55 protein-coding genes (2 of these 55 running past the window's edge) are annotated in these 55,967 nt (G+C 71.4%); 39 read left to right on the forward strand and 16 right to left on the reverse strand.

Features of this window, described 5'->3' with window-relative positions; all coding sequences use genetic code 11:
- From JHE00_RS31700 to JHE00_RS31720, 5 genes are all read left to right on the forward strand, one after another.
- Positions 1-300, forward strand: the 3' portion of a protein-coding gene (locus JHE00_RS31700) for a carbohydrate ABC transporter permease (RefSeq protein WP_200325313.1). Its footprint begins 645 nt before the window's first position; 300 of the gene's 945 nt are visible here — the last part of the coding sequence; the start codon falls outside the window, past its left edge; the stop codon is at positions 298-300.
- Entirely contained in the window at positions 300-1,142 is an 843-nt protein-coding gene (locus tag JHE00_RS31705) for a carbohydrate ABC transporter permease (protein WP_200325315.1), read from the forward strand. Before JHE00_RS31700 ends, JHE00_RS31705 begins: the two co-directional genes overlap by 1 nt.
- Before the next feature lie 4 nt (positions 1,143-1,146).
- Positions 1,147-2,328: an ABC transporter ATP-binding protein gene (locus tag JHE00_RS31710; protein WP_200325317.1), complete on the forward strand. Its 1,182-nt coding sequence runs from the start codon at positions 1,147-1,149 to the stop codon at positions 2,326-2,328.
- Between the two features lie 137 nt (positions 2,329-2,465).
- Positions 2,466-3,215 carry a DUF998 domain-containing protein gene (locus JHE00_RS31715; protein ID WP_307832204.1) on the forward strand — a complete coding sequence of 250 codons (750 nt, stop codon included), beginning with the start codon at positions 2,466-2,468 and terminating at the stop codon, positions 3,213-3,215.
- Entirely contained in the window at positions 3,212-4,084 is an 873-nt protein-coding gene (locus JHE00_RS31720; RefSeq protein WP_200325319.1) for a DMT family transporter, read from the forward strand. The genes JHE00_RS31715 and JHE00_RS31720 overlap by 4 nt, the downstream gene beginning before the upstream one ends.
- Before the next feature lie 105 nt (positions 4,085-4,189).
- Here the strand turns inward: JHE00_RS31720 and JHE00_RS31725 are convergent, their stop codons facing one another.
- The 4 genes from JHE00_RS31725 to JHE00_RS31735 are packed head-to-tail and all read right to left on the reverse strand — an operon-like array spanning position 4,190 to position 6,945.
- Complete coding sequence (locus JHE00_RS31725) at positions 4,190-5,038, reverse strand: ParB N-terminal domain-containing protein (RefSeq protein WP_200325321.1); 849 nt, start codon at positions 5,036-5,038, stop codon at positions 4,190-4,192.
- The gene (locus tag JHE00_RS31730) at positions 5,035-5,688 is read right to left on the reverse strand and encodes a metallophosphoesterase family protein (RefSeq protein WP_200325323.1); all 654 of its coding nucleotides are present in this window, start codon (positions 5,686-5,688) and stop codon (positions 5,035-5,037) included. Before JHE00_RS31730 ends, JHE00_RS31725 begins: the two co-directional genes overlap by 4 nt.
- An 18-nt stretch (positions 5,689-5,706) precedes the next feature.
- Positions 5,707-5,841: a hypothetical protein gene (locus tag JHE00_RS35705; protein WP_268958476.1), complete on the reverse strand. Its 135-nt coding sequence runs from the start codon at positions 5,839-5,841 to the stop codon at positions 5,707-5,709.
- A gap of 15 nt (positions 5,842-5,856) precedes the next feature.
- The gene (locus JHE00_RS31735; protein ID WP_200325325.1) at positions 5,857-6,945 is read right to left on the reverse strand and encodes a magnesium and cobalt transport protein CorA; all 1,089 of its coding nucleotides are present in this window, start codon (positions 6,943-6,945) and stop codon (positions 5,857-5,859) included.
- A 310-nt stretch (positions 6,946-7,255) separates the two neighbouring features.
- Between JHE00_RS31735 and JHE00_RS31740 the strand changes: the two genes are divergently transcribed.
- The 3 genes from JHE00_RS31740 to JHE00_RS31750 are packed head-to-tail and all read left to right on the forward strand — an operon-like array spanning position 7,256 to position 10,508.
- Entirely contained in the window at positions 7,256-7,759 is a 504-nt protein-coding gene (locus JHE00_RS31740; protein WP_200325327.1) for a MaoC family dehydratase, read from the forward strand.
- Positions 7,752-8,867, forward strand: a complete 1,116-nt coding sequence (locus JHE00_RS31745; protein WP_200325329.1) for a DUF2332 domain-containing protein — start codon at positions 7,752-7,754, stop codon at positions 8,865-8,867. Before JHE00_RS31740 ends, JHE00_RS31745 begins: the two co-directional genes overlap by 8 nt.
- A 24-nt stretch (positions 8,868-8,891) precedes the next feature.
- On the forward strand, positions 8,892-10,508 hold the full coding sequence (locus JHE00_RS31750; RefSeq protein ID WP_200325331.1) for an acyl--CoA ligase family protein: 1,617 nt from the start codon (positions 8,892-8,894) through the stop codon (positions 10,506-10,508).
- Here JHE00_RS31750 and JHE00_RS31755 read toward each other — a convergent pair.
- Positions 10,505-10,915: an NUDIX hydrolase gene (locus JHE00_RS31755; RefSeq protein WP_200325333.1), complete on the reverse strand. Its 411-nt coding sequence runs from the start codon at positions 10,913-10,915 to the stop codon at positions 10,505-10,507. The genes JHE00_RS31750 and JHE00_RS31755 overlap by 4 nt on opposite strands.
- Positions 10,916-11,073: 158 nt before the next feature.
- On the opposite strand from JHE00_RS31755, the gene JHE00_RS31760 reads away from it, so the two are divergent.
- The 6 genes from JHE00_RS31760 to JHE00_RS31785 all read left to right on the forward strand — a co-directional run bounded on the left by JHE00_RS31760 (position 11,074) and on the right by JHE00_RS31785 (position 14,671).
- Positions 11,074-11,235: a hypothetical protein gene (locus JHE00_RS31760; RefSeq protein WP_200325335.1), complete on the forward strand. Its 162-nt coding sequence runs from the start codon at positions 11,074-11,076 to the stop codon at positions 11,233-11,235.
- A gap of 19 nt (positions 11,236-11,254) precedes the next feature.
- On the forward strand, positions 11,255-11,815 hold the full coding sequence (locus JHE00_RS31765) for a PH domain-containing protein (RefSeq protein WP_200325337.1): 561 nt from the start codon (positions 11,255-11,257) through the stop codon (positions 11,813-11,815).
- 25 nt (positions 11,816-11,840) lie between these two features.
- Positions 11,841-12,710 (forward strand): PHP domain-containing protein, encoded by an 870-nt coding sequence (locus JHE00_RS31770; RefSeq protein ID WP_200325339.1) that lies wholly within the window; start codon positions 11,841-11,843, stop codon positions 12,708-12,710.
- Between the two features lie 2 nt (positions 12,711-12,712).
- Complete coding sequence (locus JHE00_RS31775; RefSeq protein ID WP_200325341.1) at positions 12,713-13,339, forward strand: MarC family protein; 627 nt, start codon at positions 12,713-12,715, stop codon at positions 13,337-13,339.
- Positions 13,340-13,439: 100 nt separating this feature from the next.
- Positions 13,440-14,294, forward strand: coding sequence for a RecB family exonuclease (locus tag JHE00_RS31780; RefSeq protein ID WP_200325343.1), 855 nt, complete (start codon positions 13,440-13,442; stop codon positions 14,292-14,294).
- 26 nt (positions 14,295-14,320) lie between these two features.
- Positions 14,321-14,671 carry a hypothetical protein gene (locus JHE00_RS31785; RefSeq protein WP_200325345.1) on the forward strand — a complete coding sequence of 117 codons (351 nt, stop codon included), beginning with the start codon at positions 14,321-14,323 and terminating at the stop codon, positions 14,669-14,671.
- 1 nt (position 14,672) lies between these two features.
- Here JHE00_RS31785 and JHE00_RS31790 read toward each other — a convergent pair whose 3' ends face one another.
- The 3 genes from JHE00_RS31790 to JHE00_RS31800 are packed head-to-tail and all read right to left on the reverse strand — an operon-like array spanning position 14,673 to position 18,569.
- Positions 14,673-15,551, reverse strand: coding sequence for an alpha/beta fold hydrolase (locus tag JHE00_RS31790; protein ID WP_200325347.1), 879 nt, complete (start codon positions 15,549-15,551; stop codon positions 14,673-14,675).
- A complete protein-coding gene (locus JHE00_RS31795; protein ID WP_200325349.1) occupies positions 15,548-16,942 on the reverse strand; it encodes an Rv3212 family protein in 1,395 nt (464 codons plus the stop codon). Before JHE00_RS31795 ends, JHE00_RS31790 begins: the two co-directional genes overlap by 4 nt.
- 4 nt (positions 16,943-16,946) lie before the next feature.
- A complete protein-coding gene (locus JHE00_RS31800; RefSeq protein WP_230425331.1) occupies positions 16,947-18,569 on the reverse strand; it encodes a DEAD/DEAH box helicase in 1,623 nt (540 codons plus the stop codon).
- A 407-nt stretch (positions 18,570-18,976) separates the two neighbouring features.
- Between JHE00_RS31800 and JHE00_RS31805 the strand changes: the two genes are divergently transcribed.
- A complete protein-coding gene (locus JHE00_RS31805) occupies positions 18,977-19,633 on the forward strand; it encodes a ferritin-like fold-containing protein (protein WP_200325351.1) in 657 nt (218 codons plus the stop codon).
- 45 nt (positions 19,634-19,678) lie between these two features.
- Positions 19,679-19,909: a DUF3107 domain-containing protein gene (locus JHE00_RS31810; protein WP_200325353.1), complete on the forward strand. Its 231-nt coding sequence runs from the start codon at positions 19,679-19,681 to the stop codon at positions 19,907-19,909.
- 84 nt (positions 19,910-19,993) lie between these two features.
- On the opposite strand, the gene JHE00_RS31815 is transcribed toward JHE00_RS31810, so the two are convergent.
- Both JHE00_RS31815 and JHE00_RS31820 read right to left on the reverse strand, forming a co-directional pair.
- Positions 19,994-20,320, reverse strand: a complete 327-nt coding sequence (locus tag JHE00_RS31815; RefSeq protein WP_200325355.1) for a DUF4873 domain-containing protein — start codon at positions 20,318-20,320, stop codon at positions 19,994-19,996.
- The gene (locus tag JHE00_RS31820; protein WP_200325357.1) at positions 20,317-21,078 is read right to left on the reverse strand and encodes a TetR/AcrR family transcriptional regulator; all 762 of its coding nucleotides are present in this window, start codon (positions 21,076-21,078) and stop codon (positions 20,317-20,319) included. Before JHE00_RS31820 ends, JHE00_RS31815 begins: the two co-directional genes overlap by 4 nt.
- 57 nt (positions 21,079-21,135) lie before the next feature.
- Between JHE00_RS31820 and JHE00_RS31825 the strand changes: the two genes are divergently transcribed.
- Together JHE00_RS31825 and JHE00_RS31830 are read left to right on the forward strand one after the other, a co-directional pair.
- Positions 21,136-22,041 carry an AurF N-oxygenase family protein gene (locus JHE00_RS31825; RefSeq protein WP_200325359.1) on the forward strand — a complete coding sequence of 302 codons (906 nt, stop codon included), beginning with the start codon at positions 21,136-21,138 and terminating at the stop codon, positions 22,039-22,041.
- A gap of 5 nt (positions 22,042-22,046) precedes the next feature.
- Positions 22,047-22,943, forward strand: a complete 897-nt coding sequence (locus tag JHE00_RS31830) for an alpha/beta fold hydrolase (RefSeq protein WP_200325533.1) — start codon at positions 22,047-22,049, stop codon at positions 22,941-22,943.
- 69 nt (positions 22,944-23,012) lie between these two features.
- On the opposite strand, the gene JHE00_RS31835 is transcribed toward JHE00_RS31830, so the two are convergent.
- Positions 23,013-23,678 (reverse strand): TetR/AcrR family transcriptional regulator, encoded by a 666-nt coding sequence (locus JHE00_RS31835; protein WP_200325362.1) that lies wholly within the window; start codon positions 23,676-23,678, stop codon positions 23,013-23,015.
- Positions 23,679-23,765: 87 nt separating this feature from the next.
- Between JHE00_RS31835 and JHE00_RS31840 the strand changes: the two genes are divergently transcribed.
- The 11 genes from JHE00_RS31840 (at position 23,766) to JHE00_RS31890 (ending at position 38,297) form a co-directional block, all read left to right on the forward strand.
- Positions 23,766-24,770: an alpha/beta fold hydrolase gene (locus tag JHE00_RS31840; protein WP_200325364.1), complete on the forward strand. Its 1,005-nt coding sequence runs from the start codon at positions 23,766-23,768 to the stop codon at positions 24,768-24,770.
- Positions 24,771-24,871: 101 nt separating this feature from the next.
- On the forward strand, positions 24,872-25,984 hold the full coding sequence (locus tag JHE00_RS31845) for a DUF3152 domain-containing protein (protein ID WP_307832205.1): 1,113 nt from the start codon (positions 24,872-24,874) through the stop codon (positions 25,982-25,984).
- 93 nt (positions 25,985-26,077) lie between these two features.
- Positions 26,078-27,256: an adenylyltransferase/sulfurtransferase MoeZ gene (moeZ, locus tag JHE00_RS31850; RefSeq protein ID WP_200325367.1), complete on the forward strand. Its 1,179-nt coding sequence runs from the start codon at positions 26,078-26,080 to the stop codon at positions 27,254-27,256.
- 196 nt (positions 27,257-27,452) lie between these two features.
- The gene (locus JHE00_RS31855; RefSeq protein ID WP_200325369.1) at positions 27,453-28,253 is read left to right on the forward strand and encodes a TIGR02569 family protein; all 801 of its coding nucleotides are present in this window, start codon (positions 27,453-27,455) and stop codon (positions 28,251-28,253) included.
- A gap of 208 nt (positions 28,254-28,461) precedes the next feature.
- The gene (locus tag JHE00_RS31860; RefSeq protein ID WP_200325535.1) at positions 28,462-30,477 is read left to right on the forward strand and encodes a molybdopterin oxidoreductase family protein; all 2,016 of its coding nucleotides are present in this window, start codon (positions 28,462-28,464) and stop codon (positions 30,475-30,477) included.
- Positions 30,474-31,919: an FAD-dependent oxidoreductase gene (locus JHE00_RS31865; RefSeq protein ID WP_200325372.1), complete on the forward strand. Its 1,446-nt coding sequence runs from the start codon at positions 30,474-30,476 to the stop codon at positions 31,917-31,919. The genes JHE00_RS31860 and JHE00_RS31865 overlap by 4 nt, the downstream gene beginning before the upstream one ends.
- Before the next feature lie 60 nt (positions 31,920-31,979).
- Complete coding sequence (locus JHE00_RS31870; protein ID WP_200325374.1) at positions 31,980-33,356, forward strand: nitrate/nitrite transporter; 1,377 nt, start codon at positions 31,980-31,982, stop codon at positions 33,354-33,356.
- A gap of 111 nt (positions 33,357-33,467) precedes the next feature.
- On the forward strand, positions 33,468-35,987 hold the full coding sequence (gene nirB, locus JHE00_RS31875) for a nitrite reductase large subunit NirB (RefSeq protein WP_200325376.1): 2,520 nt from the start codon (positions 33,468-33,470) through the stop codon (positions 35,985-35,987).
- Entirely contained in the window at positions 35,984-36,337 is a 354-nt protein-coding gene (nirD, locus tag JHE00_RS31880) for a nitrite reductase small subunit NirD (protein ID WP_200325378.1), read from the forward strand. The genes nirB and nirD overlap by 4 nt, the downstream gene beginning before the upstream one ends.
- Positions 36,334-37,452 carry a uroporphyrinogen-III synthase gene (locus JHE00_RS31885; protein ID WP_200325380.1) on the forward strand — a complete coding sequence of 373 codons (1,119 nt, stop codon included), beginning with the start codon at positions 36,334-36,336 and terminating at the stop codon, positions 37,450-37,452. The genes nirD and JHE00_RS31885 overlap by 4 nt, the downstream gene beginning before the upstream one ends.
- Positions 37,449-38,297, forward strand: coding sequence for a sirohydrochlorin chelatase (locus JHE00_RS31890; protein WP_200325382.1), 849 nt, complete (start codon positions 37,449-37,451; stop codon positions 38,295-38,297). The genes JHE00_RS31885 and JHE00_RS31890 overlap by 4 nt, the downstream gene beginning before the upstream one ends.
- A gap of 74 nt (positions 38,298-38,371) precedes the next feature.
- Here the strand turns inward: JHE00_RS31890 and JHE00_RS31895 are convergent, their stop codons facing one another.
- Together JHE00_RS31895 and JHE00_RS31900 are read right to left on the reverse strand one after the other, a co-directional pair.
- Positions 38,372-39,496 (reverse strand): winged helix DNA-binding domain-containing protein, encoded by a 1,125-nt coding sequence (locus JHE00_RS31895; RefSeq protein ID WP_200325384.1) that lies wholly within the window; start codon positions 39,494-39,496, stop codon positions 38,372-38,374.
- 13 nt (positions 39,497-39,509) lie between these two features.
- Positions 39,510-39,911, reverse strand: coding sequence for a DUF3224 domain-containing protein (locus JHE00_RS31900; protein ID WP_200325386.1), 402 nt, complete (start codon positions 39,909-39,911; stop codon positions 39,510-39,512).
- Between the two features lie 63 nt (positions 39,912-39,974).
- Between JHE00_RS31900 and JHE00_RS31905 the strand changes: the two genes are divergently transcribed.
- Positions 39,975-40,940 (forward strand): helix-turn-helix transcriptional regulator, encoded by a 966-nt coding sequence (locus tag JHE00_RS31905; RefSeq protein ID WP_200325388.1) that lies wholly within the window; start codon positions 39,975-39,977, stop codon positions 40,938-40,940.
- Positions 40,933-41,739, forward strand: coding sequence for a uroporphyrinogen-III synthase (locus JHE00_RS31910; RefSeq protein ID WP_200325390.1), 807 nt, complete (start codon positions 40,933-40,935; stop codon positions 41,737-41,739). Before JHE00_RS31905 ends, JHE00_RS31910 begins: the two co-directional genes overlap by 8 nt.
- A gap of 872 nt (positions 41,740-42,611) precedes the next feature.
- On the opposite strand, the gene JHE00_RS31915 is transcribed toward JHE00_RS31910, so the two are convergent.
- Together JHE00_RS31915 and JHE00_RS31920 are read right to left on the reverse strand one after the other, a co-directional pair.
- The gene (locus JHE00_RS31915) at positions 42,612-43,466 is read right to left on the reverse strand and encodes a siderophore-interacting protein (protein WP_200325392.1); all 855 of its coding nucleotides are present in this window, start codon (positions 43,464-43,466) and stop codon (positions 42,612-42,614) included.
- Between the two features lie 9 nt (positions 43,467-43,475).
- Positions 43,476-43,772, reverse strand: coding sequence for an MGMT family protein (locus tag JHE00_RS31920; protein ID WP_200325394.1), 297 nt, complete (start codon positions 43,770-43,772; stop codon positions 43,476-43,478).
- Between the two features lie 88 nt (positions 43,773-43,860).
- Here JHE00_RS31920 and JHE00_RS31925 point away from each other — a divergent pair, with 88 nt between their 5' ends.
- From JHE00_RS31925 to JHE00_RS31940, 4 genes are all read left to right on the forward strand, one after another.
- Positions 43,861-47,052 carry an ATP-dependent helicase gene (locus tag JHE00_RS31925; RefSeq protein WP_372440521.1) on the forward strand — a complete coding sequence of 1,064 codons (3,192 nt, stop codon included), beginning with the start codon at positions 43,861-43,863 and terminating at the stop codon, positions 47,050-47,052.
- A gap of 34 nt (positions 47,053-47,086) precedes the next feature.
- Positions 47,087-50,290, forward strand: a complete 3,204-nt coding sequence (locus tag JHE00_RS31930; protein ID WP_200325396.1) for an ATP-dependent helicase — start codon at positions 47,087-47,089, stop codon at positions 50,288-50,290.
- Positions 50,291-50,302: 12 nt separating this feature from the next.
- Positions 50,303-51,370: a potassium channel family protein gene (locus JHE00_RS31935; RefSeq protein WP_200325539.1), complete on the forward strand. Its 1,068-nt coding sequence runs from the start codon at positions 50,303-50,305 to the stop codon at positions 51,368-51,370.
- 108 nt (positions 51,371-51,478) lie between these two features.
- Positions 51,479-51,919 (forward strand): hypothetical protein, encoded by a 441-nt coding sequence (locus tag JHE00_RS31940; protein ID WP_200325398.1) that lies wholly within the window; start codon positions 51,479-51,481, stop codon positions 51,917-51,919.
- Positions 51,920-51,950: 31 nt separating this feature from the next.
- Here JHE00_RS31940 and JHE00_RS31945 read toward each other — a convergent pair whose 3' ends face one another.
- Positions 51,951-53,063 (reverse strand): neutral zinc metallopeptidase, encoded by a 1,113-nt coding sequence (locus JHE00_RS31945; RefSeq protein WP_200325400.1) that lies wholly within the window; start codon positions 53,061-53,063, stop codon positions 51,951-51,953.
- Between the two features lie 131 nt (positions 53,064-53,194).
- Here JHE00_RS31945 and JHE00_RS31950 point away from each other — a divergent pair, with 131 nt between their 5' ends.
- The 4 genes in view from JHE00_RS31950 to JHE00_RS31965 are tightly spaced (each overlapping or abutting the next) and all read left to right on the forward strand, a layout consistent with a single transcriptional unit that may run on beyond the window.
- Positions 53,195-54,148 (forward strand): YciC family protein, encoded by a 954-nt coding sequence (locus JHE00_RS31950; RefSeq protein ID WP_200325402.1) that lies wholly within the window; start codon positions 53,195-53,197, stop codon positions 54,146-54,148.
- Positions 54,145-54,771 carry a DUF4129 domain-containing protein gene (locus JHE00_RS31955; RefSeq protein ID WP_200325404.1) on the forward strand — a complete coding sequence of 209 codons (627 nt, stop codon included), beginning with the start codon at positions 54,145-54,147 and terminating at the stop codon, positions 54,769-54,771. The genes JHE00_RS31950 and JHE00_RS31955 overlap by 4 nt, the downstream gene beginning before the upstream one ends.
- On the forward strand, positions 54,768-55,850 hold the full coding sequence (locus JHE00_RS31960) for a DUF4350 domain-containing protein (protein WP_200325406.1): 1,083 nt from the start codon (positions 54,768-54,770) through the stop codon (positions 55,848-55,850). Before JHE00_RS31955 ends, JHE00_RS31960 begins: the two co-directional genes overlap by 4 nt.
- On the forward strand, positions 55,847-55,967 hold the beginning of the coding sequence (locus JHE00_RS31965; RefSeq protein ID WP_200325408.1) for an AAA family ATPase. It continues 839 nt past the right edge of the window; the window shows 121 of its 960 coding nt (coding positions 1-121); its start codon is at positions 55,847-55,849; the stop codon falls past the right edge of the window. Before JHE00_RS31960 ends, JHE00_RS31965 begins: the two co-directional genes overlap by 4 nt.

A 55,967-nucleotide genomic window follows, 5' to 3' on the forward strand; every position in this document is an offset into this window, starting at 1 on the left:
TGGCAGCGCTTCTCCAAGGTCATGGTCCCGGTCATGAAGCCCGCGATCCTCGTGGCGCTGCTGTTCCGCACGCTCGACGCGTTCCGCGTCTTCGACAACATCTTCGTGCTGACCAACGGCGCCAACGACACCGGATCGGTGTCGATGCAGACGTACAACAACCTCATCAAGGGGTTGAACCTCGGCATCGGCTCCGCGATGGCCGTGCTGATCTTCGTCACGGTCGCCCTCATCGCGTTCATCTTCATCAAGGTGTTCGGCACGGCGGCGCCGGGCAGTGACCAAGGGAGCAAGCGCTGATGGCCATCGGAGGTGCGGTCACGCCCGGCCGCAAAGCCAAGTGGGCGATCATCGACATCATCGTCGTGGTGTACGCGCTGGTGCCCGTGCTCTGGATCGTGTCGCTGTCGTTCAAGACGAAGGACACCCTCGCCGACGGCAACTTCATCCCGAGGGACTGGACGCTCCAGAACTACGCCGACATCTTCGCCACCGACGAGTTCATCAGGCCGTTGATCAACTCGCTGGGCATCTCGATCATCGCGACGCTCATCGCCGTGGTGCTCGGGATGATGGCGGCCTACGCCATCGCCAGGCTCGACTTCCCCGGCAAGAAGGCGCTCGTCGGTGTCTCGCTGCTGATCGCGATGTTCCCGCAGATCTCGCTCGTGACGCCGCTGTTCAACATCGAGCGCGAGCTGGGGCTGTTCGACACGTGGCCCGGCCTGATCCTGCCCTACATCACCTTCGCGCTGCCGCTGGCGATCTACACGCTGTCGGCGTTCTTCCGCGAGATCCCGTGGGAGCTGGAGAAGGCGGCCAAGATGGACGGCGCCACGCCGGGGCAGGCGTTCTGGAAGGTGATCGCCCCACTGGCCGCGCCCGGCGTGTTCACCACGGCGATCCTGGTGTTCATCTTCTGCTGGAACGACTTCCTGTTCGCCATCTCGCTGACGTCCACCGAGGCGTCGCGCACGGTGCCCGCGGCGCTGTCGTTCTTCACCGGTACCTCGCAGTTCGAGGACCCCACCGGGACGATCTCCGCGGCCGCCGTGGTGATCACCATCCCGATCATTCTGTTCGTGTTGTTCTTCCAGCGCCGCATCGTCGCGGGGCTGACCTCCGGTGCGGTTAAGGGGTAACGCAATGGCTGAGATCGTGCTCGACAAGGTGACCAAGCGGTACCCGGACGGAGCACTGGCAGTGTCCGAAATGGAAATCGAGATCGCCGACGGCGAGTTCGTGATCCTGGTCGGACCCTCCGGCTGCGGCAAGTCCACCGCACTGAACATGATCGCGGGGCTGGAGGACATCTCCTCCGGCGAGCTGCGCATCGACGGCTCCCGCGCCAACGAGAAGGCGCCGAAGGACCGAGACATCGCCATGGTGTTCCAGTCCTACGCCCTCTATCCGCACATGAGCGTGCGCGAGAACATGGCGTTCCCGCTGCGGCTGGCGAAGGTCGCCGACGCCACGGTGCGCTCGAAGGTGGAGGAGGCTGCCGAGATCCTCGACCTGACGCAGCACCTCGACCGCAAGCCGTCGAACCTCTCCGGCGGTCAGCGGCAGCGCGTGGCGATGGGCAGGGCGATCGTGCGCAGCCCCAAGGCGTTCCTGATGGACGAGCCACTGTCCAACCTGGACGCGAAGCTGCGCGGGCAGATGCGCACGTCGGTGTCGAAGCTGCAGCGCCAGCTCGGCACCACCACCGTGTACGTGACGCACGACCAGACCGAGGCCATGACGCTCGGCGACCGCGTTGTCGTGCTGCGTGGCGGGATCGTGCAGCAGATCGGCTCGCCGCAGTTCCTCTACGACCACCCCGCCAACCTCTTCGTTGCCGGGTTCATCGGCTCGCCGTCGATGAACTTCGTGCCGGCCACGCTGGAGGACGGCACGCTGAAGAGCCCGCTGGGCACCATCCCGCTGACCGACCGCGTGCGCAGGCTCGCCGAGGCGGCGGACGCGCCCCGCGAGGTGGTGGCAGGCATCCGGCCGGAGCACTTCGAGGACGCGGCGCTGCTCGACGACGCGCACCGGCACGGCGGTGTCTCGTTCAGTGCCACGGTGGACGTGCTGGAGTCGATGGGAGCGGAGAAGTACGCGTACTTCTCGCTGGAGGAGGACCTCGCCACCACAGCCGAGCTCGAGGAGCTCGCCGCCGACGCGGGCGCCGGTGACGTTCCCGGCGGCGGCTCGGCGGTGGTCGCGCGGCTCGCGGCGAGCTCGGAGGCCCGCGAGGGCAGCCCGCTCGACGTGTGGTTCGACCCGGACCGCATCCAGCTCTTCGACCCGGCGAAGGGAACCAACCTCACGTACTCGGCGTAGTCCGGGCACACGCACCCAGGGCACCCCGGTCCACCCGACCGGGGTGCCCTGGTCGTTTCTCCGCGCGTTCTCAGGGAACAGGTGCGACGATCACGGCGTTGAACAGGACGAGCCTCACGGCAGGGGGAGGTCCGGGAGTGGACGCAGGGGGTCCGAGCGTCAGACGGGCGCGCTGGGTGGGCGCGTTCTCGGTGCTGGCCTGCCTGCTGTCCGTGCTGGCGCTGCTGATACTCGTGCGCTCGGTGCTCGCGATGACCTACCTCAACATCCACTTCGCGGGTGAGGTCGACCCGTTGTCGCGCGCGGTCAGCTACTACGTCTTCGTCGAACGTGGTGCCGAAACGTTCGCGGCCACGTTGTTCGCGGTGGCCACCGCGACCGCGACTATCTTGGTGGGTATGGCGCAGCTGCGCGTCCGCCTGGGAGCGCGCGCCGTCGTGGGCTTCGGCGCGTGGTGTGTCGCGCTGGTCCTGTGCGCTGTGTTCCCCACCGACAACTCGCCGACGATCCAGACGGCCAGCGGCTGGATTCACCAGTTCGCGGGAGCCTCCCTGTTCGCGGCACTGCCGCTGGCCGGTATCGCACTGGCCCGCAGCCTCGGTGCCCAGCCGTCCTGGGCGGGCACGGCGCGCGTCGTGCGCGGGCTCGCCCTCGGCGGCGTCGTGCTCGCGCTGGCCTACCTCGCCGCGCGGCTGCCCGATCTGCTGTGGTGGTGGCAGTTCCCCGGTGTGCTCGACTGGCGCTCGGTGTCCGGGCTGATCCAGCGGGCGCTGTTCGCGCTCGAGCTGGCCATGCTGCTGGTGCTCGCGACCCGGCTGTTGCTGGTGTCGTGGGCTGCGATCCGAGCCGCGAGGAGGCCCGCGGCCGAGCCGGTGGTGACGCCATGATCACCGTCGCGATCTTCTTCGCCATCCTGGGAGCGGCGTGCAGCGCGATCGGCGCGCAGCTGCAGCACGACGGCGTCCGCGCCGAGACCCAGGACAGCAAGCTCAGCCTGCGCAAACTCGGCGACCTGGTGCGCAACCCGTTGTGGATCCGCGGGTTCGCCGTGTTGTTCGCGTGTGCCGTGCTGCAGGTGCTGGCGCTGACGTTCGCTCCCGTCACCGTGGTCGCCCCGATCGTCGTGCTCGCGCTGCCGATGGTCGCCCTGCTCAACGCGCGCGAGCTCGACGTGCCCGGCTGGATCGCCGTCGGCGCCACCACCGCCGCCATCGTGCTGTTCGTGACCCACACGGCCGGTCAGGTGACCGAGCAGGAGATCCCGGCCAGCGCGGTGCTGGTCGCGGGACAGTTCGTGGCGCTCGGCGTGACGGTGCTCGGCATCGCCGCCGCGCTGACCAAGGGGATCGTGCGCTGCGTGTCGCTGGCGATGGCGGCGGGTGCGGCGTACGGGCTCGTGGCCGTGCTCGTCCGAGACGTCACCTACACGCTGCGCACCGAGGGCTTCTCCCACCTGCCGCTGCTCTCGCTGGCAGGGCTGGTGGTGGCCTTCCTCGCGGGTTCGTGGTTCATCCAGCTCGGCTATGCCAGCGGCCCGCCCGACGTGGTCGTGGGCGCGCAGACGATGCTCAACCCGGCCGTCGCCACCACGATCGGCTTCGCGGTGCTCGACGAGGCGGGCGGGCTCAGCCGCGACTTCCTCACCACGCTCGTCGTGTGCGGCTTCATCGCGGTGAGCGGCATCGTGGTGCTCGCCCGGCACCACCCCGACGCCGTCGAGCGCAGGCGCCTGCGCGGCGAAGCCCACAGCTCCTGAGCCTCACCCCGCCCCGGCTCCGCCCAGCTCCGCCCGCCCAGTGCGGTGAAGGGCACCTTTACTGCATTCAACGCAGTAAAGGTGCCCTTCACCGCAGTCGGGCCCTCACCTGCCGCGGTCGCGGAGGAGGGTTTCGAACACCTCGTCGTCCCAGCGGTGGGTGCGGATCAGGCGGTAGCGCTCGCACGCCACCCACAGGTAGGCCTCGGCCTCGGTGCGATCGCCCACCAGGTCGGCCTGCCGCAGCATCTGCACCACCGGCTCGTACTCGCTCTCGTACCAGCGGGTCGCCACCGTCGTGCGGTCGAGGAACGCGCCCTCGTCCTGCATCAGCCGGAAGCCCCACGCCTCGATGTGCTCGCCGAGTTCGCCGTACTGTCCCGGCTCCGTGACCACGATCGCCGCGCGTGCCTCGCCCGCGAGTGGCACGCGCTCGAGGAACAGCCTGCGGTAGTCCTTGACGATCAGGTCGCCGCGATGCCGGATGCCGCTCGGGTTGAGCTTGGTGCGCACCTGCACGACGTAGGCCTCGATGGACTCCAGCCCCAGCGCGTGCGCCACCGAGACGCGGTGGTGGCCGTCGATCACGAAGTGCAGGTCGCCGATCCGGTACACCTCGATGGGCGGGATCGCCTCGCCCCGCCTGCTCGCCAGCGCGAGCCGTTCCCAGCGTTGCCGCACGCGGCTCGATGTCGGCCGGAACCGGCGGTCGAAGTCGCGGCCCCTGTCCACGCTGCCGACGATCGAGTCGAGCCGGATCACGCGCGGCCCGAGCCGTCGCTCGCCCTCCCAGCCCAGCGCCTCCACCACCTCGTGGAACGGCAGCATGATGTTGACGTCGTCGGGTTCCCTGCGCAGCCACGTCGCGAGACGCGAGAGCACCTGCCGCCTGCGCGCCCGCAGGAAGTCGTGCTCGGCGTCGGCCCTCGGAAAGCCGGTCTCGCGCGCGTTCACGGCACCTCGACCTCCTGCCTGCCCAGTTCCAGCACCTGGGCGCCGACGACGTTGCGCACCCGCGTCCCGTCGATGCGGTGCTCGGCGAGCCGTTCGCCGTGCGGATGGATGTGCCCGTGCAGCAACCAGTCCGGACGTAGCCGCCGCACCACGCGGTGCAGGCAGTCGAAGCCCTGGTGGGCACGGTCCTCGCGGTCGCCGACGCCGCGCGGCGGCGCGTGGGTGAGCAGCACGTCCACCGGAGCGGCCCCGGCCCTGCGGACCAGGCGCCGCGCACGGCGGGCCTGCTGCCGTTGGCTCCACTGATTGGGGCCGTCGTTGTAGCGCAGCGAGCCGCCGAGCCCGGCGACGCGCAGCCCCGCGACCTCGACGACCCGCGCGTCGGCGTCGACCCCACCTTCCGGACCCGGCCAGCGCGCCGGGAAACCGGCCCGCAGCACGAGCCCGCGGCGGCGCGTGTAGCCCGTCAGCTCGGGATCGTGGTTGCCCGGCACGAACACGAGCGGTTTCTCCAGTGCGTTCGCGAGGTGCTCGAGATAGCCGAACGGGAGGTCACCCGCGGCCAGGACGAGGTCGACCGACAGACGCCGGGCACGGTCGGTCCAGAGCCTTTCGTCGACCTCGTCGGCCACCACCAGCGCTCGCGGCATGGCAGCCAGCGTAAGCGGCTAACGCGTTCCCAGCGCGTAGTCGGGGTTCTTCGCGATAACGGCGACGACCACGACGATCCAGGTGACCGCGGCGGCCAGCGCCCAGAACTTGATGTTGGTCAGCATGCGTGGCATGACGATCTCCAGTCGCATATCGAAAGTTTCCGATCAGAGCCAGCGGTTCTTGCGGAATATTCGATAAAGCAGCAGACAGATCAGGAGAATGACCGCGACGATCATCGGATAGCCGTACCGGGAATGCAGTTCCGGCATGTAGTCGAAGTTCATGCCGTAGATCCCGGCCAGCGCCGTCGGCACCGCGATGATCGCCGCCCACGCGGTGATCTTGCGCATGTCCGAGCTCTGCTGGAGCGTGATCTTGGCCAGCGTCGCGTCGACCAGCGTGGTGAGCAGCTCGTCGAACGACTCCACCCGCTCGGCAACCGTCGTCACGTGGTCGTGGACGTTGCGGAAGTACGAGCGCACCGCGTCGGGCACGAGCCGCGTGTAGCCCTCGGAGAGCCGCCGCAGCGGCGTCGCGAGCGGTGACACCGCGCGCCGCAGTTCGAGCACCTCGCGCTTCATCAGGTAGATCTGCTCGGAGGTGACGCTGGTCCTCGGCGCGAAGACCTCGGTCTCCATCTCGTCGATGTCGTCCTCGATCTTGTCGGTGACCTCGAGGAAGTGGTCGACGACGTGGTCGGCGATCGCGTGCAGCACCGAGGCCGGGCCGGGCAGCAGCCGCTCCGGGTCGGCGTCGAGCTCCTTGCGCAGGTTGGCCAGCCCGGCGTGGTTGCCGTGCCGCACGGTGATGATGAAGTCCTCGCCGAGGAAGGCCATCAGCTCGCCGGACTCGACGATCTCGTTGGCGGTGGTCGGGGAGTCGTGCTCCACGTAGCGGACCGTGCGGAACACCATGAACAGCGTGTCGTCGTAGCGCTCGAGCTTGGGCCGCTGGTGGGCGTGCACGGCGTCCTCGACGGCCAGCTCGTGCAGACCGAACGTGTCGGCGACACCCTGGATCTGCTCGGCGTCGGGCTGGTGCAGACCGATCCACACGAAGCCCTCGCCGCGGCCGCGGACCTCGCCGATCGCCTCGGCGTGGGTGTAGGGGCCAGGTTGCCGGACGCCGTCGACGTAGACCCCGCAGTCGACCACGTAGGCCGACGGCGGTACCGGCTTCGGCGGGGTGACCGCGCGCGCCGCACGGCCGTTGCCCCGGCCGCGCAGGCCACCGAGGGAGGGAATCGCAGGCATGGCACATCTCCTGGCTGTTGACGTCGCTGAGAAGGACGACGCGCCAGACGAAACGTGGAAGAACGTCCGTCCGGCACTGCCAGCGGACCGGGCCTGTTACCGAGAGAAGTCGTACTCGGCCCAGGGGGGAACGCCGGCTGAACTAGGGAGCGGACTATCGCCACTACTCATTCGGGTTCCTCACCTCCTTGGGCCGTGATGGTGGTGTTACTCGCGTTGACGCACCGCGCGCCAATGGTCAAGGGTACTCCTCAACATCACTGGACGTCGCCGCAGGGCCGGGTGGCGTTACTGGCGAGAGGGGGCCGCGGTGCAGTTCGGGAGGTACTTCGAGGAGTTCGAGGTCGGCGCCGTCTACAAGCACTGGCCCGGCAAGACGGTGACCGAGTATGACGATCACCTGTTCTGCCTGCTCACCATGAACCACCACCCGCTGCACCTCGACGCGCACTACGCGGGCGAGACCACGGACTTCGGTAAGAACGTGGTGGTGGGCAACTACATCTACTCGCTGCTGCTCGGGATGTCGGTGCCCGAAGTCTCCGGCAAGGCCATCGCCAATCTGGAGGTCGAGTCGCTGCGTCACATCAAGCCGACTTTCCACGGCGACACCATCTACGGTGAGACAGAGGTGCTGGAGAAGACGCCGTCGACGTCGAAGGACGACAGGGGCGTCGTGTCCGTGCAGACTCGTGGCTACAAACAGGACGGCACCGTCGTGTGCACATTCCGGAGGAAGGTCATGGTTCCCAAGCGTTCCTACGGCGAGACCCGGGGCGGCGAGCAGCCAGGGCGTCCGGTGCCGCATGAGTGATCTCGACCGGATCAAGAACCGCCTGCGGCGCTTCGCGGAGCACGACGCGGGCGGCACGTCGCCGCTGTACGAGCACCTCGCGGCCGAGGCCGCCGCCGACGACGAGGTCGCCGGTCTGCTGGCGGCGGCCGACAGCGAGGACGCGCAGCCCACGCTGCTGCTGGCCGCCGCGCACCGGCTGGTGCAGGCCGACCCGATCCACCCGCTGTCGCGCTACTACCCGTCGCTGGGCGGTTTCGACGGCGTCGACTCGCAGACGTGGCCGCTGTTCAGGGAGTTCCTGCTCGAGCGCTCCGACCGGGTGCGCGAGCTCGTGAGCACCCGGTTCACGCAGACCAATGAGGTGCGCAGGGCGACGGTCCTCTACCCGGCGATCGCGATGGTCGCCAAGCAGGCAAAGGGGCCGAAGGGCGCCGTCGGTCTGCTCGAGGTCGGCTGTAGCGCGGGACTGCTACTCGGACTCGCCTCGTACGGTTTTCACTACCAGTGCGACGGTGGCGAGCAGCTCGCCGCCGGGCCCACCCGCACGCCGGTGGGCCTGCACTGCGCGCTGGAGCTCTCCGAGGGCGCGACGCTGCCCAAACTGCCGAAGAAACTCACCGTCGGCGCGAAGGTCGGGCTCGACCGTGCCCCGGTCGACGCCGCCGACGAGGACGAGCTGGCGTGGCTGGAGGCCTGTGTGTGGGCCGACCAGCCGGACCGGATCCGGTTGCTGCGCACGGCGGCAGCCGCCCAGCGCAAGGACCCTCCCGAGCTGGTCGCGGGCGACGCGGTGACCGGGCTCGCCGAGGCGGCCGCCCGGGTGCCTGAGGAGCTGCCGCTGGTGGTGTTCACCAGCTGGCTGCTGGCCTACCTGCCCGCCGAGAAACGGACCGAGTTCGTCGACGCGTTGCGCGGCCTCGCCGCCGACCGTCCACTGTGGTGGGTCACGGCGGAGCCGTACGAGTCGGCGCTCGCCCACGTGCTGCCGGGGCGCGACGAACTGGCCTACAGCCGCACCTCGCAGGCCGCGCTCGGCGTGGCCACCTGGGACGGCGGCACTGTGCAGGCGCAGGCGCTCGCGCTGGCGTCGTCACACGGCCAGCGCATGACGTGGCTTGCCGGGTAAGGCGCCGCTGACCAGGATGGGGTGATGGCGCTCACCTCCGGCACCGCCGACACCTGGTACACGCCGCTCACCCCGCTGGCGTTCCTGCACCGCTCCGCCGAGGTCTTCGCCGACAAGCCCGCCATCGTCTACGGCGAGCGCACGCTGACCTACCGCGAGTTCGCCGACGAGGCCACGAGAGTCGCGTCCGGCCTGCGCGCGGCCGGCGTCGAACCGGGCGACCGGGTGGCCTACCTGCTGCCCAACATCCCGGAGATGCTCGTCGCGCACTTCGCCGTGCCGCTGGCGGGCGCGGTGCTCGTCGCCATCAACACGCGCCTCGCGCCCGCCGAGATCCGGCACATCCTGGAGCACTCGGGCGCGAAGGTGCTGGTGGTCGACGCCGCCCTGCACGCCTCGGTACCCCCCGACGCGCAGGTCCGGCTCGTCACCGTCACCGACCCTGCGTCGGGCGCGAGCCCGGACCCGGCGCTCGGCGGAACCTCCTACGCCGACCTGCTGGCGCGAGGCGGTGCTGAGCAGCTGTCCTGGGCCGTCGACGACGAGCGCTCCACGATCTCGATCAACTACACGTCCGGCACCACGGGCAAGCCCAAGGGCGTGATGTACCACCACCGCGGCGCCTACCTGAACTCTCTGGCCGAGCTGGTCCACTCCCGGCACACCACCGAGTCGCGCTACCTGTGGACTCTGCCGATGTTCCACTGCAACGGCTGGTGCACCCCGTGGGCCGTCACCGCGGTCGGCGGAACCCACGTGTGCCTGCGTGCCGTGGACGCCACCGAGATCTGGCGCCTGCTCGACTCCGAGGGCATCACCCACCTCAACGGCGCGCCGACCGTGCTCAACACCATCGCCGAGCACGAGGGCGCACACCCGCTCGCGCGCGAGGTGGTGGTGACCACCGCGGGCGCGCCGCCGAGTCCCACCGTCATCAAGCGCATGACGGCGCTGGGCGCCCGCCTGGTGCACGTCTACGGCCTGACCGAGACCTACGGCCCCTACACGGTGTGCGAGTGGCAGGAGGGCTGGCCGAGGCTCGACGTCGAGGCGCGCAGCGAGCTGCTCGCCAGGCAGGGGGTCGGCATGGTCGTCACCGACGGCGTGCGCGTGGTCGCCGAGGACCTGACCGACGTGCCCCGCGACGGGGTGACCATGGGCGAGGTCGTGATGCGCGGCAACAACGTGATGTCGGGCTACTTCGCCGACCCGGAAGCCACGGAGAAGGCGTTTCGCGGCGGCTGGTTCCACTCCGGAGACCTGGGCGTGTGGCACCCGGACGGCTACATCGAGCTGCGCGACAGGGCCAAGGACATCATCGTGTCGGGCGGCGAGAACATCTCCACCATCGAGGTGGAGGCCGCGCTCGACTCGCACCCCGCCGTGCTGGAGGTGGCGGTGGTGGGTGTGCCGCACGAGAAGTGGGGCGAGCGGCCCAAGGCCTACGTCGTGCTGCGCCACGACGAGCAGGTGAGCGTCGGGGAGCTGCTGGAGCACGCGAGGAGCCGGATCGCGCGCTACAAGGTGCCCGAAACGGTCGAGTTCGTCGCCGAGCTGCCCAAGACCTCCACCGGCAAGATCCAAAAGTTCCAGCTGCGCGAGCGCGACTGGGCCGGCCGGGCGACGAGGGTCCAGGGTTAACCGCTCGCGCGGACGTGGGGGAGGACACCCCAGTGACGCAGGGTGTCCGCGAGGCCGTCGGTCAGTTCGCCGGCCGCGTCGAGTGTGGCGAAGGCCTCAGCGTCCACCCAGCGCGCATCCGCGGCGTCGTCGCCCGCGCGCAGCACCCCACCGTGGACGGTGCAGGCGTAGTCGTGGATGTCGTACGGCCCTCTCGTCAGGCTGCCGACCAGCTGACCTGCGACGACGTCGAGCCCGGTCTCCTCGTACAGCTCCCTGGTCACGGCCTCGGCATCGGTCTCGCCCGCCTCGACGCGACCGCCGGGCAGGGACCACAGACCCGCCGACGGCTCGTGCGCCCTCCTGATGAGCAACAGCCTGCCCGCGTCGTCGTGGACGATGCCTCCGACGCACCTGACACCGCCCATGTGGCCGCCTCCATGTGACGCTGAGTAGTCATTGGGGCCGATTTGCCCAGTCCGCTGACCCAAGCGCAGGACTTTCCTCCCGTAACGCTGCGCAGTGCGGTACAAACTTAGTGGCACATTGCCACCAGGTCTGCACTCGAGAGACGGGATTGATCGCCGTGAACGCGAAAAAGCTCGCGATTATCGCTGGTATCGCGTTGGTTCTGTTCTTCGTGATCGCCCAACCCGGTCAAGCGGCGGGCCTCGTGAACAACATCATCGGCTTCCTGCGCGACGCAGCCGAAGCCGTGATCACCTTCGTGAGCAACATCTTCAGCTGATCGACGCTACCCTTCCTCTATGTTCGCTCCGCGCGACCCAGACGAGTACCTCCTCGACACCGAGCGGAGGGTTATCCGGATCAGGCGGCATTGGTCCTGCCTGGCCTGGGACATGTTCGAGGCCATCGCGCTGATCGCGATCTGCGTGATGGTGTCGTACATCCTTCCGCCGTCGATGTGGGTGGTCCAGAACATCCTCTGGTACCTCGCCCTGCTCGTGGTGTTGCGCTTCGCCTACCAGGCGATCGAGTGGTGGGTCGAGCGACTGGTCGTGACCGACAAACGGTTCATCATGACCAAGGGTGTGTGGACCACGAAGGTCCTGATGATGCCCATCACCAAGGTCACCGACCTCACCTACGAGCGCTCGTTCTGGGGCCGCATGCTGGGCTACGGGACGATGGTCGTGGAGTCGGCCGGTCAGATCCAGGCGCTGAACCGCATCGAGTACCTGCCGAAGCCCGAGGAGTTCTACGACACCATCTCGGCGCTGGTGTTCGGCGACAAGGCCAAGCAGGCTGAGCGGTTCTCGATGATCAAGGCGCAGCGGGCCGCTCGCGGCAAGCGCATGGTCGGCTGAGTCCCGCCGGGGCCGCCGCTGGACAATGGTGCGCGTGCGCATCGACCTGCATACCCACTCGACCGTCTCCGACGGCACCGACAGCCCCGCGGAACTGGTCGCCACGGCCGCCGCGGCGGGGCTCGGTGCCGTCGCGCTGACCGACCACGACACCACGGCAGGCTGGCAGCCCGCGATCGAGGCACTGCCTCCTGGACTGCGGCTGGTGCCGGGAGCCGAACTGTCGTGCGAGTCGGTGGACGGCTACGGGCGCGGCGTGAGCGTGCACCTGCTGGCCTACCTGTTCGACCCCACCTCGCCGGTGATCGTGGCCGAGCAGCAGCGGCTGCGCAAAGAGCGGCGCGACCGCCTGCGGGCCATGGCGGTGCGCATGGCCGCCGACGGACTGCCCGTGGACCCCGACGAGATCCTCGGGCTGCTGCACCCCGACGCGCCCGCAGGCAGGCCACACCTGGCCCAGGCGCTGGTGCGCGCGGGTCTGGTCGACTCGGTCGACGAGGCGTTCTCCAGCTACCTCGCCAACGGCAGGGGCTACTACGTCTCCCGGCGGGACACGCCGGTGGAGACGGCCATCGAGATGATCGCCGAGGCGGGCGGCGTCACCGTGCTCGCGCACCCGTTCGCGGCCTCGCGGGGCCCGATGGTCACGCCCGAGGTGATCGCCGAGCTGGCGCAGCGCGGGCTCACCGGTGTCGAGGTCGACCACCCGAACCACGACGACGAGACCCGCGCCGAGCTGCGGGACCTCGCCAAGGGCCTCGGCCTGGTGCGCACCGGGTCGAGCGACTACCACGGCACCAACAAGACCATCGGGATCGGCCAGGAGACCACGGACCCCGAGGAGTTCGAGGCGCTGGTGGCGCAGGCTTCCGGCGCCGCCGTCCAGGTGGGCTGACGATGACGTTCGCGGACTACTTCGACGCGACACTGTTCTTCGAGGCCGCGATCACGCTGATCGTCATCATGGACCCGCCGGGTACGGTGCCGGTGTTCCTGAGCCTGGTGGGCCGCAAGCCGCCCGCGGCGAGGGCGAAGGCCGCGCGGCAGGCGGTGCTGGTGTCGCTGCTGGTGATCTCGCTGTTCGCGGTGGCCGGCCAGGCGATCCTGACCTACCTCGGCATCGGCATCCCCGCGTTGCAGGGCGCGGGCGGGCTGCTGTTGCTGCTCATCGCGCTCGACCTGCTCACCGGCAGGGGCAGCACCGAACCCGAGCTCGCCGAGGACGTCAACGTGGCGCTCGTGCCGCTCGGCACACCGCTGCTGGCAGGGCCGGGCGCGATCGCGGCGACGATCGTGTTCGTGCGGCAGGCCGACGGCCACGTGGGCGCCTACATCGCGCTGGGACTCGCGATCGTGACCGTGCACCTGGTGCTGTGGGCCTGCATGCGCTACTCGGGCGTGCTCATCCGCGTGATCAGGGAAAGCGGGATCACGCTGCTCGCCAAGATCGCCGGTCTGCTGCTGGCCGCCATCGCGGTGCAGCTGGTCGCCGACTCGGTGCGAGGGTTCATCGACGGGGCGTGACGGCGCGCATTCGGCCCTTCACTACCGTCTCCGTCGTGGCGGCACGGCATCGTCGGTGCCGGATCGTAGGCTCGAGAACAGCTGAAACAAGGTGGTGTTCATGGCGCAGCTGGGCTTCGACTTCGGCGTGCAGCCGAAGCGGTTGACCAAGGTGACGCCCGCGCGGCTCGCGACGTTCGACGACTGCCCGCGCCGGTACCGCCTGAACTATCTCGACCGGCCCACGCCGCAGCGCACGGGTGCGTGGGCGCACAGCACCCTCGGCGCGGTCGTGCACAACGCGCTGCGCGCCCTGTTCGACCTGCCCGTCGACCGCCGTACCCCGGAGCGGGCGGCCGCGCTCGTCACGGACCAGTGGAACGACGCCGGGTTCCTCGACGCCGAGCAGGCAGGCGCCTACCGCGACCGGGCGAAGCGCTGGGTCGCCGAGTACGTCGAGCACAGCGACGTGACTCCCGACCCGGTCGGGCTGGAACGCTGGGTGTCGGCGCCCGTCAGCCCCGGTGAGGGACCGCCGTCGCTGATCGTCGAGGGCCGCGCCGACCGCATCGACGAGCGCGACGGCGAGCTCGTGATCATCGACTACAAGACCGGCAGGCGCACCCCCGACGAGCACGAGGCGCGCGGCTCGCAGGCGCTCGCTCTGTACGCCGTGGCCGCCGCACGCACGCTGCGCAGGCCCTGCCATCGCGTGGAGCTGCACCACGTGCCGACGGGCACCGTCGCCGCGGCAGAGCACACCGACGAGAGTCTGCGCAGGCAGCTCAGCCGTGCGGACGAGACGGCGACCGAGCTGCAGACCGCAACGGATACCCTTGAGGCGGGCGGAAATGCGGATGAACTGTTTCCCGCGCGTACGTCACGGCGATGTTCCTGGTGTGACTTCCGACCGAGCTGTGCCGAGGGACAACAAGCGGCACCGGCCGCCCGCTCGTGGGAACTACTCGCGCCGTGAGCGCGGCCGACACACGTGGAGTGAGAGTGCACGGGGCGAACACGACAACGCGCGAGACGGTCGAGTTGGCCACGCCTGACCGGGCGGCGGGGCCGCCCGTACACAGAACCGGCCGCTGGTGGCGCGGGCTCACCGGCTCGCTCGCCGCCGGTCTGCTCGTGCTCGCGCTGTTCGTGCTCGGCGTCTACATCGCGAGCGCGATGGGCGAGTCCGAGGGCCCTGGCATCGCCTCCGTCATCGGCCACCTCGTGGGCGCCGTCGTCGCCGTGATCGCCCAGGTGGTGGTGGACCGCAGCCGCGGCAGGGTTGCCGGCGTGGCCGCGCTGTGCGTGTTCGCGGCGGCCGGAGCCGTGCTGTGGTTCTACTGGTGGGCCTGACTCAGGCCGTCCACGACCGCCACTCGGCCAGCAGGATCTCCAGCAGCCCGCCCGGGTTCTCGGTGTTCGGGGAGTGCGCCGCGCGCTCGACCACGGCGAACGGCACGTCCAGGCGCCGCGCCATGTCCTTCTGCGTGGCCACGCTCCAGGCGTCGTCGTTCTCGCCGGTCACGACCACTCCGGGCACCTGCCGTGCGCGCAGAGCGTCGGCGAGTTCGTCGACCCGGTCGGGCTCCGACCGCAGGCCGGTGGCCATGCCCAGCAGACAGGCCGCGTTCGAGCGGACGAAGCGGGCGCGCAGGAACGCCTTCAGATCCTGCGGCATGGCTCTCCAGCCGGGCGCCCGAGAGCTGACCTGCTCGCGCACCACGTAGGCGGCCTCGATGCCCTCCTCGCGCAGCAGCGGCTCGCCCACGTCGAGCGCGCTGAGGCGGGCGCCCCGCGGCAGCCTGCCGGGCCCGCTGTCCAGCAGCGTCAACCCCGCGATCGGGGCGCCTGCCAGCACCGCGCCCCTGGCGACCAGCCCGCCGTAGGAGTGTCCGAGCAGCAGCACGGGGCCGCCGTTCGCGGCCAGTGACCCGGCCAGCTCCGCCACCGCCTCGCCGAGCGCGAGGGGCAGGTACAGCGCCTCGTCACCGGGACCGGGCGACTCGTTCTGGCCGGGCAGGTCGATCGCGACCGGGTGGATGCCGCCCTCGGCGAACCCGTCGAGCAGGGGAGCGAAGTCCTCTTTGGAGCCCGTGTAGCCGGGTAGCAGCAGCGCGGTCGCCAGCGGTTTCGCCGGCACCGGACCGGACAGCGCGGCGACCGGGCCGTACCGCCCCGTCAGGGTCGTCGTGGCGGCGCCGTGCGGTGAAAGCTGGGAGAACACGGTGGTCATCGCAGTGCCACCACGGTGCCGCCCCGCTGCTCCAGCAGCACGGGGCCCGCGGCGGCGAGCTCGACCTCGCCGCGATGTCCGTCGCGCTCGACGCCGACCGTGCGCTCGACGGCGCCGGTGCCCTCGTCCACCACGGCGAGCCCGCCCTCGATCGGCACCACGTACTGCCCCGCGAACTGCGTGCCGGGGCCGCGTGTGCCGTCCATGGTCCACTGCGGTGTGAGGTCCTTGCGCGAGAGCGCGACCGTCGTGGAGCCGGTGAACCAGTAGATGTTGTCGACGCCCGTGGCGATGGGCAGCACACCGTGCTCCGCCTTGCGCTGGAGATCGGCCGTCGGCACGTCCAGCGGGTAGGCGGCCTCCTGCTTGCCGTCGGAGCCGTAGAGCGCCAGCTGTCCCCGGTCGGGGAACAGGACGGCCGCGGTGTCGCCCGCCATGGCGACGAGCCGGGCCGAGCGTTCGGGCAGCACCACCGAGTACTCCTCTTCGGGTTCGTCGGCCTCCTCGCCCGCGGACTTCAGCACGGTCAGCCTGGCCGCGCGATCGCCGGGGCAGTCCTCGATCACGCCGACGTCGCCGGAACCGGCCGCGACGGTGCCGTAGGTGCACCCCGTTCGCGGCTGCTTGTCGGGGTTGACCAGCGCGTAGACCTCGCCGTACTCGAGGCTCTTCACCAGGTCGTTGCGCCACGTGTTGAGCACGTGCTCGCCGGTGGCGGTGACGTGCCCGCCGTCGCTGACGAGCCGCGTGCCGAGCTCGGCGTCGCCGTTGCGCTGGGCGGTGCGCCGTCCGGTGCCGGGATCGAGCTGGGTGACCTCGCTGCAGCCGGTGTCCTTGCGATACACGGCGAGCGCCTTGCTCCAGCCGCTCGCGACGGTGCACAGCTCGAGGTCGCGGGTGTAGTTCCAGCGCACCTCACCGGTCAGCGGGTCGCGGCCCGCGACCTCGCCGCCTGAGCCGGTGACGACGGTGGATCCCTCGCTGACCGGGACCGGGGTGGCTTCGCTCTGCGCCCGCCAGCTCTCCCGCAGCGAGTCGGGGACCGACGCGGGAGCCGAGGGCAGCGCGGGCGGCTCGTCGGCCAGTTCGTGACTCGTGGCCCGCTGGTCGCTGAACACCCACACCAGCAGGCTCGCCGTGAGCGCGACGACCGCGATCAGCGCTGCCGCCACGCGGTCGCGGCGGCGATTCCACGGAGAAGGCCTGCCGGGCGGGGCCGCCGAGTGGCGGGACCCGCCCGCAGGCCTGTCCGTGTCGTCGTTGTCGTCGTGCCCCTCGTGCTGCGCCGCCGGGGCGAGCACGTCCTCCGAGCCGGTCGCGTGCACGGGCGTTCCCGTGTCGTCGGGTTCGCCGTCGTCGCGCTTGCGATGCCGCCCGGAGGAGGAGTTCACGTGCTCAGTCTGCCCTCGCCGGTGTCTCGGCCGTGTTGGCGGGCGCCCCGGCGCGGCGCCTGCGGCGACGGCGTGCGGGACGCTCGCCCGCCTCGCCGGAGCCTGCCTCGGTCTTCTCACCCGTCGAGGGAGCCTCGCCCGCGGGCTTGGCACCGCCGCGCGTGCGACGGCGCGAGCGGCTCCGGCCGCCTTCCGACGGCGAGTCCGAGTTCGAGGCGTTCTCGCCCTCGGCGGGAGCCGAGCCGTCGAGGTCCTGGCCGCCCCGGGTGCGGCGGCGCGGCTTGGAGCGCCGCGCCGACGACCCCGACGACCCCGAAGAACCGCCGGAACCACCCGAGGAGCGACCGTTGCGGCGCTTGCCGCCCAGGTTCTCCTCCGGCTCCGCGCCGAGTCCAGCGCGGGTGCGCTTGGCCAGCGGGAGCCTGCCCGACGCGTCCTCGGGGATGTCGAGGTCGGAGAACAGGTGCTTCGAGGTGGAGTAGGTCTCCACCGGCTCCGGCATCTCGAGCTTCAGCTCGTCGGAGATGAGCTTCCAGCGCGGGATCTCGTCCCAGTCGACGAGCGTGATCGCGACACCGGTCTTGCCCGCCCGGCCGGTGCGGCCGATGCGGTGGACGTAGGTCTTCTCGTCCTCCGGCGTCTGGTAGTTGACCACGTGCGTGACGTCGTCGACGTCGATGCCGCGCGCGGCGACGTCGGTGGCCACCAGCACGTCGACCTTGCCGGTGCGGAACGCGCGCAGCGCCTGCTCGCGGGCGCCCTGGCCGAGGTCACCGTGCACCGCGGCGGCGGCGAACCCGCGCTCGGCGAGGTCGTCGGCCACCTTCTGGGCCGTGCGCTTGGTGCGCGCGAAGACCATGGTCAGGCCGCGCTCCTTGGCCTGGAGCACCTTGGCGACCAGTTCGGGCTTGTCCAGCGAGTGCGCCCGGTAGGCGAACTGGGTGGTGCGCTCGTGCACCGCGCCCGCGTCGTTCTCCTCGGCGCGGATGTGGGTGGGCTGGTCGAGGAACGTCCTGGCCAGCGTGATGATCGGTCCGGGCATGGTCGCCGAGAACAGCATCGTCTGCCGCTTCTCGGGCACCATCCGCAGGATCCGCTCGATGTCGGGCAGGAAGCCGAGGTCGAGCATCTCGTCGGCCTCGTCGAGCACGAGGGACTGCACCTTGCCGAGCACGAGGTGGCGCTGCTCGGCGAGGTCGAGCAGCCGGCCGGGGGTGCCGACGACCACGTCGACGCCCTTGCGCAGCGCCGCGATCTGCGGCTCGTAGGGACGGCCGCCGTAGATGGACGCGATGCGGATGCCGAGATCCTTGCTCGCGTCGGTCAGGTCGTGGGTGACCTGCAGGCACAGCTCGCGGGTCGGGACCACGACCAGCGCCTGCGGGGTGCCGTCACCGGGAATCGTGAGCCGCTGCAGCAGCGGCACACCGAAACCGAGGGTCTTGCCCATGCCGGTGCGGGCCTGGCCGATGAGGTCGTCTCCCGCCAGCGCGAGCGGCAGCGTCAGCGCCTGGATCGCGAAGGTCCGCTCGATGCCGGCCTTCTGGAGGGCCGACACGATCTCGGGGCGGACGCCGAACTCGGCGAACGTCGGGGACTCGGCCTCGACGGGCGCGCCCGCCTGCAACGGATGCGACGTGTCGGTCTCCGGCTGGCCGGTCTCGCTGTGCTCGAGCTCGACGGGGTCTGTATTTGGGCTGGGGTTCTGGTCGATTGTCGATCGCCTCTCTCATACCAGCGCGCACGGCCAGGCACTACGCGGCACTCGACCACGCGGATTGCGGTCCGCTTCGCGGTTGGTCACGCGAAACGCGTCCTGCGTGGGAGCACCGCCGAGGCGTGCACGCACACTGTCTGTGTATTCACCGACGTGCGTAGTCACCGACGTCCGGCGGCACACGATGAAGTGACAACTTCACTATCAGTCCGAAGTGTAGCTTGTCTACCTGCGCGGTTGGTGACAGTGGTCGCAGACGGTCACGTGTTGTTGGTCTCCCCGGTTACGGGGACGGCATTCACCACTACGGTGACACTGTGAGTGAGGCGAAGGCACAGATCGTTCCCGGCGTCGCCGATCTGCTGGGCGTGCTCGCGTACAGCGAGCTGTCCGCGTTCGACCGGCTGGCCGAGGACGCCAGAACCGCACCGACGATGGCCGGGCGCGCCGCGCTCGCGTCGATGGCCGCGGCCGAGATCGGCCACTACGAGATGCTCGAGAGACACCTCGGCGACCACGACGTGAACGTCGAGACGGCCATGAAGCCGTTCATGCGCCACATCGACGCGTTCCAGACTTCCACCGCGCCGCGGTCGTGGCTGGAATCGCTCGTCAAGGCCTATGTCGTGGACAATCTCGCGGCCGATCTCTATCGCGAGCTGTCGCAGGTGCTCGACCAGCAGACCCGTGACCTCGTGCTGACGGTGCTGGCCGACACGGGGCACTCCGCGTTCGCCCAGCGCGAAGTCGCGGCGGCGATCGCGGCCGACGGCAAGCAGCGAGACCGGCTCGCGCTGTGGGGCCGCAGGCTGCTGGGCGAGGCATTGACGCAGGCCCAGTACATCGTGGCCGAGCGCGACGGGCTCGCGGAGCTGATCGTCACCGGCACGGGCGATCTCTCCGGCATCGCGGCGCTGTTCCGGAGGCTGCAGCAGGGTCACACCAAACGGATGCAGGTGCTCGGTCTCGGCTAGCCTGGACGGCGAACGAACCGGCATGAACCCAGGCGGAGGTTGCACGTGGAGGTCAAGATCGGCATCAAGGACACCCCGCGGGAGCTCGTGGTGTCCAGCGGTCAGTCGGCCGAGGAGGTCGAGCAGCTGGTCGCCGACGCACTGGGTGCCGCCGACGGCCTGTTCCGCCTGACGGACGAGAAGGGCCGCAAGTACCTGGTCCCGGCGGACCGGATCGCGTACGTCGAGATCGCTCCGTCGGACGCGCGCAAGGTCGGCTTCGCCGTCGGCTCCTGACGCGGCGCGTCACCAGTTCTTCCGAGTCCGCTACCGGGCGAGGGGCCGTGTGGTCCCTGGTCCGGTAGCGGACTTTTTTCGCGTTCAGCCGCCGATGGCCTCGAGCGAGGTCGGCACCGAGAACGGCGGGGTGCTCGTGCCCATGACCCGGTAGCGGTCCCACGGGTCGGGGTCGGAGATCTCGCCCCGCGCGGAGCCCTGCGGCGTGCGGATCTCGACCTTGTGCTTCTTTCCTCCGGCCAGCGAGGAGAGCCGCTCGTCGGCCTTCACCCGCCCGTACCAGTGGTAGTAGCCGTCGATGGGCTGGAAGTGCCCGCGCAGCTGGACCTCGACGGCCAGTTCGGTGTCGCCGACCACCAGCGTGGCCGGGCCGCGGTAACCGTCCTCGTGGTCGTCGTCGTGCTCGCTCACGATTCGTCTCCCGTCTTCTCGGTGCGCACGTGCGCCAGCTTGACGACCTTGTTGGCGTCGAGCGGCTGGTCGGGGTCGATGGTCACGCCGTGCTGGCGTGCGAGGCCGTCGATGGCGGCCCAGATGATCTTCGTCAGGTATTCGACGACGCTGTCGCGGCTCATCGTCCGCTTGTCCAGCCACCATTCCCCGGTGTTCTGGACCATGCCGACGATGCCGTAGGCCCACGGCTCGGCGGCGCCGGAGTCCATATTGAACATTCGCATGTAGTCACCGAGCAGCGCGGTCAGCGCGGTGGCGATGACCTCCTTGTCCTCGGCGACCACGTCGGCGTCGACCGGCTTGTCGGCGAACGAGTTGCGGGCGAGCAGCCGGTAGAGGTTCGGGTGCTCCTCGATGACCGTGAAGAACGCGTCGAGTGCCATCCGGATGCGGGGCACGGGCGCCAGTTCGGCGTTGATCGCGGGCAGCAGCCGTTCGAACAACAACTCCGTGCCGCGCTGGCCCAGCGCGACGTAGAGGTCGGCCTTGTCCTCGAAGTGCCGGTACAGCACCGGCTTGGTCACGCCCGCGGCGGCCGCGACGTCCTCCATGCCCAGCTCGGGGCCGTGTTCGTCGAGCGCGCGCAGGGCGGCCTCCACGAACTCGGCGCGGCGCGCGATGCGGTGCTTGCGCCACCGGTCGCGACGCGCGTCCCCGGAGCCGGTCGAGGTCTGCTGCTTGCTGGTGCGCTTGACACGGTCGGACATGCACCTCATGCTACCAAAAGTAACTGTTACCGAAGGTTACACACAAGGGGAAGGTGGGTGTCGACGATGACGCGGACCCTCGACGACGCAGGCCGCGAGAAGACCGCCGAGCGACTGCTGAAGTCGTCGGCGAACAAGTTCTACGACCCCGAAGTCGACATCGACTGGGACGCGCCCCTCGTCGAGGGCAAGCACTACGTCCCGCAGCACCGCTCCACCCTCTACGGCACCGAACTGTGGGAGCGGCTCACGCCGGAGCAGCGCATCGAGCTCGGCAAGCACGAGCTCGCGAGCGTGGCCACCAACGGCCTGTGGTTCGAGATCCTGCTGATGCAGATGCTGCTCAAGGAGGTCTACAACGCCGACCCCACGAGCAACCACGCCCAGTACGCACTCACCGAGGTCGCCGACGAGTGCAGGCACTCGACGATGTTCGCCCGCATGGCCGAACGCATTGGCTGCCCGCCCTACGGCCCGGTCAAGTGGCGACGGCGGTTCGGCAAGCTCCTGCCCGTCATCGGCTACGGGCCCGCGCTCTACGGCTCGATCCTGGTCGCCGAGGAGGTCCTCGACCGGCTGCAGCGCGAGCAGATGAACGACCCGGAGATCCAGCCGCTGGTGCGCATGGTCAACCGCATCCACGTCCTCGAGGAGGCGCGGCACGTCACGTTCGCCCGTGAGGAGGTGACGCGCGGGATGGCGAAGCTGTCCAAGCGCGAGCTCGCCTACCAGCGGCTGCTGATCGCGCTGGTGTCGCACGAGGTCACCCGCAGCCTCGTCAATCCGGCCGTCTACAAGTCGGTCGGCATCCGGCCGAGGGACGGCTACCAGGCCGCGATGACCAACCCGCACTGGCAGCGGACGGTTCGCTACGCCGGTGAGCGGATCATGCCCTTCCTCGACGAGGCGGGGCTGGTCGGCGGACCAGGGATGCGCTGGTGGCGGCGCTCGTTCCTGGTGGGTGAGCAGTGACCACGCTGACGGAGCGGGTCGCCCCCGGCGCGCGGGACTTCGTGACCGGCGACGGCACGCGCCTGCACGCCGAACTGACCGGGCCCGCCGACTCCGCGGTGACGCTGGTGCTCGTGCACGGGTGGACTCAGGACCTGCGCACGTGGGACCGCGTCGTCGACGAGCTGCCGCGCGAGTTGCGCGTGCTGCGCTACGACCTGCGCGGACACGGCCGGTCGGCGGCCGCCCCGCCCGGCACCACGACCATCGACCGGCTGGCCGACGACCTGGCCGAGCTGATCGCCGACCGCGTTCCGGAGGGCAGGCTCGTGCTCGCCGGTCACTCGATGGGCGGAATGACGATCATGGCGCTGGCCGACCGGCATCCCGGGCTCGTGGCGGGCCGGGTGGACGGTGTCGGCTTCGTGGCGACCTCGAGCGGGAACATGGACCGCATCACGCTGGGCCTGCCGGGGGTGGCGGGCAGCGGGGCCGCCAGGGTCGAGCGGCGGCTGGCGAAGCTCCTGCTGGCCTATCGCAAGGACGTGCTGCCGCTGCGACCCGGTGCCGCGCGGGCGGGGGCCCGCTGGCTGGTGTTCGGCCGCAGGCCGCGACGGCGGGACGTCTCGTGCGTGGTCGACCAGCTGCTCAAGGCGCACCCGGCCAGCATCGGGGGTTTTCAGAACGCCATCTCGCTGCACGACCGCAGGGTGGCGCTGGCGGCGCTGCGGACCGCGCGCGGCGTCGTGCTCGCGGGGGAGGCGGACCGGTTGTGCCCGGTGCCGCACGCGAAGGCGATCGCGGCGGAGCTGCCCGGCTCCCGGCTGGTGGTGTACCCGGGAGCGGGGCACATGCTGCCGCAGGAGCGCTCGCACGAGGTCGCGGAGCGGCTCACGGCGCTGGTGGCCACCCGCACGCACTAGCGGCGACCGCGGTGAAGGGCACCTTTACTGCATTGAACGCAGTAAAGGTGCCCTTCACCGCAGTTGTGCCTACTGGTGTTGGAGGGGAAAGCCCGCGCCGATTCCTCGCCAGGCGAGGGTCGAGGTCAGTGCTACGGCGTCGTCGCGGCTCATCGAGCTGTGGTGGGTGAGCCAGAACCGCGCGCTGACCTGGCTCAGGCCGACCAGTCCGACCGCGAGCAGCCGGGCCTTGTCCTCGTCGAGGCCCGCGTCGGCGGTGATCGTCTCGGTGATGGCGTCGACGCTGGCCGAGGTGGCCCTGTCGACGGCCTCCTGCACGGACGGCTCGCCGCGCAGGTCCGACTCGAAGACCATGCGGAACGCGCCGGCGTCGCCGTTGACGAAGTCGAAGAACGCGCCGACCGCGTTGTTCACGCGCTGCTTGTTGTCGGTGGTGGAGGACAGCGCCTCCTGCACGGCCGAGACCAGGTGGTCGACATGGCTCTCGAGCAGCGCGATGTAGAGATCGAGCTTGCCAGGGAAGTGCTGGTACAGCACGGGCTTGCTGACGCCCGCGCGCTCGGCGATGTCGTCCATCGCCGCGGCGTGGTACCCGTTCGCGGCGAAGACCTGTTGCGCGGCCGCCAGTAGCTGCGCGCGGCGTTCCGTGCGCGGAAGCCGAACACCACGGCCGAACTGCGCCGATCCGGTGCTCTCGCTCGCCCCCTGCGATCGAGAGCGTGCCGTCTCAGTCATCCCGCCTCCAACTCCACATCCCATGGCACATTACTCGTCGGTACACGGTGAACGCCAAAGGCGGCGGACTTGAGGCATCCTGGAACGGTGTCCGAAACACTGTCCCGCGAGACGGCCGCCCGCTCCACGAAGCGAACGCCCCTGACTCACGTACCCCTCTCGAACACCCCGCTGCCGCCGCTCGACGCGACCCTGCCCCCGTGGTCGGGCAGCCTGGAAAGGGTAGGTGAGCTGGAGCTGCACGTCCGCAGGACACCCGGCTCCGACGACGCGACCGTGGTCTATGTCCACGGACTGGGCGGATCGTCCACCAACTGGACGGATTTGTCGGCGCTGCTCGCCCCGCACGCGGACGGGGTCGCGCTGGACCTGCCCGGCTTCGGCTTCTCCGAACCGGGGGACGGCTTCACGTTCAGCCTCTCCGCCCACGCCGAGGTCGTGGCCCGGTTCATCGAGCGCAGCGCGACCGGGCCCGTGCACGTGGTCGGCAACTCGATGGGCGGCGCGATCGCGCTGTTGCTCGCCGCCAACCGGCCAGAGCTGGTGCGGACGCTGACGCTCATCTCGCCCGCGATGCCCGACCGCAGGCCGGACCCCCGGCGGCTCTCGGACCCGCGCATGGTGCTCGCCTACCTGCCGGTTTTCGGCAAACGCGTGCGCAGGCAACTCGCGGCGATGGGCCCGAAGCAGCGCGCCGAGCAGGTGATCCGGCTCTGCTTCGCCGACCCGTCGGCGTTCCCGCCGCACCGCCTCGACGAGCTCGCCGAGGAGCACAGCGCCCGCGCGCGCCTCGCCTGGGCGAACACGGCGATGGCGCGCAGCACGTTCGAAATCTTTCGCACCTGGTTCGCGGGCGGGCAGCGCTCGCTGTGGTCGGTGGCCCCGACCGTGGACATGCCCTCGCTGGTGGTGTGGGGAACCGAGGACAAGGTGATCTCCGTGCGGCGGGCGGCGCGCACGGCGCAGCTGCTGCCGAGGGCGCGCCTGCTGGTGCTGCCGAAGACCGGGCACATCGCGCAGATGGAGCGCCCGGTGACCGTGGCCAGGGCGATCCTCGGCATGTGGGAGAGCGTCGACGCCGACACGTGGTGACCAGCTCTGGGCTGTTCGGGTGATGACGTAACGGCCGGCTCCCGGTCTCCCGGCGGCCGGTCGACGGGTGTGTTGCGCTGCGTATGTGGCACCCTGGGGCAGTGGACCGGGTGACGCACGGGGTGCGAAAGGACGGCGGACGGACCGAGTATCCGCGCCGGTCCTCCTCGTATCACTACCGGCCGAAGTCGCCGTCCGAGGACCGTTACCGCCCGGGTGCCAGAAGGGCGTCCGGCGAGCCGCTGCGTGCCTCGTGGCAGCCGGCGAACGAGCCCGAGGAGCCAGCCGAGGACGAGAAGCCGCGCAAGCCGTCGGCGCTGCGCAGGCTCGTCTCGACCTACGGCTGGCGCGCCTACGCCATCCCGGTGCTGCTGGTGATCACCGCGCTCGTGGTGGTGGACACGACCCGAGGCGCTCCGGAGGGCGAGTCGGGCAGCGCGGCGGGCGGCACGTCCGAGAACGCCGTGGACACCGGCGGCTCGTCGAGCAGTCCGGTCGCCACGGAGAACCCCGCCGGGCAGGTGGACCTCGACATCCCGACCGCGAAGCTGCCCCAGGGCGGCGACTTCACGGCCAAGGGCGCGGGCACCTGGCACGTCGTTCCGGGCGCGAGCGACCCGGTGGGCGAGAGCGACAACGTGCGGACCTACACCGTCGAGGTCGAGGACGGCATCGACCCGGCCAGCTACGCGGGCGACGACAGCTTCGCCGACACCGTCGAGGGCACGCTGTCGGACCCGAGGAGCTGGATCGGCAGCGGCGAGGTGTCGTTGCGGCGGGTCGACGCGAGCTACCCCGACCCCGACTTCCGGGTGAGTCTCACCACGTCCGACACCACGCACCGGCCCGACATCTGTGGCGGCTCGATCCCGTTCGAGTCGTCCTGCTACCGCCGCAACGTCGACGGCGAGAACCGGGTCGTGATCAACCTGGCCCGCTGGGTGCGCGGTGCGCTGGCGTTCAGCTCGGACATGACCGGCTACCGCCAGTACGCCATCAACCACGAGGTGGGCCACGCCCTCGACAATGGTCACGAGGGGTGCGGCACGGACGGCGCGCTGGCACCGGTGATGATGCAGCAGACCTTCGGCGTCGCCAACGACTACGTCGCGCAGCTCAACGACGGCCCCGGCGGCGACCAGGGAACGGTGCCCGCCGACGGCAAGACCTGTAAGCCCAACGCGTGGCCGAACCCGCAGGTTCAGGGCCGCTGACGCCGGCGTCCACGATGTGGACGCGGGGAAGACTCGACGGTGCCGAGCGGTTATAGATTGATGGACCGCGATCAGCGCGAGATGGAGGACCCGATGTCTGGCACGCTGCCGCCGCTCGTCGAGCCGGCCGCCGAGCTCACCAAGGAGGAGGTTGCGCGCTACAGCCGCCACCTCATCATCCCGGATGTCGGGATGGAAGGGCAGAAGCGGCTGAAGAACGCGAAGGTGCTCGTGATCGGCGCCGGAGGTCTTGGCAGCCCCGCGCTGCTGTACCTCGCCGCCGCCGGAGTCGGCACGCTCGGCGTGATCGACTTCGACATCGTCGACGAGTCGAACCTCCAGCGTCAGGTGATCCACGGCCAGTCCGACGTGGGCAAGCCCAAGGCCCAGTCGGCGAAGGAGTCGGTCGCCGAGATCAACCCGTTCGTCAACGTGATCCTGCACCAGGCGCAGCTGACGACCGAGAACGCGCTCGACGTGTTCCGCGACTACGACCTGATCCTGGACGGCACGGACAACTTCGCCACCCGCTACCTGGTCAACGACGCCGCCGTGCTGCTCGGCAAGCCGTACGTGTGGGGCTCGATCTTCCGGTTCGAGGGCCAGGTCAGCGTCTTCTGGGAGGACGCGCCCAACGGCAGGGGCCTCAACTACCGCGATCTCTACCCCGAGCCGCCGCCTCCCGGGATGGTGCCGTCGTGCGCCGAGGGCGGCGTGCTGGGCGTGCTCTGCGCGTCCATCGGCTCGATCATGGTGACCGAGGCGATCAAGCTCCTCACGGGCATCGGCGAGCCGCTGCTGGGCAGGCTCATCAGCTACGACGCGCTCGAGATGAAGTACCGCGAGGTCAAGATCCGCAAGGACCCGGAGACCCCGAAGATCACCGAGCTGATCGACTACGAGGCGTTCTGCGGCGTCGTGTCGGACGAGGCGCAGGAGGCCGCGTCGGGCAGCACGATCACCCCGGCCGAGCTGAAGGCGAAGTTCGACTCCGGCGAGAACTTCGAGCTCATCGACGTTCGCGAGCCGCACGAGTACGAGATCGTCAACATCAAGGGCGCGAAGCTGATCCCGAAGGACCGCATCATCTCGGGTGAGGCGCTGGCCGAGCTGCCGCAGGACAAGCCGATCGTGCTGCACTGCAAGTCGGGCGCCCGCTCCGCGGACGCGCTGGCCGCGCTGCACCGGGCGGGTTTCAAGGACGCGACGCACCTCGGTGGTGGCGTGCTGGCCTGGGCGAAGCAGATCGACCAGAGCCTCCCGACATATTGATCGAAATCCGGGGGTTTGGGACTCGAAAAGACGGGTAACCAGACCTAGGACGTTCTCAGGTACCGATGCGTCGGTGCGTGCGTTTTTCCGGGTGCAGTGAAAGCTCCGTTCGCGTGCTGCGAACGGAGCTTTCGCGTTTTTTCGGTCCGGGGTGGCTACCCCCCGGCCGGGTGTGGTCGCGGTAACGTCGATCGCTGTGGCTCCTACGCGCGAACCCCCGCCTGCGCACGTGTGCACGGCGTTCGGCGTGAGCCATTCCGACGCCGAACCGCTGCCAGGGGAGGGCAATGCCTGGCTGAGCGGCGACATCGTGCTGAGACAGGTCAGCGACAGAGCCCACGCCGTGTGGCTCGCCCGCACCTTCGCCGCCATCGACATCCCCGATCTCCGGCTCGCCAAGCCGCTGCGCACCACCGACGGACGGTGGGTCATCGCAGGCTGGAGCGCCAGCCGGCACGTCACCGGAACGCCGGAGGACCGGCCCGACGCCGTCGTCCTCACCGCCGTCAAGCTGCACAGCGCCACCTCGGGCCTGCCGCGCCCCGACTTCCTCTCCCGCCGCCAGGACGTCTCCGCCATCGCCGAGCGCATCGCCTGGGAAGAGCAGGACATCGAACTCGACGAGACCAAGGGCGGGCGCTGGTTCGAGATCCTGGCCCCCGCGCGCAGGCCCGTGAACCTTCCCGACCAGCTCGTGCACGCGGAGCTGTTCGGCACCATCCTCTTCGACGGCGACGCCCCACCCGGGCTCGTCGACTTCGTCCCGCACTTCCGGCCCGCCGAATGGGGCGCCGCCGTGGCCGCGGTGGACGCCATCGCCTGGGGCGGTGCGGACGGCGAGCTCCTGCGCCGCTGGTCGCACCTGCCGGAATGGCCCCAGTTGTTGTTGCGTGCGGCCCTGTTCCGCCTGGCCTTCAACGCACTGCACCCGCGCTCGACCGCCTCCGCCCTCGACGGACTGCGTGCGGCGGCCAGCGAGGTGAGCGAGTTCGTCTGAGGCTTCACCGGATGTCGTGAGCGCTGCGCGGGCAATGTCGCACGCCTGAAACATCGGGGAGTTTCCGAGTAACACGGGCTACCTACCGTCGGGCCTTCCGGCGAGCAGCAGGAGGTGCCCGGTGACGCTGACGGCCGAGTCCACCACCCCGTCCGACACGCGGACCCAGACCGACACGCACTGCCCCTACTGCGCACTCCAGTGCGGCATGACGGTGAGCGGCACGGCCGAGGTCGCGCCGCGCGCGTTTCCCACCAACGCGGGAGGGCTGTGCCAGAAGGGCTGGACCTCGGCCGCACTGCTGGGGTCTCCGGCGCGCCTGACCACACCGCTCGTCCGGGTCGACGGCGAGCTGCGCCCGGCGAGCTGGGACAACGCACTCGACCTGGTCGCGAGCAGGCTCGCGCGACTGCGGGCCGAGCACGGTGCCGACTCGGTCGCCGTCTTCGGTGGCGGCGGGCTGACCAACGAGAAGAGCTACCTGCTCGGCAAGTTCGCCCGCGTCGCACTGGGCACGTCCCAGATCGACTACAACGGCCGGTTCTGCATGTCGTCGGCCGCGGCGGCGGGCACCAAGGCGTTCGGGCTCGATCGCGGTCTGCCATTTCCGCTCACCGATCTCGCCGACGCCGACGCCGTGGTGCTGGTCGGCGCCAACCCCGCCGAGACGATGCCGCCGTTCGGACAGCACCTGCGCGGTGCCGCGGCCGCGGGCGGGCTCGTGGTGGTGGACCCCCGGCGCACGCCGACGGCGGAGCAGGCGAACCTGCACCTGGCCCCCGCGCCGGGCACGGATCTGGCGCTGGCTCTGGGAATCCTGCACGCTGTCGTGGCCGACGGGTTGCTCGATCAGTCCTATCTGGATCAACGGACGAGCGGGTTCGACGCGGTGTGGCGGATCGTGGCCGGGTACTGGCCCGAGCACGTCGAGCGCATCACCGGGGTCGCGGCGGCCGACCAGCGCCGCGTGGCCGCGCTGCTCGCCGGTGCCCGCAATGCCTACGTGCTCACCGCGCGCGGAGCCGAACAGCACGCCACCGGCGTGGCCACGGTGAGCGCGTGGATCAACCTCGCACTCGCCCTCGGCCTGCCCGGCCGTGCGGGCTCGGGCTACGGCTGCCTCACCGGTCAGGGCAACGGCCAGGGCGGTCGCGAGCACGGCCAGAAGGCCGACCAGCTGCCCGGATACCGCGCGATCACCGACCCGGTGGCCCGTGAGCACGTCGCGAGGGTGTGGGGCGTGCCCGCGGACACGCTGCCGGGGCCGGGGCGCTCCGCCTACGAGCTGCTCGACGCGCTCGGCACCGACGACGGGCCGAAGGCGCTGCTCGTGTTCGGCAGCAACGTGGCCGTCTCCGCGCCAGACTCCCGCCGTGTCGCCGAGCGGCTGTCGTCGCTGGACCTGCTCGTCACCGCCGACCTGGTGCTCTCGGAGACCTCGGCACTGGCCGACGTGGTGCTGCCGGTGACGCAGTGGGCCGAGGAGGACGGCACGATGACCAACCTCGAAGGCCGGATCCTGTTGCGCCGCAAGGCGGTTCGGGCACCCGAAGGGGTCCGTACCGACCTCGACGTGCTGTCCGGGCTCGCGGCCAGGCTCGGCCAGCCCGACGGGCGTTTTCCCGCCGATGCCGAGACCGTGTTCACCGAGCTGCGCGCCGCCTCCGCGGGCGGACCCGCCGACTACTCCGGCGTCAGCTACGCCCGGCTGCGCGACGGCGAGGCGCTGCACTGGCCGGTGCCGGACGAGGCGCATCCCGGCACGCCGCGGCTGTTCCTCGACCGTTTCGCCCACGCCGACGGGCGTGCGCGTTTCCAGCCGGTGGAGCACAAGGGTCCCGCCGAGCCTCCGGACGCCGACTATCCGTTGCTGGCCACCACCGGCCGGGTGCTGCAGCACTACCAGTCCGGCGCGCAGACCCGGGCGATCGCCGAGCTCGCCGACTCCGTGCCGGAGGCCTACGTCGAGGTGCACCCCGACACCGCCGCGCGGTCCGGGCTCGCGGACGGCGACCTCGCACGGGTCACCTCGCGGCGCGGCGCCACCACGGCGCGGGTGCACTGCGTCGCCTCGATGCGCACCGACGTGGTCTTCCTGCCCTTCCACTTCCCCGGGGACCAGCGGGCGAACCTGCTGACCAACCCCGCGCTCGATCCCACCAGCCGGATGCCGGAGTTCAAGGTCTGTGCCGTCCGGATGACCACAGAGGACGGTGCCGCATGAGCCCTCGCGAGGTGGTGGTGCTCGGGTACGGAATGGCGGGCGCCCGGCTGGCCGACGAGATCCGCCGCCGTGATCCCGGTGCCGAGCGCGTGCGGCTCACGGTGATCGGGGACGAGCCGCACCACGCCTACAACCGCGTGCTGCTCTCGGCCGTGGTCGCCGGATCGATGCGACCGGACAGCGTGCGTTTGCACGACGAGCAGTGGGCGCGGCGGCACGGCATCGACCTGCGACTCGGCGTCGCGGCACTCGGAATCGACCGCGCCGCACGAACGGTCGCGCTCGACGACGGCACGAGCGTCGGCTACGACGCGCTCGTCTTCGCCACCGGCAGCACGCCGTGGCTGCCGCCGGTCGAGGGACTGACGGGCGAGCACGGCGAGCTCGCCGAGGGCGCGGTGACGTTTCGTTCGCTGGGCGACTGCGAGCGCATCCTCGACGCGGCCCGCGTCGGTGCGCCCGTCGCCGTGCTCGGCGGTGGGCTGCTCGGGCTCGAGGCCGCGCGCGGTCTCGCCGGACGCGGCAACCTCGTCACGGTCGTGCACCCGGCGGAGCACGTGCTGGAACGTCAGCTCGACGCGGGCGCCGGACGGGTGCTCGCGCGCGCACTCGGCGAGTTCGGCATCGACTTCCGGCTCGGCCGCACCGCCGCGAAGTACCTGCCGGGCGACGGGCTCAAGCTCGACGACGGTAGTCACGTCGACGCGGACCTGGTGGTGGTGTCGGCTGGTGTGCGCGCCGAGACCGCACTCGCCTCGGCCGCGGGCATCGCCGTCGACCGCGGGATCGTGGTGGACGACGCGTTGCGCACCAGCGACGGCCGGGTGCACGCGATCGGCGACTGCGCGCAGCATCCGGGAACGGTGTCCGGGCTCGTGCAGCCCGCGTGGGAGCAAGCAGGCGTGCTCGCCGACCTGCTCACCGGCAGCGATCCCTCGGCACGCTACCGGGGCACGTCCGTGGTCACGCGGCTCAAGGCACGCGGCATCGACCTCGCCGCGCTCGGCGAGACCCACGTGGAGACCGGAGATCCCGACGCCGAGGTGCTGTGCGTCGACGATCCCGCCCGCGGGCGCTACGCCAAGCTCGTGCTGCGCGACGACCGCGTGACCGGCGCGATCGTGCTCGGCCTTCCCGATGCCGCGGCCACGATCACCCAGCTCCACGACCGCGGCTCGCCCGCGCCGGGCGACCGGCTCGGGCTCCTGCTCGGCAGGGCACTGCCCTCGGCCGCCCCCGCCGCGGCGAGCCCCGCCGACCTGCCCGCCGCCACCACGGTCTGCCGCTGCAACTCCGTCACCAAGGGCCAGCTCGTGGACGCCTGGCGTGCCGGAGCGGCCTCCGCGGAGCAGCTCACCACCGCGACCAGAGCGGGCACCGGGTGCGGCGGCTGCGCCGACACCGTCCGCGGCATCGCCGACTGGCTCGCGAGCACGGCCTGAGCACTCGCCGCGCCCTTCGCTTTCAGCAGGCCTCCCGGCCCGATCGACAGGAGTGACACCATGACCTCAGCGACGACCCCGAGGCGCCCCGGCAAGCGGTGGATCGAGCACTGGGATCCCGAGGACACCGCGTTCTGGGACAACGGCGGAAAGAAGATCGCGAGCCGCAACCTCTGGTTCTCGGTCCTGGCCGAGCACATCGGGTTCTCGATCTGGACGCTCTGGTCGGTTCTCGTGCTCTTCATGGGCCCCGAGTACGGGTTCTCGCCGGCGGACAAGTTCCTGCTCGTCTCCACGCCGTCGCTGGTCGGCGGGTTCCTGCGCATTCCGTACACGCTGGCTGTGGCGAAGTTCGGCGGTCGCAACTGGACGATCATCAGTGCGGGACTGTTGCTGGTGCCCACGATCCTGGCCGCGGTGGTCCTGCGGCCGGGCGTGCCGCTGTGGGTGTTCCTGCTCGTCGCGGCCATCGGCGGCGTCGGCGGCGGCAACTTCGCGTCGTCGATGACCAACATCAACTCGTTCTTCCCCGAGCGGCTCAAGGGCGCCGCGCTCGGTCTCAACGCGGGTGGCGGAAACCTCGGCGTGGCCGCGATCCAGATCGTCGGACTGCTGGTGATCAGCATCGCGGGCCCGTCGGCACCGCAGATCATCTTCTACCTCTACCTCCCGCTGATCGTCGTCGCGATGACGTGCGCCGCGCTGTTCATGGACAACATCGCCGACGTGCGCACAGAGGGCAACGCGATGCGCGAGGTGCTGCGCGACAAGCACTCCTACGTGATGTCGTTTCTCTACATCGGCACGTTCGGCTCGTTCATCGGCTACAGCTTCGCGTTCGGTCTCGTGCTGCAGAACCAGTTCGACCGCAGCCCGCTGCAGGCCGCGCAGGTGACGTTCATCGGCGCGCTGCTCGGTTCGCTGATCCGGCCCGTCGGCGGCTGGCTGGCCGACCGGCTCGGCGGAGCGAAGGTGACGCTCTGGACGTTCCTCGGGATGGCCGCGGCCACCGTGCTGTGCATCCTGGCCTCCACCTCGGACTCGCTGCCGCTGTTCATGACCGGCTTCATCGGGCTGTTCGTGTTCTCCGGCGTCGGCAACGGCTCGACGTACAAGATGATCCCCGCGATCTTTCGCACCAAGGCGCTCACCGCGATCGCGGGCGGCGAGGCCCAGGAGACCGCACTGCGGAGGGCACGCAGGCTCTCCGGCGCGCTCATCGGCATCGCGGGCGCGATCGGCGCGCTCGGCGGGCTGTTCATCAACCTCGCGTTCCGCTCGGCGTTCACGAGCACCGGCAGCGGCGTGCCCGCGTTCGTGTCGTTCCTCGTGTTCTACGGGCTGTGCTTCGTCACGACGTGGGCCGTCTACCTGCGCGGGCCGATCGTGCGCGCCGCGAACGAGCAGCGGACGGCGCTCGCGGGCGCTGGGATCTGACGCACTCCTGACCTGCGAGGGGAGCTTTTGGTTACCGCGCCGCAACGTCGCAGAAGCGCACCGGATACGAGCCCTGGCGAGCATGGGGACGGTTTCTACGGAGGTTGGTCCATGAATCGAACGTTGGTCGTCGTGGGGCACGGGATGGTGGCCCACCGTCTGGTGGAGGCCGTCCGCTCCGACGACGTCGACGGGACGTGGCGGATCGTCGTGCTCGGCGAGGAGAGCAGGCCCGCCTACGACCGGGTCGCACTCACGTCCTATGTGGACGACTGGGACGCTGAGCGCCTCGCGTTGCCCGGCTGCACCTATTCCGGTGACGAGCACGTCGAACTGCGGCTCGGCGACCCGGTGGTGTCGGTGGACCGGGCAGCCAAGCGCGTCACGACCGCGAGCGGGTTCACCCAGGACTACGACGCGCTGGTGCTGGCCACCGGGTCGAGGCCGTTCGTGCCGCCGGTGCCGGGCCGCGACCTGCCAGGGTGCTTCGTGTACCGGACAATCACCGACCTCGACGACATCAGGGCCGCCGTTGAGCGTGCGACGGACGGCAGGGGCAGGGCCGCCGCCGCGGTGGTCGGCGGTGGCCTGCTCGGACTCGAGGCCGCGAAGGCGTTGCGGGACATGGGACTCTCGCCGCACGTGGTGGAGCTGGCGCCCCGGCTCATGCCGCTGCAGGTGGACGAGGGCGGCGGCAGCCTGTTGCGCTCGCTCATCACCGAGCTCGACGTCACCGTGCACACCGGCACGTCCACCGACGCGGTGGAAGCCGACCGCGGCAGGCTCGTCGCCAAGCTCGGCAACGGCACCGAACTCGACGTCGACCTGCTCGTGTTCTCCGCCGGGGTGCGGCCGCGCGACGACCTGGCTCGCGACTGCGGCCTCGACGTCGGTGAGCGCGGCGGCGTGCTGGTGGACGCCACGTGCCGCACGAGCGACCCCGACGTCTTCGCGATCGGCGAGTGCGCCGCGCTGGAGGGCCGGGTGTACGGCCTGGTGGCGCCCGGTTACTCGATGGCCGAGGTCGCGGCGGCGACGCTGCTCGGCACCCCGGCGTCGTTCCCCGGGGCCGACACGTCCACCAAGCTCAAGCTGATGGGCGTCGACGTGGCGAGCTTCGGCGACGCCCACGCCACCACCGACGGCGCGCTGGAGGTGGCGTTCAACGACGCCGTGCGCGGTACCTACCAGAAGCTCGTGGTGTCCGACGACGCCACGACGCTGCTCGGTGGCGTGCTCGTCGGCGACGCGAGCGAGTACAACCTGCTGCGCTCGCTCGTCGGCAACCCACTGCCCGCCGAACCCGCCGCGCTGCTCGCACCCGCGGGTGCGGGGGACTCCGCCGTCGGGGTGGACGCACTGCCTGCCGAGGCGCAGATCTGTTCGTGCAACGCCGTCACCAAGGGCGCGATCGTCCACGCCGTCACCGACCAGGGCTGCGACAGCGTCGGCGCGATCAAGGCGTGCACGCGCGCCGGCACCTCGTGCGGCTCGTGCGTGCCGATGCTCGGCAAGCTCCTCGACGCCTGCGGGGTCGAACAGTCCAGGGCGCTGTGCGAGCACTTCGCGCAGTCGCGCGCCGAGCTGTTCGAGATCGTCCGAGCCACCCGCATCACCACGTTCTCGGAGCTGATCGCCAGGCACGGCACCGGCGCGGGCTGTGCGATCTGCAAGCCCGCGGTGGCCTCGATCCTCGCCACGCTCGGCAACGGGCACGTCCTCGGCGGCGAGCAGGTGACACTGCAGGACACCAACGACCGCTTCCTCGCCAACCTGCAGCGCAACGGCACGTACTCGGTGGTGCCGCGCGTCCCCGGCGGCGAGATCACGCCCGACAAGCTCATCGTGATCGGCCAGGTCGCCAAGGACTTCGGGCTCTACACCAAGATCACCGGCGGGCAGCGCATCGACCTGTTCGGCGCCACCGTCGACCAGTTGCCGCTGATCTGGCGCAGGCTCGTGGACGCCGGGTTCGAGTCGGGCCACGCCTACGGCAAGGCGCTGCGGACCGTGAAGTCGTGCGTGGGCACCACGTGGTGCCGCTACGGACAGCAGGACAGCGTCGGTCTCGCGGTGGAGCTGGAGCTGCGCTACCGCGGCCTGCGCTCGCCGCACAAGCTCAAGTCCGCGGTGTCCGGGTGCGCCCGCGAGTGTGCCGAGGCCAGGAGCAAGGACTTCGGCATCATCGCCACCGAGCAGGGCTGGAACCTCTACGTCGGCGGCAACGGCGGCGCGATTCCCCGGCACGCCGACCTGCTGGTGTCCGATGTGGATACCGAGACGCTGATCCGGATCATCGACCGGTTCCTGATGTTCTACGTGCGCACGGCCGACCGGCTGCAGCGCACGGCGCCGTGGGTGGAGGAGCTCGACGGCGGGCTCGACCACCTGCGCGCGGTGATCGTCGACGACAGCCTCGGCATCTGCGCCGAGCTGGAGGAGGCGATGGCCGAGCACGTCGCGAACTACCGCGACGAGTGGCGGGGCGTGCTCGAGGACCCGGAGAAGCTGGCGCGGTTCACGTCGTTCGTCAACGCGCCGGGCACGCCCGACCCGACGATCTCCTTCCGGACCGAGCGGGAGCAGCCCGTTCCCGTGCTGCTGGGTGTTCCCGAGGTGGTGAGCCGATGACCGCGATGGCGGAGCAGACGTGGGTGGCGGTGTGTGCGGCCGAGGCCGTGCCGAGGGCGTCCGGGGTCGCGGCGCTGCTCGACGACGGCACGCAGGTGGCGATCTTCCGCACCGAGGACGACCGCTTCCACGGTCTGTCCAACGTGGACCCGTTCAGCGGGGCGGCCGTGCTCTCGCGCGGGATCGTCGGCGACGCCGGGGGAGTGCCCGTGGTGGCCTCACCGGTGTACAAACAGCGGTTCGACCTGAGCACCGGGCGCTGCCTCGACGCGGACACCGGGGACACCGTGTGCGTGGCGACGTACCCGGTGCGGGTGATCGACGGCGTCGTGCACGTGGGCTCGTCGTGACCGAGCCGATGCCGCTCGCGGGCTTCGCGGTGGGCATCACCGCGGCCAGGCGGGCGGACGAGCTCGGCGCGCTGCTGGTGCGCAAGGGCGCGACCGTGCGCTACGGCCCCGCGATCCGCATCGTGCCGCTCGCCGACGACACCGAACTGCACGCCGCCACGAGACTGCTGCTCGAACACCCCGTCGACGCGGTGGTGGCCACCACCGGCATCGGCTTCCGCGGCTGGGTCGAGGCCGCCGAGGGCTGGGGACTCGGCGAGGCACTGCTGGACCGGCTTGCCGCGACGCAGGTACTCACGCGCGGGCCGAAGGCGAAGGGAGCGGTGCGCGCGGCGGGACTGTCGGAGGCGTACTCGCCAGCCTCGGAGAGCAACGCGGAACTGCTGCAGCACCTGCTCGACTCCGGTGTGGACGGTCAGCGGATCGCGGTGCAGCTGCACGGGGAACCGCTGCCGTACTTCGTCGACTCGCTGCGCTCGGCAGGCGCCGAGGTGGTGGAGATCCCGGTGTACCGCTGGGTCGGGCCCACCGACCCCGGCCCGCTCGACCGGTTGATCGACGCCGTGCTGGACGGCTCGATCGACGCGCTGCCGTTCACCAGTGCGCCCGCGGTCGCCAGCACGCTCGCGATGGCGAAGCGCACCGGCAGGCAGGCCGCGCTGGTCGAAGCGCTCGGGCACCGCGTACTCGTGGCGTGCGTCGGCCCGATCACCGCGGGCCCGCTCGCTGCGCTGGGCGTTCCCACGGTGCAGCCGCAGCGGGCCCGCATCGGCGCACTCACGCGCACCGTGGCCGAGGGACTGATCGCGCGGTCGCCCCGGCTGTGCGCGGCGGGCAGGCAGATCGAGCTGCGCGGTCAGGCCGCCGTCGTGGACGGCGAACTGTGCGAGGTGGCGCCCGCCCCGATGGCGGTGCTGCGCGCGCTCGCGCGGCAGCCTGGCCGGGTGGTGTCGCGGCGTGAACTCACGGCGGCGCTGCCGAGTGGTGGGGAGGAGCACGCGGTGGAGACGGCGATCGGGAGGCTGCGGACGTCGCTCGGTGAAGGCAGGCTCGTGCAGACGGTGGTCAAGCGCGGCTACCGGCTCGCCGTCGTCGCCGAGGAGGAACTCGCGTGATCGTGCTCGCCGCCCACGGGACCCGCGACCCGGCGGGGCCGAGGGTGATCGAACGGCTGGCCGCGGGAGTGCGGGCGCGCGGAGTCGACGTGGAGGTCGCCTACGCAGACGTGCGGGCACCCGACGTGACGACGGTGCTCGACGCCGTCGACCGCCCAGCCGTGGTGGTCCCCGCCTTCCTCGCGTCCGGCTATCACGTGCGCGTCGACATCCCAGCCCAGGTGAGGGCGAGCCGTAACACCGACGTCGTGGTGGCGGAGGCGTTCGGGCCCGCGCCGGAGCTGCTCGACGCGCTGCACGACCGTCTGTGCGAGGCCGGTTTCCGGCCCGGCGACGCGGTGGTGCTCGCGGCGGCGGGCTCCAGCGACTCCAGGGCGCTCGGTGACGTGGCCGCCGCCGCGCACGCCCTCGCCGGGCGGCTGCGCACCCCCGTGCGCGTCGGCTACGCGGCGACGGCGACCCCGTCGGTGGCGGACGTGGTGTCGGACGTGCGGTCGGACGGCGAGTGGGCGATCGGAGTGGAGACGCGGGGCGAGCGAGTGGCTGCGGCGGACAGTGTGCGGGCGGGCAGCTCGCGTTTGGACAACGCGGTGACGCGGAGAGTGTGCGTGGGCAGCGCGCCGCGGGACACCACTGGGGCGAACTCCGCGGAAGCGAACGGTGTGGCGGCGAACCGTTCGCGCGTGGCGGTGGCGTCGTGGCTGCTGGCGCCAGGGCTGTTCCAGCGTCGAGTGGCCGCCGCGGGCGCTGACGTCACCGCGGAGCCGCTCGGCGCGCACCCGGCGATCATCGACCTGGTGCTGCGCCGCTACCGCGACGCGCTCCGCGCCTCCCACGCCGCGTAGCTCGCCCGCTGTCCAAACGCGGTGAAGGGCACCTTTACTGCATTGAACGCAGTAAAGGTGCCCTTCACCGCGGTCTAAGCCCAGGTGATGCGGAGATCGCCGTATTCGCGGGCTTGGGCTACTCGCTCGGCTTCCTGTTCCGTCGCCGCGCGCGCCGACGTCGGGAGCGGCCACAGTTCCGTCATCGTGAACTCCAGCCGTTTGCCCGCCGAGCGGGTGCGCCAGAAGCCCGCGATCTCCCCGTCGGCCAGGATTGCGCCCGGGTTGCCGAGGATCTTCCACAGTTCCTTCTGGTGCGCCTTGTCCGGCACGAGCACCGCGCGGTCGCGGGCCTGCAGCAGCGGATCCCACGGCGGCAGGAGCCGAACGAACGCTGGCTCCGGCGGGTTCTCCAGCTCCGGCAGGTGCTCGGCGGGCAGGAAGGCCGGGCGCCCGTCCACCGTGACCTCGGCGAGGTCGGCAGGCCACAGCCGGTCGGCGACCGTCGTGCGCGTGGTACCCACGAACCCGGCCGCGTCGCTCGCCGTGGCGGGGCCGTGCAGACGCAGGTAGCTCTGCACGATCCGCGTCGCGCCGGCCACGTCCGCCGTTGTCGGGATGCGCGGGCGTTTCGCGAGCGGCGCGAGCGTGGCCGGACTCGTGCCCGGCTCCAGCCTGATTCCCGCGATCGGCGTCGCCAGCCGCATCAGCTGCTCGTGGATGTGCGTGGCCTGACAGCCCCGGCACCACCGCGAGAGCCCCTCGGGGATGCGGGTGGTGACCTCGGTGCTCGCCGCGCCCTTCGTCATCGGCTCGCCGACGACGTCGCGCAGTGCCGTCGCCGCCGTGTGGAGCACCGTCGTGCCCGGCAGGCCCGCGGCCGCGATTTCCTTGCGCTGCCACAACATCCGGACCTCCGCGTCGGCGTCGTCCAGCGGTAGCAGTGCGGGGATGAGCGCGCGGAACTCGGCGCTGCGGTGGTAGTGCGGCGCGCCCCGGTGGGTCCAGCCGAGCGTGAAACCGGCGTCGTCGAGCAGCGTCTGCGCCCGCGCGGCGTCGGGCAGACGCGCCACGAGCGCGAGCACGGCCGTGTCGCGCTTCGTGACGTCCTGCACGCCGAGGTCGAACACGGCGAGCCGGTCCGGGTCGGCGACCTCGCGGTGCAGGCCGTGCGCTGCGATCCGGTAGGCGAGGACCTGCCTGCGATCGACGTCGAGCACGATGCCCCCTCGGTCAGCTGAGCGAGTAGTCGAACGTGTAGTCCACGGTCTCCGAACTGCCGCTCGCCGTGCCGGTGCCCGAGAGCCCGGCCAGCTCGCCGGTGCCCGAGCCCGGCACCACGGACCACGTGTCGGAAATGCCGTTCGCTCCATAACGTACGTCGTGCCGGATCAGAAAGCTGCCGGTGCGGCCGGCGACGCTGCCCTCGACCCGTTCGTAGCCCGGCGCGGACTGCCCGTTGCCGTCGTCGTAACCCGGCGTGGCGTAGTAGAGCAGGTAGTCGCAGCTCGACGTGCCCTCGATGAGGCCCGTGTAGGCGAAGGTGGCGTGGGCGTGTGCGTAGCGGGGTCCGTCCTCGGGGCCGCTCACGACCTGCTCGTCCCAGCTGCGCATCGTGAAGGTGTTGTCATTCATGCGCTCGAGCTTCACACCCAAACCTGTCATCTTCTGTCAGGTTTGTGAGCGACAATCGGAGACATGCGCGCGAGCAGGTTGTTGTCGGTGCTGCTGTTGTTGCAGAACCGGGGCCGGATGACGGCCGACGAACTGGCGAGCGAGCTGGAGGTCTCGGTGCGCACCGTGTACCGCGACATCGACGCCCTCACCGAGGCCGGCGTGCCCGTGTACGCCGACCGCGGCCGGGCGGGTGGTTACCAGCTCGTCGGCGGATACCGGACGCGGCTGACCGGCCTGAGTGAAGAGGAGGCGCGCTCGCTGGCGCTGGCCGGGCTGCCCGTGGCGGCGGCCGAGCTGGGGCTGGGCACCGTGCTGGCAGCGGCGCAGCTGAAGCTCTACGCCGCGCTGCCCGAGGAGTTGCGCGCCAGGGCCGGGCAGGTCGCGGAGCGGTTCTACCTCGACGTTCCCGGCTGGCACCGTGGCATCGAACGACTCGACCGGCTGGCCGAGGTGGCCGACGCGGTGTGGCGCTCACGGCGGCTCAGGGTGCGCTACCGGCGGTGGGACGACAGCCCCGTCGACCGTGTGCTCGAACCGCTCGGGCTCGTGCTGAAGGCGGGCAACTGGTACCTGGCGGCGCGGTGTGAGGGCAGCGAACGGACCTACCGCGTCTCCCGGATCGACGAGCTCACGGACGACGGAGAGTTCGCCCGTCCCGACGGTTTCGACCTGGCCGAGTACTGGCGGCAGTGGTCGGAACGCTTCGAACGCAGGCTGTTCGCCGCGGTCGCGCTGGTGCGGCTTTCGCCGCTGGGCAGGGACCTCGTACCGTTCTACCTCGGAGCCGTCGGAGCGCGGGCGCTGCGCGAGAGCGGCGGCGAACCGGGCGAGGACGGGTGGTCGCGAGCGGAGCTGCCGGTGGAACCGGGGCCGCCCGCGCTCGGTCAGCTCCTGCACTTCGGGCCGCACCTCGAGGTGCTCGAGCCCGCCGAGCTCCGGGACCAGATGGCCGAAGCGGTAGCGAGGATGGGTGCGCTCTATGGGTGATCTCGGCGGAGTCACCATCGGTATCACCGCCGAGCGGCGCGCGGAGGAGTTCATCGGCGCGCTCGAACGGCACGGCGCCACGGTGTGGCACGCCCCGACGATCCGGATCGTGCCGCTCTCCGGCGACGAGCGGCTGCGCTCCGCGACCGAAGTTGTGGTGGCCGACGGCGTCGACCTCGCGGCGGTGACGACGGGCGCAGGGTTCCGGGGCTGGTTCGACGCTGCGGAGGAATGGGGCCTCGCGGAACGGCTGCACGACACGCTGGCGGCGGCGCGGCTCTACGTCCGAGGGCCGAAGGCCAAGGGCGCCGTGCGGGGCAGGGGACTGACCGAGCGGTGGTCGGCGCCGGAGGAGAGCAACCGCGAGCTGTTCGAGCACGTGCTGGACCAGGGCGTGCGCGGGTCGCGGGTCGCGGTGCAGCTGCACGGCCAGCCGCTGCCGGAGTTCACGGACCGGCTGCGCGCGGCCGGGGCGGAGGTCGTCGAACTGCAGCCGTATCGCTGGCAGTGGCCCGCCGATCTCGAGCCCGCGTACCGGCTGCTCGACGGGGTGCTCGCGGGTGAGGTCGACGCGCTGGCGTTCACGAGCGCCCCGGCGACGGCGAACCTGCTCACGCTCGCGCGCGAACGGGGTGTGCACGCCGAGTTCGTGGCGAAGCTGGGTGCGGATGTGGTGTGCGCCTGCGTCGGTCCCGTGACGGCGGCGCCCCTGACGGAGCTGGGCATCCCGACGCGGCAACCCGACCGCCAACGCCTGGGCGCCCTGGTGAAACTCCTGGCGGCAGACCTGAGCGCGTAGCCCCACGGCAAGCCCGAGCCGCGAGTCCCCCGCTGGGGTGCGCGAGTTGCCCGCCCGGGTGCGTGAGTTGCCCGCTGGGGGCGTGAGTTGCGCGTTCGGGTGCCTGAGTTGCCCGCTGGGGGCGTGAGTGGCTCGCTCGGGTGCCTGAGTTGCCCGCTGGGGGCGTGAGTGGCTCGCTCGGGTGCCTGAGTTGCCCGCTGGGGGCGTGAGTGGCTCGCTCGGGTGCCTGAGTTGCCCGCTGGGGGCGTGAGTTGCTCGCTCGGGTGCGTGAGTTGCCCGCTGGGGGCGTGAGTGGCTCGCTCGGGGCGCGCCGGTCGTGTGGTGCGGGCCGCTAGTCCTGCACTCCGGGGCGCGAGCCGTGCGCTCTCGAACGCGAGTTGCGCGCTCAGGGCCGCGAGTTGTGCGGTGCGGTTCCGGAACGGGGCGCCGGTGCAGTGCCCGTTCGATGCCCGGCTCGGAGCGGGCGGCTCGAACCGAAGGTTCGGGATCGGGATTCGCAAGCTGCGCGAGAATTCGCGCCCGGACCAGCCCGGAGCAGCCCGGAGCAGATGGCTCACCGAACGGGGAGTGGCCTCGAGTGCCGAGCGGGGCCGCCGCGGACTTGGGCGGGGAACTCGCGCTCAGGAATGGGACTCGCGTGCGTTGGCGGTGAACACGCGGTCCCGGGTTAGGGACTCGCATGCCGGAGTGGGGGACTCGCGGACCGGGGCGGGCAACTCGCGTGCCCGGGCGGGGTCGTGTGCCGGAACGGGCAACTCGCAGTCCCGGACGGGCAACTCGCGAACCGGGGCGGGGGACTCGCGTGCCTGGGCGGGCATCTCGCGTGCCCCGGCGGGGGACTCGCGGACCCGGGCGCGGGCGGCGCGGGTTGGTTACGCCTCCGCCTCCGGCGGCGGTTCTCCCTTGTCGAGTTGGCGCAGGTTCTCCCTGCCCGTGTCCTCTTCGCTGCGGCCGATGCGCCAGTAGCCCGTGAAGGTGATCGCGCGCTTGTCGACGCCCCGTTCGCGAACCAGGTGCCTGCGCGCGAATTTCACCATTCCCGCCTCGCCCGAGACCCACGCGTACGGTCGTCCGGTGGGCAGGCGCGCGCTGCGCACGGCGTCCAGCACGGGCTGGCCGTGCGGGGAGCCGCCGCGGCTGATCCAGTGGATCTCGACGTCGGCGGCGGTGGCGAAATCTTGCCGGTCGTCCGGGTCGTCGACCTCGATGAACACCCGCGCCGACGACTCGGAGGGCAGCGTCTCCAGGATCGCGCCGATCGCGGGCACGGCCGTCTCGTCACCGACCAGCAGCTGCCACGACGTGCCCTCGGGCACCGCGTACAGCCCGTGCGGCCCGAGCAGCGCCACCTCGCTGCCCACCGTCGCGAGCCCGGCCCACGCCGACGCCGGGCCGCTGTCGCCGTGCAGCACGAAGTCGATGTCGATCTCGAGGTCGTCGGGGCGGTGCGCCCGCACGGTGTAGGTGCGCATCGGCGGACGATCGTCGTCCGGCATCGCGAGGTAGGTGCGGTACCAGGACATGACGTCGGAACTCGCCGCGGGCGGCAGCTGTGGCCGGTCCTGGCCCGGCCGCGGGAAGAACACCTTGACGTACTGGTCCGGCGCCGCGCTGACGAAGTCGTGGAGGTCTCCGGTGAAGGTGATCCGGGCCATGTGGGGCGTGAGCCGCCTGACCGCGGTCACCTGGAGCGCTCGGTAGGTCAGCTGAGGCGAGGCCGTCGTCATTAGGCGAGGCTAACCTACTGGATTGCGCCAGCGATACCGCCTGAGATCGATCCGCTGTCCGTCGGCCAGCACGCCCTCCGCGCGCAGCAGTTCGAGTTGCCGGTGCACCAGATGCGGCGCGGGAGTTCCGTTCGCGCGCAGCACGCGGTGCCACGGCACGTCCTGTCCGTCCTCGGAGAGGATCCGCCCGATCAGCCGGGGCGTGCTCGCGTCCGCGGCCGCGGCCACGTCGCCGTAGGTCGCGACCGAGCCCGGCGGGATCGACGCGACGATGTCGCGCACACGCTCGTGCAGCTCCTCGTCCATGCCGTCCACTCTAGGCAGATGCCCTGGTCAACTGTGATCCACCGTGGCGCTGTGCGGTTTCGTCGGTACGTCGTGGTTCCATCAGATCGTGAGCAGGAGTGGACTGAACGCGAGGCTGGTGCGCTCGCAGGCTCAGCCCCCTCGCGCGCACGTGTGGGCGGGGGACGCGGCCGCGTTGCTCGGCGCACCCGGCGGCTTCCGGCGCGTGCTCGGCGGACCAGGCACGGGCAAGACCACGCTGCTGTCGTCGATCGCCGCCGCGCGCGTGCGCGAGGGAGCCGATCCGGAGAGCCTGCTCGTGCTCACCTCGTCGCGCCGCGCGGCCGACGCCGTCCGCGCCGACATCACGCGCAGGCTCACCGCCGACGGCGAACACAGTGGCCGCACCATTCGCGAGCCGTTGGTGCGCACGGTGCACTCGTACGCGTTCGCGGTGCTGCGCCTGCAGGCCGGGCTCAACGACCTGCCCGCGCCCCGGCTGCTGTCGGGCCCGGAGCAGGACGTCGTGGTGCGCGAACTCCTCGCCGGTGATCTCGAGCAGGGTGCGCCGGACTGGCCGGAGACACTGAGGCCCGCGCTGCTCGTCCCTGGCTTCGCGGAGGAGCTGCGCGATCTGCTGCTGCGCGCGGCCGAACGCGGCCTCGGGCCCGAGGACCTGATCAAGCTCGGCAAGCAGCAGCAGCGCGAGCAGTGGGTCGCCGCGGGCCGGTTCTGGCGGCAGTACGAGGAGGTCACCCTTCTGCTCGGCTCGGGAGGCAACGCGCTGGGGCAACCCGGAGCACCCGCGCTCGACGCCGCCGAGCTCGTGTCCAGCGCGCTCGTGGAGCTGGAAGGCGATCCCGACCTGCTCGCGCGCGAGCAGCGGCGCATCCGGCACCTGCTCGTCGACGACGCCCAGCACCTCGACCCGCTGCAGTTCCGGCTCGTGCACCTGCTCGGCGGTGCCGCCGACGACTTCGTGGTGGCCGGCGATCCCGACCAGTCCGTGTTCTCCTTCCGTGGCGCCGATCCCGGCCAGCTCACGGAACTGGACGACGATGGCGACCGCACGATCACGCTCACCCGCAGCCACCGGATGACCGAGGCCGTGCACGCCGCGGTCACCCGCGTGGCCGCGAACCTGCCCGGCGCCCGCCCGCACCGCGCGCTCGAACCCGCGAGCGACGACGAGGGCGTGGTGCGCGCCAAACTCCTGCCCACGCCCGCCGCGGAGGCCAGCTGGGTCGCCGACCAGCTGCGGCGCGCGCACCTGCTCGACGAGGTGCCGTGGTCGGAGATGGCGGTGATCGTGCGCTCGCCGTCGCGGTCGTTTCCCGTGCTGCAGCGCGCTCTCGGCGCCGCGGGCGTGCCGATCGCGTCGGCGACGGAGGAGCTGCCGCTGGCCCGCCAGTCGGGCGTGCGCCCGCTGCTGGCCGTGCTGCGCCTGTCGACTGAGCCGGAGGCGCTCGACGTCGACCTCGCCGAGATGCTGCTGTCGTCGCCGCTGGGTGGGGCCGACCCACTCGCGCTGCGCAGGCTGCGCCGGGGACTGCGGAGGCTGGAGCTGGCCTCGGGCGGCGAACGCTCCAGCGACGAGCTGCTCGTGGAAGCCTTGCGGGACAACGACATGCTCACCGGGCTCGCCGACGCCGAGGCCGCGCCGGTGCGCCGGGTCGGTGGGCTGCTCGCCACGGCGCGCGACTGCGTCGGCAGGGGCCTCGGCGTCGAGGACGTGCTGTGGCAGGTGTGGCAGACCAGCAAGCTCGAGAACCGGCTGCTGCGGCAGGTCGCGCGGGGTGGCTCGCTCGCCGCGCAGGCCGACCGCGACCTGGACGCTGTGGTGGCGCTGTTCCACGCCGCGGGTCGTTATGTCGACAGGTTGCCCAAGGCGAGTGTCGCCGGGTTCGCCGAGTACCTCACCTCGCAGCACATCGCGGGCGACAGCCTCGCGCCCACCGCCGCGCGCGGCAAGGGCGTCTCGCTGCTGACGGCCCACGGCGCCGCCGGCCGGGAGTGGACGGTCGCGGCCGTGGTCGGCGCGCAGGAGGGCAGCTGGCCGGACCTGCGGCTGCGGGGCACACTGCTGGGCGTCGAACGGCTCGTCGACCTGCTGTCCGGAGTGGACGGTGTGCACCTGTCCGCGACGGCGCCGCTGCTGGCCGAAGAGCGCAGGCTGTTCTACGTCGCTGCCAGCAGAGCCAGCCGGATGCTGCTGGTCAGCGCCGTGCAGGGCGAGGACGAGCAGCCGTCACGCTTCGTCGCCGAGTTGCTCGACGACGGGGGCGACGACGCGGGCCCCGACGTTCGCCGCTACACCCGCGAGCGTTCGCTGGTGCTCTCCGAGCTGGTGGGCGAACTGCGCTCCGTGGCGTGCGACTCCGGCGCCGAGCCGCGCCGGAGGGAGGTGGCCGTGCGGCAGCTCTCGCGGCTCGCCCGCGCGGGAGTGCCCGGCGCGCACCCCGACCAGTGGTACGGACTGCCGGACGCCAGCACCTCGGCGCCGTTGCGCGCGGCCGACGCGCTCATCCGCGTCTCTCCATCCACTGTGGACATTCTGGCGAAGTGCCCCCTGCGCTGGCTGCTCGAACGCCACGGCGGCAGTGATCCCGCCCAGCTCGCGGCGGTCACGGGCACGCTCGTGCACGCGCTCGCGCAGGCGGCCGCGAGCGGGGCCGACGACGAGCAGCTCAAGGCGGAGCTGGACTCGGCGTGGGCGAAGGTCGACGCGGGTGCGCCGTGGTTCTCCCGGCGCGAGCGGCGCAGGGTCGAGCAGATGGTGGACAACTTCCTGGCGTGGCTGCGCAACAGCAGGGGCGAGCTGACCCAGCTGGCCGTGGAGCGGGACATGGAGGTGGAGCTGCCCGCCGCGGCCGACGAACTGCGGGTCAAGCTCGCGGGCCGGGTCGACCGGCTGGAGCTCGACAATCAGGGCAGGCCGGTGATCGTCGACGTCAAGACCAGCAAGACGCCGGTGAGCGCCGCCGACGCCGAGAAGCATCCGCAGCTCGCGGCCTACCAGCTGGCGCTGCTGCTGGGCGCGTTCGCCGAGCACGGCGAGCAGACCGGCGGCGCGAAGCTCGTCTACGTCGCCAAGGCGCACAACAAGACCGGTTCGTCGCAGCGCACCCAGCCCCCGCTCGACGACGACGGCGGCAAGCAGTGGCTCGAGCTGGTCCGCCAGGCCGCTGCCGCCACGGCGGGGCCGGAGTACCCGGCGCAGGAGAACGCCGACTGCGACCGCTGTCCCGGCCGCTCGGCGTGCCCGGTGCGCCCCGAGGGCAGGCAGGTGACGGGACCATGAGCCGCACCGACGCACGTCCTCCCGCGGAGGCGTCATGACCCTGGTCGGTCCCGCCGAGATCGCCACGGCGCTCGGCCTGCACCCGCCCACGCCCGAGCAGGCCGCCGTGATCGCCGCACCCGCCGAACCCGCACTGGTCGTGGCCGGCGCGGGTGCGGGCAAGACGGAGACGATGGCGGCGCGCGTGGTGTGGCTGGTCGCCAACGGGCTGGTGTCACCGGAACGGGTGCTGGGCCTGACGTTCACGCGCAAGGCGGCCCGCCAGCTCGCCGAGCGGGTGCGCGCGAGGCTGCGCCGCCTCGCGGGTTCCGGGCTGCTGGAGCGCATCGACCCCGGCGGCGAGCGGCGGATGGCGGTGCTGACGAGCGAGCCGACGGTGCTGACCTACCACGCCTATGCCGGCCGCCTGCTCGGCGAGCACGGGCTGCGGCTGCCCGTGCAGCCCGGTGTGCGCATGCTGTCCGAGACGGCGTCGTGGCAGCTGGCCCACCGCGTGGTGTCCACCTGGGACAGTGACCTGGACACCGACCGCGTGCCGGCCTCGGTCACCGCGCAGCTGCTCGGGCTGGCCGGTGAGCTGGGTGAGCACCTCGTCGACGAGGCGAAGCTGCGGGAGTTCACGGCGTGGTTCTGCCGCATCGTCGAGAACGCGCCGCGCGCCAAGGGCCAGCGGGACGCACTGCCCGTCGCGCTGAACGACATCCTGGTGGCCCAACGGTTCCGGCTCGATCTGCTGCCGTTGATCGAGTCCTACCAGCAACGCAAACGCGCCGACGGCGCGCTCGACTTCGCCGACCAGATGTCGCTGGCGGCCACGCTCGCCGACTCGCAGCCCGAGGTGGTGGCCGGTGAGCGCGGCCGCTACGGCGCGGTGCTGCTGGACGAGTACCAGGACACCGGCCACGCGCAGCGCGTGCTGCTGCGCTCGCTGTTCGGTGGCATTGACCCGATGCCGGTCACGGCGGTCGGGGATCCGGCGCAGGCGATCTACGGCTGGCGCGGGGCGAGCGCGGCCAACCTGCCGCGCTTCACCACCGACTTCCCCCGCAACGGTGCCGAGGGTCTGCTGCCCGCCCGCGAGTACGGGATGCTCACGAGCTTTCGCAACCCGCCCGAGGTGCTGACGCTGGCCAACGCGATCGCGGAACCGTTGCGCGCGCAGGGACTCGGTGTGCAGCAGCTGCGCGCTCGAGACGGCGCGGGTCCCGCCGACGTGCGGTGCGCGCTGCTGGGCGACGTGCGCGCCGAGCGCGACTGGCTGGCCGACGAGCTGGCCTCGACGTGGTTCGCCGAGCGCGACGAGACCGGCACGCCGCCGACGGCCGCGGTGCTCGTGCGCAGGCGCGCGGACATGGCCCCGATCGCCGCGGCGCTGCGCGAGCGCGGGCTGCCGGTGGAGGTCGTCGGCCTCGGCGGGTTGCTCGACGAGCCCGAGGTGGCCGATCTGGTCGCGACGCTGCGGGTGCTCGCCGAGCCACTGTCGGGAACCGCGGCCGCGCGCCTGCTCACCGGGGCTCGCTGGCGGCTCGCGGCCGCCGATCTCGGCGCGCTGTGGCGGCGCGCGGGCGAGCTCTCCGCCGCCGACGACGTGCTGGTGGCGGAGCGGGCCGAGCAGGCCGGGCTCGTCGACGCGATCGACGACCCCGGTGGGCCGGACCGCTACTCGGAGCAGGGCTTCGCGCGGATTCGCAGGCTCAGCAAGGAACTCTGGGCGCTGCGCCGCAGGCTCGACCAGCCGCTGCCGGAGCTGGTGGCCGACGTGGAGCGCACGATGCTGCTCGACGTCGAGGCGCTGTCGCGGCCGGGCGGAGCGGGCCGCGCGCACCTGGACGCGTTCGCCGACGTGGTCACCGAGTACGCCGAGCACGCACCCACGGGCACCCTGTTGTCCTTTGTGGACTATCTGTCGACGGCGGAACACGCCGAGGACGGGCTGCCCCCGGGAGAGGTCGAGGTGGTGGCCGACCGCGTGCAGGTGCTCACCGGGCACTCGGCGAAGGGGCTCGAATGGCGGGTCGTGGCCGTGCCGCACCTGGTCAAGGACACCTTCCCCGGCAGGCGGCGCTCCTCGTCGTGGCTGCGCACCGTGCCCGAGCTGCCCGCGCCGCTGCGTGGCGACTCGCAGGACCTGCCCGACCTGCGGCTGCACGGCGACGAGAACCGCAAGGAGGTGCTCGATGTCTGCGCCGAGCACGAGGAGCGCTTCGCCGCGCGGCACGCCGAGGAGGAGCGCAGGCTCTGCTACGTCGCGCTGACCCGCGCCGAGCACTGCCTGCTGGCGTCGGGGCACTGGTGGAACGAGAGCAGCGCCAAACCGAAGGGCCCGTCGGAGTTCCTCGTCGAGATCGCGGACGTGCTCACCGAGACCGAGGGGGTGGGCACCGTCGTGCACTGGGCCGAGGCGCCCGGCGAGGAGGAGGAGAACCCGCTGGTCACCGCCACGCGCTCGGTGCTGTGGCCGGTGGACCCGCTGGGCGCGCGGCGCGAGTCGGTGCGCGAGGGCGCCGACCTGGTGCTCGCCGCGCTCGACGAGCTCGACCTGCCCATCACCGACGACGACCCTGACGGCTGGATCGCCGACACCGACGTGCTGCTGGCCGAGCGCGAACGCGCCTCGGGCGGCGGCGACCAGGTGGCGCTGCCGGGACAGCTGTCGGTGAGCCAGCTCGTGGAGCTCGCGGGTGAGCCCGAGGCGCTGGCCCGCAAGCTGCGCAGGCCGTTGCCCTTCCCTCCCAACGCGTTCGCGCGCCGGGGCACCGCGTTCCACGGCTGGCTCGAACGCCGGTTCGCGGGGGAGCGGCTGCTGGAGCTCGACGACCTGCCGGGTGCCGCGGACGTCGGTGAGGCGCCCGATGCCGAGCTGGAGGCGCTGCGGGAGGCGTTCGAGCGCAGCTCGTGGGGCCACCGGACGCCGCACGAGGTGGAGGTGCCGTTCTCCACCGACATCGACGGTGTCACCGTGCGCGGCCGGATGGACGCCGTGTTCGCCGACGACGACGGCGGCTGGACCGTCGTGGACTGGAAGACCGGGGCGGTGCCCGAGGACGGCAAACTGCCCGCGCTGTCCGTGCAGCTCGCCGCGTACCGGCTGGCGTGGGCTGGACTGTCCGGGGCGCCGCTGGAGCAGGTGCGCGCCGCGTTCCACTACGTGCGCCCGGATCGCACAGTGCGCCCGGTGGACCTGCTCGACGCCGAGGGCCTGCGGCGACTTCTGCGGGGGATTCCCGGTGCCGGTTAAAGTTCGCGCGTGATGAAGCGCCTGCGACCGCCGTTGTCGGAACAACCCGGCCATGCGCTCGTCGGCGTCCTGCGGATGCCGGAGACGAAGATCAGCCCGCTGCGCTCGATCGGGCGTCGCGTCATCGGCGCGCTGTTGTTCCTGTTCGCGGCCGTGTTGATCGTCTATCTCGGCAGGGACGGCTACCGCGACGTCAACGGCGACGGACTGTCGTTCCTCGACTGCGTCTACTACGCGACCGTGTCGTTGTCGACCACGGGCTACGGTGACATCACGCCGGTCACGTACACCTCCAGGCTGGTCAACATCGTGGTGATCACGCCGCTGCGCGTGATGTTTCTGATCGTGCTGGTCGGCACCACACTGGAAGTGCTCACGGAGCGCTCCAGGCAGGCGCTGCGGATCCAGAAGTGGAGGCACAGGGTGCGCGACCATGTGGTGGTCGTCGGGTTCGGCACGAAGGGCCGCTCGGCGGTCAACTCGCTGCTCGCCGAAGAGGACTCCGACCCCGGCCAGCTCGTCGTGGTGGACACCGACCAGCAGGCGCTCGACGCCGCCAGCGCACTCGGGCTGATCACCGTGCACGGGTCGGCGACCAAGTCCGACGTCCTGCGCGTCGCGGGTGTCCAGCGCGCGAGGGCGATCGTGATCGCCCCCAACCGCGACGACACCGCCGTGCTGGTGACGCTCACCGCGCGCGAGCTGGCTCCGAAGGCGAGCATCCTCGCGTCGGTGCGGGAGGCGGAGAACGTCCACCTGCTCAAGCAGTCGGGCGCCGACCAGGTGGTGGTGTCCAGCGAGACCGCGGGCAGGCTGCTCGGGATCGCCACGCGCACCCCGCTCGTGGTCGACATGGTGGAGGACCTGCTGACGCCGGAGACCGGCCTGGCCATCGCCGAGCGCCCCGTGGAGCCCTCGGAGGAGGGCGGCTCGCCGCGGCACCTGCCCGACATCGTGCTGGGTGTGGTGCGCGGAGGCAGGCTGTACCGCGTGGACGCGCCGGAGGCCGACGCCATCGAGCCAGGCGACCGGTTGCTCTACGTCCGCAAGGGCGCACCGGCCAAGGACGGCGCGCGCTGAGGTGCCCGGGTCGTGTGATGTTGCGAGCAGGCCGTGTCCTGGGTTTCGCCGTCGTCATCTGGAACGATTGATCCCGTGTGGCAGCGAGCGAACGGAGCGGGGCGGCCGATGCCGCAGCTGAGTTGGAAGGTACTCGGCGTCGCCGCGGTCACCGGCATCCTCGTGGTGCTCGGCTGCTGGTGGGCGGGCCCATCGCTGTTCGGGGCCGTCGAGACCGAACAGAGCCGCACGGTCGAGGCCACCGTCACGCTGCCCGCCGACTGCACCGCTCCGGACGCCGAGGAGACCGTGAGCTTCGAGCTCGACGGTGAGACCCGCAACGGCACGCTCAACGGCTGCGGGCACGACCAGGACGAGCAGATCGAGATCGCCGTGCCGAGCGAGGCGCCCGACGGCCTGATCGACGTGCAGCTCGCCAACGCCGCGATGGGCAGCAGCGATCTCCGGCGTCCCGTCGGGCTCGCGCTGCTGGTGGTGAGCTGCGCGGCGGGCGGGAGCTACGCGTTCCTGGTCGTCAGAGGCCCGCGCAGGCTCCCCGCCGTTCTCTGAGCGAGCCCGCCTGGGCCCTCGTCAGCCGACCTCAGCCCACGTCGCCGCTGCTGGCCGAGAAGGTGTTGCAGTCGACGATGCGGTTGTCGTAGGCGCCCGCTCGCCACCACGACGCGTAGTTCTCGTTGCTGCCGTGGTCGCTGGTGCCCGAGGTGTCGTCGCCGCGCGTCTCCTGGTCGTACCAGGCCTTGTCGTACATGTCCCTGGTGACCGTGCCGCCACGGTCGACGTGGGCGCCGAGGAACATGCCCGAGAAGCACTGCGCCTGCAGCTCCTTGCGCCGCGACATCTCCTGGCCTGCCGGGGTGTCCTGGCCCGCCGCGTAGATCTCCTCCCACGCGGCGTCCATGATCCCGGCGACCTCCTGAACGTGGTGGCCGTACTCGTGGGCGAACAGCGCCAGGTACACGCCGGGGTTGTTGCCGTACTGCTCGGTCTGCAGTCCCGCGAAGGGGACGTACAGGTTGTTCTCGCAGTAGTACGCCGCCGTGGCGATGCCGACCTCGATCGTGCCGCACGCCGTCTCGAAGCTGCTGCCGGAGGGAAAGTGCAGGGCCGGCGACTCGAACGGCAGGTCGTAGGCCTGCAGGAACGGGCCCCACGCCGCGTCGAGGCAGCCGGCCGCGGCCGTGAAGAAGGCCTCCGCGGCGGCCGGGTTGCTCTCCCAGCCGGGCAGGTTGCACGCGAGGTTCTGCAGTCCGGCGTCCGGGTCCTGCAGGATCGGGTGGTCGGCCAGCGCAAGCACCTTCTGCGGCCCGCGCTCGACCTCGGAGGCGCTGGTCTCACTGGGAGGCTCGCTGCTCTCGGACGAGCTCATGGTCGGCGAGCTCGTCTCGGTGGGGGCGCTGGTGGTCTCGGAGGTGCTCGTGGTGGCGTTGTTGGTGTAGCCGCCCGCGGAGTCCTCGTCGTCGCCGCTGGTGAGCGTGAACACCACGATCAGGCTCAACACGAGCAACGTGACGCCACCGACGGCCGCGGCGATCAGCGGACCGCGCGACTTCTTGGGCGGAGGAGGACCGGGGTAGCCCGGGTAGCCGTAGCCGCCGTGGGCGTGCCCGTAGGGATGCTGCGCCGGAGGCTGGTAGGGCCCCTGTGGTCCCTGCTGCCACTGGGGGCCGTACGGGCCCTGCGGCGGTTGCGTCATGTGCTCGTCCCGACAGGCTAGATCGATTTCCGGGCCAGCATAACGATCAGGTGAGCGTGCCGGGCGCGCCTTGCCTAATCTGGCGGGCGGCGGCGACATGCACGATGGGGACGAAATGCGAGGATTGCTCCATGACTGATTCCAGTGGCTGGTCCTCGCCGGACGCCGGCGACGAAAGCCGCTCCCAGTACCCCCAGTACCCGCAATACCCGCAGTACCCCGGTTCGGGCGGCGGAGGGCAGCAGCAGCCGGGCGTGATCCCGCTCCGGCCGCTCGCGCTCGGCGAGATCCTCGACGGCGCCATCGGCACCATGCGCAAGTACGCGGGCGTCGTGTTCGGCTCGTCGGCCGTCGTGGCACTGGTCAGCGCGCTGCTCTTCATCCTGGCGGACATGTGGGTGCTCGAGGCGATCGACCCCGTCCCCGTGGACCCGAACGCGTCGGAGCAGGAACAGTTCGACGCGCTCTTCGAGGCTCTGGGCCAGACGCTGCCGGTCAACATCGTGATCCTGGTCGTCAACATGCTGACCCAGACGTTCCTCACCGGCCTGCTGATGGTCGTGGTCGGCAGGGCCGTGCTCGGGCGCTCGATCTCGTTCGGCGAGGCGTGGCAGGAGCTCAAGCCGCTGGTGCTGCCGCTGCTCGGGCTCACGCTGCTGATCTCGGTGATCGTCGCGGTGGGCACGCTGCTGTTCATCATCCCCGGCATCGTCGTGTACGTGCTGCTGAGCCTGGCTCCGCCCGCGCTGATCCTGGAGCGCGGCAAGGTCGGCAAGTCGTTCGGCCGCTCGGCCGGGCTGGTGCGCGGCTCGTGGTGGCGCGTGTTCGGCATCCTGCTGGTCGCGCTGATCATCACCGTGGTGATCAGCCTGATCATCCAGATCCCGTTCGGTTTCGCGGGTGGAGCCGACATCGGCCAGGGCGCCTCGACCGGTGAGCTGCTGATCGGCGAGGTCGGCAGGGCCGTGGCCCAGACCATCACGGTGCCGTTCGCCGCGGCCGTCACCGCGCTGCTCTACATCGACCAGCGCATGCGCCGCGAGGGACTGGACAGGGAGCTCGCGCGCGCGGCCGGCGGCGAATGATCCGACTCGCCGAGGTTCCCGTCGAGCTCGGCCGCGACGAGGCCCAGCGGGCCGCGCGTGCCGAGCTCGCGGACCCGGCGTACCAGGCGGCGCAGCCGGGGTGGTTCACCCGAGCCGTCACCTGGGTGGCCGACCGCATCGCGGACTTCTTCGCGGGTCTCGGTGGCACGCCGGGCGGCGTGGCGGGGCTGGTGCTGGTGCTCGCGCTGGTCGTCGTGCTCGTGGTGGTGGTGCGGCTGCGCACCGGCAAGCTCGCGCGACCGCGCCGCGTCCGAGGTGCCGTGGTGTTCTCCGGAGCGCCGAGGACGGCGGTCGAGCACCGGCTGGCCGCCGAGCGCGCGCAGGCCGAGGGCGGCCACGCCGAGGCCGTGCGTGAGTGGTTCCGCGCCGTGGTGCGCGAGCTGGAGGAACGCGGGGTGCTCGACGAGCGCTCCGGTCGCACAGCCGTCGAGGCCGCGGCCGACGCGGGCAGGCAGTTGCCCGGTGTCGCCGCCGAGCTTCGCGCGGCTGCGACGGTGTTCGACGACGTGCACTACGGCGATCGCCCGGCGTCGGCAGAGGCCGTCGAGCGCCTCGCCGCGCTGGACGCGTCGGTGCGCGAGCGGCGGCCGGTGGCGCGGTGAGCACCTCCGTCTCTCCTGACGCCGCGAGGATCTGGCGTGCCGCGAGGGCCCCGTTGGTGATCGCCGTCGCCGTGCTCGTCACCGCCGTCGTGCTGACGCTGGCGAACAGCGATGACGCCGGCGAGCTCGACACCGGCTCGGCGGGTGAGAACGGCAGCAGGGCCGTGGCCACCCTGCTGACCGAACAGGGCGTGCGCGTGGAGCCCGCGCACAGCAGCGACGGGCTCGACCCGTCGGGCGCGACGCTGCTCGTGACGCGGCCGGAGCTGGTGTCGGTCGGCACCCTGCGGCGGCTCACCGAGAGCGCGGACTCCGTGGTGCTGCTCGCGCCCTCGCAGACGACCCTCGACGCGGTGGCGAGGGAGCTCGCCGACGCGGGCACACTGCCGGAGCAGGTGCGCGAGCCCGGCTGTGCCGTGCCCGCCGCGACCGCCGCGGGCGCGGCGACCCTTGGTGGAGTCCGCTACGCCGCCACCGTCACCTGCTACGACGGCGCGCTCGCCACCGCGGGCCCGGTGACCGTGCTCGGTACGTCGACCCCGTTCACCAACGCCGCACTCGACGACGAGGGCAACGCGGCACTGACCCTGCGCCTGCTCGGCGAGCACGAGCGGCTGGTCTGGTACCTGCCCTCGGCGGGCGATCCCGGCCTGCGCGGCGGTACCGAGAGCCTGACCGACCTGCTGCCCGACGCGTGGGTTTTCGGCGCGGTCCAGGTGGCCGTGGCAGCCGTGCTGGTGGCGCTGTGGCGGGCGAGGCGGCTCGGTCCCGTGGTCACCGAGCCGTTGCCGGTGGCCGTGCGCGCCGCCGAGACCGTCGAGGGCAGGGCCCGGCTCTACCGCGGCGCCGGTGCCACCGACCACGCCGCCGACGCGCTGCGGCGCGCGAGCATCGACCGGCTGCGGCCCGCACTGGGCCTGCCCGCCGACGCGGAACCGGACGCCGTCGTCGCGGCGGTCGAGGCCAGGACGGGCCGGCCCGCCCGTGCGCTGCTGTACGGTCCGCCCCCTGCCGGCGACGCCGCGCTCGTGCGGCTCGCGAACGACCTGGACGCACTCGAGAACGAGGTTCGCCTGTGACCGCACCGACAGACGCCCGGCAGTCGCTCATCGCGCTGCGCTCCGAGGTCGCCAAGGCCATCGTGGGCAACGACGCCGCCGTGACCGGGCTGATTCTCGCGCTGCTGTGCCGGGGCC

Source organism: Prauserella cavernicola (genome assembly GCF_016595675.1).
Taxonomy (GTDB): domain Bacteria; phylum Actinomycetota; class Actinomycetes; order Mycobacteriales; family Pseudonocardiaceae; genus Prauserella_A; species Prauserella_A cavernicola.

What these genes read in the sequence shown, in the direction of transcription:
- JHE00_RS31745 (WP_200325329.1), top strand. Translation starts at nt 7,752, where the DNA reads ATGAGTGATCTCGACCGGATCAAGAACCGCCTGCGGCGCTTCGCGGAG.
- JHE00_RS35705 (WP_268958476.1), bottom strand. Translation starts at nt 5,841, where the DNA reads ATGCGACTGGAGATCGTCATGCCACGCATGCTGACCAACATCAAGTTC.
- JHE00_RS31710 (WP_200325317.1), top strand. Translation starts at nt 1,147, where the DNA reads ATGGCTGAGATCGTGCTCGACAAGGTGACCAAGCGGTACCCGGACGGA.
- JHE00_RS31950 (WP_200325402.1), top strand. Translation starts at nt 53,195, where the DNA reads ATGACTGATTCCAGTGGCTGGTCCTCGCCGGACGCCGGCGACGAAAGC.
- JHE00_RS31735 (WP_200325325.1), bottom strand. Translation starts at nt 6,945, where the DNA reads ATGCCTGCGATTCCCTCCCTCGGTGGCCTGCGCGGCCGGGGCAACGGC.
- JHE00_RS31755 (WP_200325333.1), bottom strand. Translation starts at nt 10,915, where the DNA reads ATGGGCGGTGTCAGGTGCGTCGGAGGCATCGTCCACGACGACGCGGGC.
- JHE00_RS31905 (WP_200325388.1), top strand. Translation starts at nt 39,975, where the DNA reads ATGCGCGCGAGCAGGTTGTTGTCGGTGCTGCTGTTGTTGCAGAACCGG.
- moeZ (WP_200325367.1), top strand. Translation starts at nt 26,078, where the DNA reads ATGTCTGGCACGCTGCCGCCGCTCGTCGAGCCGGCCGCCGAGCTCACC.
- JHE00_RS31780 (WP_200325343.1), top strand. Translation starts at nt 13,440, where the DNA reads ATGGCGCAGCTGGGCTTCGACTTCGGCGTGCAGCCGAAGCGGTTGACC.
- JHE00_RS31865 (WP_200325372.1), top strand. Translation starts at nt 30,474, where the DNA reads ATGAGCCCTCGCGAGGTGGTGGTGCTCGGGTACGGAATGGCGGGCGCC.
- JHE00_RS31705 (WP_200325315.1), top strand. Translation starts at nt 300, where the DNA reads ATGGCCATCGGAGGTGCGGTCACGCCCGGCCGCAAAGCCAAGTGGGCG.
- JHE00_RS31900 (WP_200325386.1), bottom strand. Translation starts at nt 39,911, where the DNA reads ATGAATGACAACACCTTCACGATGCGCAGCTGGGACGAGCAGGTCGTG.
- JHE00_RS31940 (WP_200325398.1), top strand. Translation starts at nt 51,479, where the DNA reads ATGCCGCAGCTGAGTTGGAAGGTACTCGGCGTCGCCGCGGTCACCGGC.
- nirD (WP_200325378.1), top strand. Translation starts at nt 35,984, where the DNA reads ATGACCGCGATGGCGGAGCAGACGTGGGTGGCGGTGTGTGCGGCCGAG.
- JHE00_RS31955 (WP_200325404.1), top strand. Translation starts at nt 54,145, where the DNA reads ATGATCCGACTCGCCGAGGTTCCCGTCGAGCTCGGCCGCGACGAGGCC.
- JHE00_RS31920 (WP_200325394.1), bottom strand. Translation starts at nt 43,772, where the DNA reads ATGGACGAGGAGCTGCACGAGCGTGTGCGCGACATCGTCGCGTCGATC.
- JHE00_RS31930 (WP_200325396.1), top strand. Translation starts at nt 47,087, where the DNA reads ATGACCCTGGTCGGTCCCGCCGAGATCGCCACGGCGCTCGGCCTGCAC.
- JHE00_RS31870 (WP_200325374.1), top strand. Translation starts at nt 31,980, where the DNA reads ATGACCTCAGCGACGACCCCGAGGCGCCCCGGCAAGCGGTGGATCGAG.
- JHE00_RS31720 (WP_200325319.1), top strand. Translation starts at nt 3,212, where the DNA reads ATGATCACCGTCGCGATCTTCTTCGCCATCCTGGGAGCGGCGTGCAGC.
- JHE00_RS31825 (WP_200325359.1), top strand. Translation starts at nt 21,136, where the DNA reads ATGACGCGGACCCTCGACGACGCAGGCCGCGAGAAGACCGCCGAGCGA.
- JHE00_RS31860 (WP_200325535.1), top strand. Translation starts at nt 28,462, where the DNA reads ATGACGGTGAGCGGCACGGCCGAGGTCGCGCCGCGCGCGTTTCCCACC.
- nirB (WP_200325376.1), top strand. Translation starts at nt 33,468, where the DNA reads ATGAATCGAACGTTGGTCGTCGTGGGGCACGGGATGGTGGCCCACCGT.
- JHE00_RS31910 (WP_200325390.1), top strand. Translation starts at nt 40,933, where the DNA reads ATGGGTGATCTCGGCGGAGTCACCATCGGTATCACCGCCGAGCGGCGC.
- JHE00_RS31730 (WP_200325323.1), bottom strand. Translation starts at nt 5,688, where the DNA reads ATGCCGCGAGCGCTGGTGGTGGCCGACGAGGTCGACGAAAGGCTCTGG.
- JHE00_RS31790 (WP_200325347.1), bottom strand. Translation starts at nt 15,551, where the DNA reads ATGACCACCGTGTTCTCCCAGCTTTCACCGCACGGCGCCGCCACGACG.
- JHE00_RS31775 (WP_200325341.1), top strand. Translation starts at nt 12,713, where the DNA reads ATGACGTTCGCGGACTACTTCGACGCGACACTGTTCTTCGAGGCCGCG.
- JHE00_RS31915 (WP_200325392.1), bottom strand. Translation starts at nt 43,466, where the DNA reads ATGACGACGGCCTCGCCTCAGCTGACCTACCGAGCGCTCCAGGTGACC.
- JHE00_RS31750 (WP_200325331.1), top strand. Translation starts at nt 8,892, where the DNA reads ATGGCGCTCACCTCCGGCACCGCCGACACCTGGTACACGCCGCTCACC.
- JHE00_RS31770 (WP_200325339.1), top strand. Translation starts at nt 11,841, where the DNA reads ATGGTGCGCGTGCGCATCGACCTGCATACCCACTCGACCGTCTCCGAC.
- JHE00_RS31765 (WP_200325337.1), top strand. Translation starts at nt 11,255, where the DNA reads ATGTTCGCTCCGCGCGACCCAGACGAGTACCTCCTCGACACCGAGCGG.
- JHE00_RS31935 (WP_200325539.1), top strand. Translation starts at nt 50,303, where the DNA reads ATGAAGCGCCTGCGACCGCCGTTGTCGGAACAACCCGGCCATGCGCTC.
- JHE00_RS31820 (WP_200325357.1), bottom strand. Translation starts at nt 21,078, where the DNA reads ATGAGGTGCATGTCCGACCGTGTCAAGCGCACCAGCAAGCAGCAGACC.
- JHE00_RS31945 (WP_200325400.1), bottom strand. Translation starts at nt 53,063, where the DNA reads ATGACGCAACCGCCGCAGGGCCCGTACGGCCCCCAGTGGCAGCAGGGA.
- JHE00_RS31835 (WP_200325362.1), bottom strand. Translation starts at nt 23,678, where the DNA reads ATGACTGAGACGGCACGCTCTCGATCGCAGGGGGCGAGCGAGAGCACC.